The sequence below is a fragment of the Streptomyces sp. NPDC047108 genome (assembly GCF_040643575.1).
Classification (GTDB): Bacteria; Actinomycetota; Actinomycetes; order Streptomycetales; family Streptomycetaceae; genus Streptomyces.
The window spans coordinates 228281-285063 of record NZ_JBEYUP010000003.1; the positions used below are offsets into that span (position 1 = coordinate 228281).

At 71.6% G+C, this 56783-nt stretch carries 44 protein-coding genes, 1 tRNA gene and 3 pseudogenes (2 of these 48 running past the window's edge); 17 read left to right on the forward strand and 31 right to left on the reverse strand.

What is annotated here, in order from left to right; genetic code table 11:
* The 3 genes in view from ABZ822_RS09325 to ABZ822_RS09335 are tightly spaced (at most 5 nt apart) and all read right to left on the reverse strand, a layout consistent with a single transcriptional unit that may run on beyond the window.
* Positions 1–504, reverse strand: the 5' portion of a protein-coding gene (locus ABZ822_RS09325) for a carbohydrate ABC transporter permease (RefSeq protein WP_360849402.1). 438 nt of this gene lie to the left of the window's left edge; only the first 504 of its 942 coding nucleotides appear in the window; the start codon lies at positions 502–504; its stop codon lies beyond the left edge, outside the window.
* The gene (locus tag ABZ822_RS09330) at positions 504–1496 is read right to left on the reverse strand and encodes a sugar ABC transporter permease (protein WP_360849405.1); all 993 of its coding nucleotides are present in this window, start codon (positions 1494–1496) and stop codon (positions 504–506) included. Before ABZ822_RS09330 ends, ABZ822_RS09325 begins: the two co-directional genes overlap by 1 nt.
* Before the next feature lie 5 nt (positions 1497–1501).
* Positions 1502–2833: an extracellular solute-binding protein gene (locus ABZ822_RS09335; RefSeq protein ID WP_360849408.1), complete on the reverse strand. Its 1332-nt coding sequence runs from the start codon at positions 2831–2833 to the stop codon at positions 1502–1504.
* A gap of 259 nt (positions 2834–3092) precedes the next feature.
* On the opposite strand from ABZ822_RS09335, the gene ABZ822_RS09340 reads away from it, so the two are divergent.
* On the forward strand, positions 3093–4136 hold the full coding sequence (locus ABZ822_RS09340; RefSeq protein WP_360850449.1) for a LacI family DNA-binding transcriptional regulator: 1044 nt from the start codon (positions 3093–3095) through the stop codon (positions 4134–4136).
* A 22-nt stretch (positions 4137–4158) separates the two neighbouring features.
* Here ABZ822_RS09340 and ABZ822_RS09345 read toward each other — a convergent pair whose 3' ends face one another.
* Entirely contained in the window at positions 4159–4599 is a 441-nt protein-coding gene (locus tag ABZ822_RS09345; protein ID WP_360849411.1) for a VOC family protein, read from the reverse strand.
* 266 nt (positions 4600–4865) lie between these two features.
* Between ABZ822_RS09345 and ABZ822_RS09350 the strand changes: the two are divergent.
* Positions 4866–5374: pseudogene (locus ABZ822_RS09350) on the forward strand (methyltransferase domain-containing protein).
* Positions 5375–5594: 220 nt separating this feature from the next.
* Here the strand turns inward: ABZ822_RS09350 and ABZ822_RS09355 are convergent.
* From ABZ822_RS09355 to ABZ822_RS09365, 3 genes are all read right to left on the reverse strand, one after another.
* A tRNA-His gene (locus ABZ822_RS09355) sits at positions 5595–5667 on the reverse strand.
* A gap of 102 nt (positions 5668–5769) precedes the next feature.
* A complete protein-coding gene (gene orn / locus ABZ822_RS09360; RefSeq protein ID WP_360849414.1) occupies positions 5770–6408 on the reverse strand; it encodes an oligoribonuclease in 639 nt (212 codons plus the stop codon).
* Between the two features lie 5 nt (positions 6409–6413).
* A complete protein-coding gene (locus ABZ822_RS09365) occupies positions 6414–7676 on the reverse strand; it encodes a helix-turn-helix domain-containing protein (protein WP_360849417.1) in 1263 nt (420 codons plus the stop codon).
* An 802-nt stretch (positions 7677–8478) separates the two neighbouring features.
* On the opposite strand from ABZ822_RS09365, the gene ABZ822_RS09370 reads away from it, so the two are divergent.
* Entirely contained in the window at positions 8479–9000 is a 522-nt protein-coding gene (locus ABZ822_RS09370) for a universal stress protein (protein ID WP_360849420.1), read from the forward strand.
* A gap of 260 nt (positions 9001–9260) precedes the next feature.
* The gene (locus tag ABZ822_RS09375) at positions 9261–9833 is read left to right on the forward strand and encodes an acetate uptake transporter (protein WP_360849423.1); all 573 of its coding nucleotides are present in this window, start codon (positions 9261–9263) and stop codon (positions 9831–9833) included.
* Positions 9834–9983: 150 nt separating this feature from the next.
* Here the strand turns inward: ABZ822_RS09375 and glmS are convergent, their stop codons facing one another.
* The 3 genes from glmS to ABZ822_RS09390 form a co-directional block, all read right to left on the reverse strand.
* Positions 9984–11798 (reverse strand): glutamine--fructose-6-phosphate transaminase (isomerizing), encoded by a 1815-nt coding sequence (gene glmS / locus ABZ822_RS09380; RefSeq protein ID WP_360849426.1) that lies wholly within the window; start codon positions 11796–11798, stop codon positions 9984–9986.
* Positions 11799–11862: 64 nt separating this feature from the next.
* Entirely contained in the window at positions 11863–12138 is a 276-nt protein-coding gene (locus ABZ822_RS09385) for a hypothetical protein (protein WP_360849429.1), read from the reverse strand.
* Between the two features lie 97 nt (positions 12139–12235).
* Positions 12236–12589, reverse strand: a complete 354-nt coding sequence (locus ABZ822_RS09390; RefSeq protein WP_360849432.1) for a nuclear transport factor 2 family protein — start codon at positions 12587–12589, stop codon at positions 12236–12238.
* An 89-nt stretch (positions 12590–12678) separates the two neighbouring features.
* Between ABZ822_RS09390 and ABZ822_RS09395 the strand changes: the two genes are divergently transcribed.
* Complete coding sequence (locus tag ABZ822_RS09395) at positions 12679–13419, forward strand: TetR/AcrR family transcriptional regulator (RefSeq protein WP_360849435.1); 741 nt, start codon at positions 12679–12681, stop codon at positions 13417–13419.
* Positions 13420–13512: 93 nt separating this feature from the next.
* Here the strand turns inward: ABZ822_RS09395 and ABZ822_RS09400 are convergent.
* Positions 13513–14006: pseudogene (locus ABZ822_RS09400) on the reverse strand (DUF4429 domain-containing protein); the annotation flags it as partial.
* 132 nt (positions 14007–14138) lie between these two features.
* On the opposite strand from ABZ822_RS09400, the gene ABZ822_RS09405 reads away from it, so the two are divergent.
* The gene (locus ABZ822_RS09405) at positions 14139–15725 is read left to right on the forward strand and encodes a beta-N-acetylhexosaminidase (RefSeq protein WP_360849438.1); all 1587 of its coding nucleotides are present in this window, start codon (positions 14139–14141) and stop codon (positions 15723–15725) included.
* A gap of 149 nt (positions 15726–15874) precedes the next feature.
* Here ABZ822_RS09405 and ABZ822_RS09410 read toward each other — a convergent pair whose 3' ends face one another.
* The 10 genes from ABZ822_RS09410 to ABZ822_RS09455 form a co-directional block, all read right to left on the reverse strand.
* Positions 15875–17680, reverse strand: coding sequence for an IucA/IucC family siderophore biosynthesis protein (locus tag ABZ822_RS09410; protein WP_360849441.1), 1806 nt, complete (start codon positions 17678–17680; stop codon positions 15875–15877).
* Complete coding sequence (locus ABZ822_RS09415; RefSeq protein WP_360849444.1) at positions 17677–18273, reverse strand: GNAT family N-acetyltransferase; 597 nt, start codon at positions 18271–18273, stop codon at positions 17677–17679. Before ABZ822_RS09415 ends, ABZ822_RS09410 begins: the two co-directional genes overlap by 4 nt.
* Positions 18270–19658 carry a lysine N(6)-hydroxylase/L-ornithine N(5)-oxygenase family protein gene (locus tag ABZ822_RS09420; protein ID WP_360849447.1) on the reverse strand — a complete coding sequence of 463 codons (1389 nt, stop codon included), beginning with the start codon at positions 19656–19658 and terminating at the stop codon, positions 18270–18272. The genes ABZ822_RS09415 and ABZ822_RS09420 overlap by 4 nt, the downstream gene beginning before the upstream one ends.
* A 50-nt stretch (positions 19659–19708) precedes the next feature.
* Positions 19709–21265, reverse strand: a complete 1557-nt coding sequence (locus tag ABZ822_RS09425) for an aspartate aminotransferase family protein (RefSeq protein ID WP_360849450.1) — start codon at positions 21263–21265, stop codon at positions 19709–19711.
* Between the two features lie 410 nt (positions 21266–21675).
* The gene (locus ABZ822_RS09430; protein WP_360849453.1) at positions 21676–22632 is read right to left on the reverse strand and encodes a siderophore-interacting protein; all 957 of its coding nucleotides are present in this window, start codon (positions 22630–22632) and stop codon (positions 21676–21678) included.
* Between the two features lie 53 nt (positions 22633–22685).
* On the reverse strand, positions 22686–23723 hold the full coding sequence (locus tag ABZ822_RS09435) for an ABC transporter substrate-binding protein (protein WP_360849456.1): 1038 nt from the start codon (positions 23721–23723) through the stop codon (positions 22686–22688).
* A 281-nt stretch (positions 23724–24004) separates the two neighbouring features.
* Complete coding sequence (locus tag ABZ822_RS09440) at positions 24005–25174, reverse strand: acyl-CoA dehydrogenase family protein (RefSeq protein ID WP_360849459.1); 1170 nt, start codon at positions 25172–25174, stop codon at positions 24005–24007.
* Between the two features lie 6 nt (positions 25175–25180).
* The gene (locus tag ABZ822_RS09445; RefSeq protein ID WP_360849462.1) at positions 25181–26155 is read right to left on the reverse strand and encodes a hydroxymethylglutaryl-CoA lyase; all 975 of its coding nucleotides are present in this window, start codon (positions 26153–26155) and stop codon (positions 25181–25183) included.
* Entirely contained in the window at positions 26152–28302 is a 2151-nt protein-coding gene (locus tag ABZ822_RS09450) for a biotin carboxylase N-terminal domain-containing protein (RefSeq protein ID WP_360849465.1), read from the reverse strand. Before ABZ822_RS09450 ends, ABZ822_RS09445 begins: the two co-directional genes overlap by 4 nt.
* 14 nt (positions 28303–28316) lie before the next feature.
* Positions 28317–29948, reverse strand: coding sequence for a carboxyl transferase domain-containing protein (locus tag ABZ822_RS09455; RefSeq protein ID WP_360849468.1), 1632 nt, complete (start codon positions 29946–29948; stop codon positions 28317–28319).
* 165 nt (positions 29949–30113) lie between these two features.
* Between ABZ822_RS09455 and ABZ822_RS09460 the strand changes: the two genes are divergently transcribed.
* From ABZ822_RS09460 to tesB, 3 genes are all read left to right on the forward strand, one after another.
* Positions 30114–30728 (forward strand): TetR/AcrR family transcriptional regulator, encoded by a 615-nt coding sequence (locus ABZ822_RS09460; protein ID WP_360849471.1) that lies wholly within the window; start codon positions 30114–30116, stop codon positions 30726–30728.
* A gap of 98 nt (positions 30729–30826) precedes the next feature.
* Complete coding sequence (locus ABZ822_RS09465) at positions 30827–31984, forward strand: acyl-CoA dehydrogenase family protein (protein ID WP_360849473.1); 1158 nt, start codon at positions 30827–30829, stop codon at positions 31982–31984.
* A gap of 33 nt (positions 31985–32017) precedes the next feature.
* The gene (gene tesB, locus ABZ822_RS09470; RefSeq protein WP_360849476.1) at positions 32018–32896 is read left to right on the forward strand and encodes an acyl-CoA thioesterase II; all 879 of its coding nucleotides are present in this window, start codon (positions 32018–32020) and stop codon (positions 32894–32896) included.
* 68 nt (positions 32897–32964) lie between these two features.
* On the opposite strand, the gene ABZ822_RS09475 is transcribed toward tesB, so the two are convergent.
* On the reverse strand, positions 32965–33765 hold the full coding sequence (locus tag ABZ822_RS09475; protein ID WP_360849479.1) for a phosphatase: 801 nt from the start codon (positions 33763–33765) through the stop codon (positions 32965–32967).
* Positions 33766–33918: 153 nt separating this feature from the next.
* On the opposite strand from ABZ822_RS09475, the gene speB reads away from it, so the two are divergent.
* The gene (speB, locus tag ABZ822_RS09480; protein ID WP_360849482.1) at positions 33919–34893 is read left to right on the forward strand and encodes an agmatinase; all 975 of its coding nucleotides are present in this window, start codon (positions 33919–33921) and stop codon (positions 34891–34893) included.
* 112 nt (positions 34894–35005) lie between these two features.
* Positions 35006–36250 carry a hypothetical protein gene (locus ABZ822_RS09485; RefSeq protein WP_360849485.1) on the forward strand — a complete coding sequence of 415 codons (1245 nt, stop codon included), beginning with the start codon at positions 35006–35008 and terminating at the stop codon, positions 36248–36250.
* A 172-nt stretch (positions 36251–36422) separates the two neighbouring features.
* Here the strand turns inward: ABZ822_RS09485 and ABZ822_RS09490 are convergent, their stop codons facing one another.
* Positions 36423–37445, reverse strand: coding sequence for a hypothetical protein (locus tag ABZ822_RS09490; RefSeq protein ID WP_360849488.1), 1023 nt, complete (start codon positions 37443–37445; stop codon positions 36423–36425).
* A 247-nt stretch (positions 37446–37692) separates the two neighbouring features.
* Between ABZ822_RS09490 and ABZ822_RS09495 the strand changes: the two genes are divergently transcribed.
* The 3 genes from ABZ822_RS09495 (at position 37693) to ABZ822_RS09505 (ending at position 43919) form a co-directional block, all read left to right on the forward strand.
* Positions 37693–41835: an ABC transporter ATP-binding protein gene (locus ABZ822_RS09495; RefSeq protein ID WP_360849491.1), complete on the forward strand. Its 4143-nt coding sequence runs from the start codon at positions 37693–37695 to the stop codon at positions 41833–41835.
* Positions 41836–41996: 161 nt separating this feature from the next.
* Complete coding sequence (locus ABZ822_RS09500) at positions 41997–42356, forward strand: hypothetical protein (RefSeq protein ID WP_360849493.1); 360 nt, start codon at positions 41997–41999, stop codon at positions 42354–42356.
* Between the two features lie 138 nt (positions 42357–42494).
* Positions 42495–43919 carry a S28 family serine protease gene (locus ABZ822_RS09505; RefSeq protein WP_360849496.1) on the forward strand — a complete coding sequence of 475 codons (1425 nt, stop codon included), beginning with the start codon at positions 42495–42497 and terminating at the stop codon, positions 43917–43919.
* Between the two features lie 116 nt (positions 43920–44035).
* On the opposite strand, the gene ABZ822_RS09510 is transcribed toward ABZ822_RS09505, so the two are convergent.
* Positions 44036–45907, reverse strand: a complete 1872-nt coding sequence (locus tag ABZ822_RS09510; RefSeq protein ID WP_360849499.1) for a glycoside hydrolase family 3 N-terminal domain-containing protein — start codon at positions 45905–45907, stop codon at positions 44036–44038.
* A gap of 272 nt (positions 45908–46179) precedes the next feature.
* Complete coding sequence (locus ABZ822_RS09515) at positions 46180–46800, reverse strand: TetR family transcriptional regulator (RefSeq protein ID WP_360849502.1); 621 nt, start codon at positions 46798–46800, stop codon at positions 46180–46182.
* 72 nt (positions 46801–46872) lie between these two features.
* Between ABZ822_RS09515 and ABZ822_RS09520 the strand changes: the two genes are divergently transcribed.
* A complete protein-coding gene (locus ABZ822_RS09520) occupies positions 46873–47862 on the forward strand; it encodes a hypothetical protein (protein WP_360849505.1) in 990 nt (329 codons plus the stop codon).
* Between the two features lie 97 nt (positions 47863–47959).
* Positions 47960–49267 carry an isoprenylcysteine carboxylmethyltransferase family protein gene (locus ABZ822_RS09525; RefSeq protein WP_360849508.1) on the forward strand — a complete coding sequence of 436 codons (1308 nt, stop codon included), beginning with the start codon at positions 47960–47962 and terminating at the stop codon, positions 49265–49267.
* A 67-nt stretch (positions 49268–49334) separates the two neighbouring features.
* On the opposite strand, the gene ABZ822_RS09530 is transcribed toward ABZ822_RS09525, so the two are convergent.
* From ABZ822_RS09530 to ABZ822_RS09555, 6 genes are all read right to left on the reverse strand, one after another.
* Positions 49335–49808 carry a hypothetical protein gene (locus ABZ822_RS09530; protein ID WP_360849511.1) on the reverse strand — a complete coding sequence of 158 codons (474 nt, stop codon included), beginning with the start codon at positions 49806–49808 and terminating at the stop codon, positions 49335–49337.
* Between the two features lie 143 nt (positions 49809–49951).
* On the reverse strand, positions 49952–50923 hold the full coding sequence (locus ABZ822_RS09535; protein WP_360849514.1) for a phosphatidylinositol-specific phospholipase C: 972 nt from the start codon (positions 50921–50923) through the stop codon (positions 49952–49954).
* 383 nt (positions 50924–51306) lie between these two features.
* Positions 51307–52104 (reverse strand): sugar phosphate isomerase/epimerase family protein, encoded by a 798-nt coding sequence (locus ABZ822_RS09540; RefSeq protein WP_360849517.1) that lies wholly within the window; start codon positions 52102–52104, stop codon positions 51307–51309.
* A gap of 200 nt (positions 52105–52304) precedes the next feature.
* Complete coding sequence (locus ABZ822_RS09545; RefSeq protein ID WP_360849519.1) at positions 52305–53273, reverse strand: helix-turn-helix domain-containing GNAT family N-acetyltransferase; 969 nt, start codon at positions 53271–53273, stop codon at positions 52305–52307.
* A gap of 284 nt (positions 53274–53557) precedes the next feature.
* Positions 53558–53695: a ribosomal protein L7/L12 gene (locus ABZ822_RS09550; RefSeq protein ID WP_360849521.1), complete on the reverse strand. Its 138-nt coding sequence runs from the start codon at positions 53693–53695 to the stop codon at positions 53558–53560.
* A gap of 248 nt (positions 53696–53943) precedes the next feature.
* Positions 53944–55029 (reverse strand): LacI family DNA-binding transcriptional regulator, encoded by a 1086-nt coding sequence (locus tag ABZ822_RS09555; protein WP_360849523.1) that lies wholly within the window; start codon positions 55027–55029, stop codon positions 53944–53946.
* 667 nt (positions 55030–55696) lie between these two features.
* Here ABZ822_RS09555 and ABZ822_RS09560 point away from each other — a divergent pair.
* Positions 55697–56783, forward strand: a pseudogene (locus tag ABZ822_RS09560) (Gfo/Idh/MocA family oxidoreductase) (its annotated part continues 56 nt past the right edge of the window); the annotation flags it as partial.

Genomic DNA, 56783 nt, shown 5'->3' on the forward strand with positions numbered 1-56783 from the left:
GACCGTCATGAACAGCGGGACCACGCTGAGCTGCGGCGGCACCATCATCGTGGCGATCGTCAGCACCAGCAGCACATTCTTGAGGCGGAAGCGGAGCTTGGCGAAGGCGAACCCGGCCACGGTCGAGAACAGCACGGTCCCGATCGTGATCGTGCCCGCCACGATCGTCGTGTTGAGCAGCGCCAGGCCCATGTTGGCGTCGGTCCAGGCCGTTTCGAGGTTCTGCAGCAGCCGGCCGCCGAACCAGAACGGCGGAGGCGTCTCCGCCAGCCGGGAGTTGGTGCGGGATGCGGCGATCGCCGTCCACAGCAGCGGGAAGAGCGAGCCCGCCGTGAAGACGATGAGTACGGCGTAGGTGATCCTGCCGTCGTGGAGGTGCCGCCCGGCCGTACCGGCGCGGCCCGACCGGCGTACGCGCCGGGGCCGCCCCGGACCTCCGGGTGCCCCGGTCCCGTTCCGCCGGCCCGCTGCGCGCGGCTCCCCGGCGACGGCGGTCGTCGTCATCACGCCTCCTCACGGTTCTTGCGCAGCGCCCGGACCAGCGCGAAGTACAGCGGGAAGATCAGGAGCAGGATCAGGAACATCGCCCAGGCGATGGCCGCGGCCCGGCCGAGGTGGAAGTTGAACCAGCCCTGCTCGTACATGTAGAGCCCCAGGGTCTGGAACTGGTGCGAGGCGCCGCCCTTCTCGCCGCCCGCGCCGCCGAAGAGCAGTGGCTCCCCGAAGAGCTGGGTGGCCCCGATCGTGGAGACCACGATGGTGAAGAGGATCGTCGGCCGCAGCGACGGGATCGTCACGTGCAGGAACTGCCGCCACCGCGAGGCCCCGTCCAGCGCCGCCGATTCGTAGAGATCGTTCGGCACGGCCTGCATGGCGGCCAGATAGATCAGGGCGTTGTAGCCCGTCCAGCGCCAGACCACGATCGAGGACACCGCGATCTGCGAACTCCAGTCGCCGTTCTGCCAGTCGACCGTGTCGATCCCGACCAGCCCCAGCGCCCAGTTGACCATGCCGTAGTCGCGCCCGAAGAGCAGCACGAACACCAGCGTCGCCGCAGCCACCGACGTCGCGTACGGGGTGAGCATCGCGACCCGGAAGAACATCGAGCCGCGCAGCCGGTAGTTGAGGAGATGCGCGATGCTCAGTGCCATCAGCAGCTGCGGAACGGTGGAGATCACCCCGATCGTGAAGGTGTTCCGCAGCGCGTTCCAGAAGAACTCGTCCTCCAGGAGCCGGGTGTAGTTGTGCAGCCCGGCCCACTCCATGTGCGTGGGGTCGTGCAGCGAGACCCGGTGGAGGGAGGACCAGCCGGTGTAGAGGAGAGGGAAGAGGCCGAAGGCGGTGAAGAAGAGGAAGAACGGCGCGACGAAGGCGTACGGGCTCCACCGCACGTCCCGGCGGTAGCGGCGGCTGCGGCGCTCCGCCGCCCGGCGCTCGCGCAGGGCCGCGCCCCCCTCCAGGGCGGGGGGCGCGACCGTGTCCTGCTGGACGGTCATGCGCGTCACTGGTCCAGCGCGTTGTCGATGTTCTTCATGGCCGCGTCCCATCCCTGGCGGGGCGACTTGCCCTGCTGCTCGACCTGGAGGATGCCGACATCGGTGAAGGCGGTCTGCAGGGTCTGGTCCTTCTCGCCCACCACCAGCGTCGGGATGCCCTCGGCGGCCTCGGCGAAGATCTTGCCGATGGGCGCGTCGTCGAAGTAGGCGTGCTTCGCACCGGCGACCTCCGGGAGGTCGTACGCCGCCTGGGAGCTGGGGAAGCTGGCCTGCTTCTCGAAGAGCTTGGCCTGCTGCGCGGGGGCGGTCAGCCAGGCGGCGAGCTTCACGGCCTCGTCCTTGTTCTTCGCCGCCTCGGGCACGGTGAGGAAGGAGCCGCCCCAGTTCGCCGGCTTGGGCGCGGGCGCGACGTCCCACTGGTCCTCGGCGCCCTTGCCGGCCTTCTCCTTGATGTAGCCGAGCATCCAGGGCGGGCAGGAGACGGTGGCGAAGCGGCCGTTGGCGTACGCCTGGTCCCAGCTCTTGTCGAACTGCTTGAGCTTGGCCGTCATCTTCCCCTCGATGACGTCCATCGCCAGGCCCCAGGCTTCCTTGACGGCCGGGCTCTTCTTGTGGACGAGCTTGCCGCTCCTGTCGTAGTAGCGCTCGGCGTTGCTGTTGACCGCGGCGTTGTAGACGCCGCCGGCGGCGTCGACGAAGACCGTGCCCTTGGGGGCCTCGGCCATGTAGTCCTTGCCGGTGTCCACGTACTTCTGCCAGTCGCCCGCCCACAGCTTGCCGACTTCGTCGCGGTCGGTCGGCAGCCCGGCCTTCTTGAACAGGTCCTTCCGGTAGCAGATCGCCATCGGGCCGATATCGGTGCCGAGCCCGACCGTACTGCCGTCCTCGGCGGTCGCCTGCGCCCACTTCCACGGCACGAAACTGGCCTTGTCGACGCCCTTGGCCTGGCCGAGATCGACGAACTTGTCCGCGTGGCGGCGCGCGACCTCCGCGATGTTGCCGACCTCGACCGCCTGGATGTCCTGCAGCCCGCTGCCGGTGCCGAGGTGGGTCAGGAGCTGCGGGTAGTACTGGTCGACCCGCTCGATCGACGTCTCCTTGATCGTCACGCCCGGATTCAACTTCTCGTACTCGTCGTAGAGCCCGGCCTGCTTGTAGCCGAAGACGCCGAACACCCCGATGGTGACGGTGGTCCTGCCCTTGCCGTCCTTGCCGCCCGGACCGGCACCGCCGGGCTCCTCGCTGTCGTCGGCGCAGCCCGCGAGCAGGCCGGCGCCCAGGGCGGCGACGGCCGCGAGGACCACCACCCGGTGGGGCATGCGGGACATTGAGCGCATTGCGTACTCCTCTGCACTGACGTACCGCTCCCGGCCAAGGGGCTTGCGACAGGGGGGAAGTGGTGCTGCGGCTCGGGTGTGGAACGTACGGGATGTGTAGGACTCCGGTACCTTGGGAGCGCTCCCAGACGTGATGTGTTGAAGGGTTGCGGCTCCCCGATGGGGTGTCAAGGCTGCGGACCAGAGCAACTCGATCCACTCGAAATGATGTTCAATGACACCGCGGTACCCGGTACGGGACGCATGGCTGGAGGCGCACATGGCGGGGACCGGACGACGCACCAGCGGGCGCCGCGGAGGCAGACCCACGCTCGAGGAGGTCGCCGCCCGCGCGGGGGTCGGCCGCGGCACCGTCTCCCGGGTCATCAACGGCTCGCCCCGGGTCAGCGCCCGGACCCGCGCCGCCGTCGAGGAGGCCGTCGCGGAACTCGGCTACACCCCGAACCGCGCCGCACGGGCGCTCGCGGGCAACCGGGCCGACGCGGTCGCCCTCGTCATCCCCGAGCCCGAGACCCGGGTCTTCGCCGAACCGTACTTCTCCGACGTCATCCAGGGTGTCGGCGCCGAACTCGCCGACACCGAGATGCAGTTGCTGCTCATCCTCATCCGGACGCCCAAGGAGCGGCAGCGCCTCGCCCAGTATCTGAGCGGCCACCGCGTGGACGGCGTCCTGCTGGTCTCCGTGCACGCCGACGACCCGCTGCCCGACCTGCTGGAGCAGATCGGGATGCCCGCGGTGCTCGGCGGCCGCCGCACGGCCGGCGAACCCGTCGCGTACGTCGACTCGGACAACACCGGCGGAGCCCGTACGGCCGTGGAGCATCTGCTCGCGCGCGGCCGGCGCCGGATCGCCACGATCACCGGGCCCCTCGACATGCACGCGGCACGCTGCCGCCTCGACGGCTACCGCGGGGGGCTGGCCGCTGCGGGCCTGCCGGAGGACGACGCGCTGATCGTGTCCGCCGACTTCACCGAGGACGGCGGCCGGCGGGCCATGCGCGAGCTGCTGGACCGTACGCCCGGCCCGGACGCGGTCTTCGCGGCCTCCGACGTGATGGCGTCCGGCGCCCGCCAGGTGCTGCGGGAGTCGGGCCGCAGGGTTCCCGACGACATCGCCCTCGTCGGCTTCGACGACTCCCCGATAGCCCGCCACATGGACCCGCCCCTGACGAGTGTCCGCCAGCCGATCGAGGAGATGGGCCGGGCGATGGCGCGCGTCCTGCTGGAGGAGATCGGCGAACGCCGCCCGGAACGGCCGCGGTTGGTCCTGCCGACGGAGCTGGTGGTGCGGGAGTCGTCCTGAGCGGAGGGCGCCGGGGTACGGCTCAGTCCTCGGCCTCCAGCCCGTGCGCTGCCAGGTACGACGGCTCGAACTCGCCGATCTCGATGAGATGCCCGTCGGGATCGACGATGAAGCAGCGCCGCTCCTGCGGGCGTTGGACCGGGGGCGTGAGGAAACGGGCGCCGCGCTCGGAGAGCGTCCGGTAGGCGCTGTCGATGTCCGCCACGCGCACGTTCAGGATGCTGGAGAACTCCCGGTGGCTCTCCGGCGGGACCGCCGTCACGTCCGGCTTGTCCGGCGTCGGGCCGCCACCGCTGTTGAGGATGAGCCAGGAACCGTACAGGCGCAGCATCACGGGATTCTTCTCCCGTACGACCTCCGCGTCGAAAACGCGCGTGTAGAAGGCGCGGGAGGCGTCCTGGTCGCGCACGATGAGCAGGTGGGTGACCAGCGCGCCCTGGCCGGGGTGGGGGAAGGACTCCATGGTGTCTCCTGCTCGTTCCCGGGGCGGCTGCCCCGTCGCTCGTGCCCGTGGTGCGCCGCGCTCGCGGCGCCGCACTCCGATCGTGACCCGCGCGGTGGCGGTACGGGCGGCTGACGGGTCGGATCCGTCGCGACCGGTATGGAATCTGTCGTCTCCCGGAGGCCTCGGCTGCGAAGCGCCTCCGGTGGGGGCGCGCGCGGCGAGACGGGGGTGCGGCCGCCCGGCCCCAGGCCCCGGCCCGTTCGTACACCACGGAGGAGACGCCGATGACCGACGACACCGCCTCGGGCGCGGAGTTCTGGGACGGACGCTTATGCGGAGAGCGACCGCATCGGGAGCGGGAAGCCCAGCACCGCCCTCATGCGGGAGGCCACCGGGCTCCCGCCGGGCCACGCCCTGGACCTGGGCCGCGGCGAAGGGGCCGACGCGATCTGGCTCGCACAGGCGGGATGGAGGGTGACGGCCACCGACATCCCCCGGCCCGGGTCGCGCTCGCCCGGGCCGCCGCGCACGCGTCGGAGGAAGGCGTCGCCGACCGCATCGTCCGGAAGCGGGTGGATCTGGCAGAGACCTTCCCCGACGGGCGCTTCGATCTCGTCAGCGCTCCGAGATCCACTTCCCGACGCCGCAGGAGGTCCTGGACGACCTCGACCTTGCGAAGGGGGAGTGGGAGGTGCTGCGCAGCGAGGAGTACGAGCGGAGCCGGCCGTCCCCTGACGGAAGCCCGGCGGTACGGCGCGACAACACACTGATGGCCCGCCGCCTGGCGCGGTGACGGCCCTCTCCAACAGACGCCGTTGCAGACAGAGTTGGACGGGAACGGTGCGGACGAGGGCGGGATGAGCCGTACGGCGTGGGCTGATGGCCTCGTACGCCCCCCGGGGCGTCGCCTCCCGGTCCTCCTGAGGAACGGGCGGGGTGGGCGGGCCGTCGCAGCGGAAGGCGCAAAAAAATCATCCCCTGGCCCGCGCTCGGGCCAGGGGATGATCTCTCAGGGTGAGTAACGGGACTCGAACCCGCGACATCCTGGACCACAACCAGGTGCTCTACCTGCTGAGCTATACCCACCATGACCGGTGCTTTCCGCACCGGCCGAGAAAAAGTGTACAGGGTCCGGCGGAGTGCTCGCTCCCGGCTTTGCGGCGGGTCGTCCGGGCCGGGAGCGAGGCGTCACTCGGCCGGTTGCGGGTCCGGTGCAGGAGCGGACCGTTCCGCTGGGAGGACGTGGCGCGCGGCGATCGTCTTCGCCGTGTCCGAGTCCGGGCCGGGCTGCGGAACGAAGATCGCCTCCCGGTAGTAGCGGAGTTCGGCGATGCTCTCGCGGATGTCCGCGAGAGCCCGGTGGTTGCCGTTCTTCTCCGGGCTGTTGAAGTACGCCCGCGGGTACCACCGGCGCGCCAGCTCCTTGACGGAGGAGACGTCGACGATCCGGTAGTGCAGGTAGTCCTCCAGCGTCTGCATGTCGCGCGCCAGGAAGCCGCGGTCCGTGCCGACGGAGTTTCCGCACAGGGGGGCCTTGCCGCGCTCCGGCACGTGCTCGCGCACGTACGCCAGCACCTGCTGCTCGGCGTCCTCCAGCGTCGTGCCGCCGTCCAGCTCGTCGAGCAGCCCGGAGGCCGTGTGCATGTGCCGCACCACCTCGGGCATGGTGGCGAGCGCCTCGGCGGGCGGGCGGATCACGATGTCCACCCCGTCACCGAGCACGTTCAGCTCCGAGTCGGTGACCAGTGCGGCCACCTCGATGAGCGCGTCACTCGACAGCGAGAGGCCGGTCATCTCGCAGTCGATCCACACCATGCGATCGTTCATGTGTCTCACCCTACGGGGCGGTCACGCTGACCGGGGACCGACGGACGCCCGGATATGCGCCCGCCGTGCCCGCCTTGCTCGGCCAGTCGCGGAGCGTAGGCGTCCGAATCCGGTTTGCCCGGCTCGTACCCCGCGCTCCCGTGTCCGCCGTAGCCTCCGCCCGGTCCGTGCCGCCGGACCGGTACGGACGCGGCCAACGGATCCGAGGGTCCCCGCTGCTCCGCGATCTCCATCCGCTCGGGCGAGCCGTTCTGCGGCCTGCGCGCCCGGTACGCCGCCCGGTAAGCGGCCGGCGAGGAGCCGAGCTGGCGCCGGAAGTGGCCGCGCAGCGCGACGGGCGAGCGGAAGCCGCAGCGGCCCGCGACTTCGTCCACGGAGTAGTCCGAGGTCTCCAGCAGCCGCTGGGCCTGGAGCACCCGCTGGGTGATCAGCCACTGCAGGGGAGCGCTCCCAGTGAGGGAGCGGAAACGCCGGTCGAAGGTGCGCCGGCTCATGTAGGCGCGGGCCGCCAGGGTCTCCACGTCGAACTGCTCGTGCAGATGCTCGAGCGCCCACGCGACGACCTCGGCGAGCGGGTCCGCGCCGATCTCCTCCGGTAAAGACCTGTCGAGATAGCGCTCCTGGCCGCCGCTGCGCCGCGCCGGGACGACCAGCCGCCGGGCGAGCGCGCCCGCGGCCTCCGCCCCGTGGTCGGTCCGCACGATGTGCAGGCACAGATCGATGCCCGCCGCCGTCCCGGCCGAGGTCAGGACGTCGCCGTCGTCGACGAACAGCTCGCGCGGGTCCACATGGACGGACGGATAGCGCTTGGCCAGCGTCGGCGCGTACATCCAGTGCGTCGTCGCGGGCCGGCTGTCCAGCAGTCCGGCCGCTGCCAGCACGAACGCGCCGGTGCACAGCCCGACGATCCGCGCGCCCTCCTCGTGCGCCCGGCGCAGCGCGTCCAGGGACTCGGCCGGTGGCGGCGCGGTGATCGACCGCCACGCGGGTACGACGACGGTGCCGGCTCGGGACAGCGCGTCGAGGCCGTACGGCGCCGTCAGTTCGAGGCCGCCCGTGGTGCGCAGTGGCGCGTCCTCGCCGGCGCACACCAGCAGCCGGTACCGGGGTACCCCGGCGTCCTGGCGGTCGATGCCGAACACGGAAAGCGGGATGGAGCTTTCGAAGATGGGCCCGCCGCTGAAGAGCAGCACTGCGACGATCTCCCGGCGGCGACGCCCGGAGAGCTTCCGCGCGGCCTCCGGTGCGGTCGTGGAGTCCTGGCTCATGGCACTAAGCCCCCCTCGGTGGTCGCGGCTCCTCGGTTAGGTCGCTCCTGCACGTTTCCCCTCGGTCCTGCACAAGTCCCCCGCAGTGAATGGCCAAGATCGAATCTACTGCGTCGTACGAGGCCGGCGTGACAAGTTCACCACCCACCGCTATGTCGACATGACAACTTGGCGTGAAGCATTCGATCACGAAGCGTTGCACTCGATGGCGCCTCTGGGAAGTGCGCCTCACGTTCCCGCCCCCGGTCGATGGGGTGCTTACGCCCGGGACACCCCGTTCCGTCCCCGTCGCGCAGGGGTTCGGGAACCGTTCCTGCAACTCATGTGTGGTTGCGTGAAGTTGGCCGAAAAAATTCGGAGGCACGGGCGACGGGGCTGGGAGTCGACCGGCGTACGCCCCCGGCGCACGGAAGTTGACCGTGCGCCGGTGTGAGCCCCCCTTCCCTCCGCCCCCGCATCCGGTCCGCCGGAGTCCCTGATCATGAGAGCGATAGTACGGATCCGGACGATCGGCGGCGACGTCTGCGCTGATGACCGCAGTGTGACGCGATAGGCGCTGTGAGTCATCACACGGGGGCATTGCGTTACGGGCGCCGCTCCGGCATGCTCCCGTGAAGCCGTACCGCGGCTGCCGCATCGCCCCGCTCCCGTGCGGGGCTGTGGGCCCTGGGCAGGTGGGGAGTGTCGCCGTACCCTTGTGGGTAAGGGATTGGGAAGATGATTCCCGGACGATCCACCAGGTCCGAACCGCTCCGTCAACTGTCGTTCCCCTCCCAAGAGGACATCCTTCGCCGAGACACCGATGGCCGGTCACGAGATTCCCGAACCAGCGGACCGCAAGCAGGTCGCTGATCCGACAGCGCCCCTCGAAGCGGCGGAAGAGTCACGCCATCCTTGCGATCCGGCGTTCCGGCACGGGGTCGTGGTGGGCTTCGACGGCTCGACCTCCAGCGAGCGGGCCCTCGCCTATGCGATCGGCATGGCCGTGCGGTCGGGCTCGGGCCTGATCATCGTGCATGTCGCCAACCGGCTGCCGACGACGGTGTGGGCGGGCTGCGAACCGCCCGTCTTCGTGGACGTTCCGGACCACCGCACCGAGGTCCTCGGCCTCGAACTCGCCTGCGCGGACTATCTGTCCGAGGTGCCCTGGATCCTCGTCGAGCGGGGTGGGGACATCTGCCACGAACTGGAAGAGGTCGGCCGGGAGTACTCGGCCGACGCGATCGTGGTCGGCTCCACGCACGGGCTGGTCGGCCGGATCTTCGGCTCGGTGGCGGGGCGGCTCGCGCGGCGCGCACAGCGCCCCGTCATCGTCATCCCGTAGGCGTCGCGCCGCAACTCCTCCCGTTCCGCCGGGTCTTCGGGCTCCTCCATCGGCCTGTTCGGTTCTTCCTTGCGTGCGTTCCGTTCTCCCTCGGGCACCACGGGTCCACATGCGTCACAACTCCGCGTTCCCGCAGGTGAGATGGGTCGGTGGTGGCTGGTGCTCCGGTCCGGCTACCCGCGCGTAGAGGTGGATTGCGCCTGCGCGAGGGGTAGTTATCCGCCATCGGACGAAGCACAACCGCACGAAGGGAGCCCGCTGTGGACAATGGCGTCGCCGCGGGACGAGGCAGTGCCTCGACTCTGGGTCAACTCTCGCTCGGACTCACCCTGTTGGCGTTCGGCCTCGGTCACACCGGTGTGATCGACGGCGTGAGCGCCGCTGATGCCGTCACCCTGGCCGTCTGGGTCGGGGGTGTCACGCTGTTCGTCGCCGGACTGATGGAACTCCGGGCGGGCAACGCCCCGAACGGCACGGCGTTCGCCGCTCTGGGGGCCTTCTGGTTCACCTGGGGCCGCGGCGCCGGAGCCGAGGCATCCGCGGAGGCCACCGGCCTCTTCCTGGTCCTCTTCGCCCTGCTCGCCCTGACCCTCACACTCGGCGCGGCGAGCGCCGGCCGTCTCGCCCAGGGCGTCCACGGACTCCTGTGCGTCTCCCTGCTCCTGCTCGCCGTCGCCCAGTTCGCCGGGAACGACGGGCTCGCGCAGGCCGGCGGATGGGCGGCCGTACTGTCGGGCGCCGGTGCGTGGTACACGGCCACGGCGCCCCTGGCCTCCTGGCCGGCAGCCCGGCCCGGACGCGCTGCCGACCCGGGCGTGACGGTCTCCGGCTAGGCAGCAGGGACCGGCCTGGGACGCCTCCACCCCAGGGCGGGGGCGGCGAAGCCGGTCCGACGGGAGGCCCCCGGCGCTTCGGTGGCGCGCGCCGGGGACCACTCCGCGGCCGCTCGGCGGATCACACCCTCCGGGCGGCCGTACCGTCGATCACTCCACCGTCACGGACTTGGCCAGGTTCCGCGGCTTGTCGATGTCGCGGCCCAGCGCCAGCGCGGAGTGGTAGGCGAGAAGCTGGAGCGGGATGCCCATCAGGATCGGGTCCAGCTCCACCTCGTTCTTCGGCACCACGAGCGTGTGGTCGGCCTTCTCCTGCTCCTGGTGCGCCACGGCCAGGATCCGGCCGCTGCGTGCCTTGATCTCCTCCAGCGTGGCGCGGTTCTTCTCCAGCAGGTCGTCGTCGGGCACGATCGCCACCGTCGGCACCGCCGGCTCGATCAGCGCGAGCGGACCGTGCTTCAACTCCGATGCGGGGTACGCCTCCGCGTGCACATAGCTGACCTCCTTGAGCTTCAGCGATGCCTCGCGGGCGACCGGGTAGCCGCGGACCCGGCCGACGAACATCATGCTCTTGGCGTCCGCGTACTGCGCCGCCAGCTTCTTGATCTCCTCCTCGCCCCGCATGATCTCGGCGATCTGCTCCGGCAGCTTGCGCAGACCCGCGATGATCCGCTTGCCGTCGGCGACCGACAGGTCGCGGATGCGGCCGAGGTGCAGGGCCAGAAGCGCGAAGGCGACCGCGGTGTTGGTGAAGCACTTGGTGGAGACCACGCAGACCTCGGGGCCCGCGTGGACGTAGACGCCTCCGTCGGTCTCCCGCGCGATGGCGCTGCCCACCACGTTGACCACGCCCAGCACCCGGGCGCCCTTGCGCTTCAGCTCCTGGACCGCGGCGAGTGTGTCGTACGTCTCGCCGGACTGGCTGGTGGCGATGTAGAGGGTGTCGGGGTCCACCACCGCGTTGCGGTAGCGGAACTCGCTCGCCGGCTCCGCGTCCGCGGGGATGCGCGCCAGCTCCTCGATCAACTGGGCGCCGATCTGGCCCGCGTGGTACGCCGAGCCGCAGCCGAGGATCTTCACCCGGCGCACCCCGCGTGCCTCGCGCGCGTCGAGGTTCAGCCCGCCCAGGTGCACGGTGGAGAACCGGTCGTCGATCCGGCCGCGCAGCACGCGGTCCACGGCGTCGGCCTGTTCGGAGATCTCCTTGTGCATGTACGTGTCGTGGCCGCCCATGTCGTAGGACTCGGCCTCCCACTCCACCGTGGTCGGCGAGGCAGCGGTACGGCTGCCCTCGGTGGTGTACGTGCGGTAGTCGTCGGCCTTGAGCGTGGCCATCTCACCGTCGTCGAGGGTGACGACCTGGCGGGTGTGGCTGACGAGGGCGGCCACGTCCGAGGAGACGAACATCTCGTGCTCGCCGATACCCAGGACCACGGGGGAGCCGTTGCGGGCGACGACGATCCGGTCGGGGAAGGAGGCGTGCAGTACGGCGATGCCGTAGGTGCCGTCGATCAGGCGGAGCGCCTGGCGGACCTTCTCCTCCAGGGTCTCTGCCTGGGAGCGGCCGATGAGGTGGGCCAGGACCTCGGAGTCGGTCTCGGAGGCGAACTCGACGCCGTCGGCGGTGAGTTTGGCGCGCAGCTCGGCGGCGTTGTCGATGATGCCGTTGTGGACGACGGCGACCGTGCCCTCGGCGTCGGTGTGGGGATGGGCGTTGATGTCGTTCGGGGCGCCGTGGGTGGCCCAGCGGGTGTGCGCGATCCCGGTGGTGCCCGCGAAGCGCTTGGGAAGCCTGCCCTCCAGCTCACGGACGCGGCCCTTGGCCTTGGCCGTCTTCAGCCCGCCGGACTTGCCGTGGATGGCGATACCGGCGGAGTCGTAGCCGCGGTACTCCAGTCGCTGCAGTCCTTCGAGGAGCAGCGGAGCAACATCTCGTTTGCCGATGTATCCGACGATCCCGCACATGGGGTCTGTCCCTCCCGTGATGTTCCGTGTGGTTCCGGGCTCGATGGCCTTCGACGCGTGGTGGTCAGCCGTAGACGATGCGGCGGAGCTGCCGCAGGGACAGCTCGCGCGGGGCGACCGCACGGCGGGGCAGCTCGTGGGTGATCCGCTCGAAGATGTCCGTGTTGCTCAGGCCGCCCGACTGCAGTTCGCGGTGGCGGCGGCGGACGAACTCCTCCGTCGTCTCGTCGAAGTACGCCAGCACGTCCAGCACCACCCGGGCCGCCTCGCCGCGCTGCAGCGGCGTCGAGCGGACCAGGTGGTCGACGAGGTCCTCGTGGGACGTGGGGCGATCGAGCACTCGTTGATGGTGCGGTCTCACGCGGAGTTTCGCAACAATCCTGCCCGGAATCGGGCACAGGAGAAGCAAAACCTCGCGGGATGGCCCTCCGATCGCCTCAGAACTCGCCGAAGAAGCCGTCTATCCGCTCGATCCGGCCGGAGGTGTCGACCGTCGTGACGTCCATGCCGGCCACCGCCGCCCTGCCGTCGACGCGGACCTCCCAGCGGTAGCGGAACCGGCCGTTGTGCCCGTCGGCCTCGCCGATGCGGTGGTACGAGGCGCCCGGCAGATCGGTGCGTGCCGTGCGGATCATCTCCTCCATCGCGTCGGGCCCCACGGTCGTGTTGGCCGGGTCGACGAAGAGGACGTCTCGGGTCACGGCGCGGTCGAGATGGCCGCGGATCAGGCCGGTGTCGGTCTCGTTCCACGCCGCGAGGTAGTGGGTGAAGGTCTCGGGCAGGGCGGTCATGGCTGCTCCTCGGGAAGTTGCAGACCGTCTGTCGGTTTACTTTCCGGCTTCACCGTAATTACCGACAGGCAGTCTGTAAAGTGCTGTGCATGGCGACTCAGGCGGAACGGCGGCACGCCACGCGGCGCAGGATCCTCGATGCGGCACGGGATCTCTTCGCGCGTCAGGGCATCGACGCGACGAGCACGGAGGTGCTCCTGAAGGCGGCCGGCGTCAGCCGCGGGGCGATGTACCACCACTTCGCCTCGCGCGAGGACCTCGTCGCCGCCGTCTACGAGGAGGAGGCCGCCGCGGCGATCACCCGCGCCGCGGAGCGGGTGCCGGAGGACGCGACCGCGCTCGAGCGACTGGTCGCCGGAAGCCTCGCCTGGCTGGACGAGGTGAGCCGGCCCGATGTCGCCCGCATCGTGATCGAGGACGGCCCGGCCGCGCTCGGATGGCGGCGCTGCCGCCGGATAGAGGAGCGGTACAGCCTCGGGGAGGTCGGGGGCGCGCTGCGGCGGGCCGCTGAGGCCGGGGAGATCCGCGTCGACTCGGTCGACGTCACCGCACGCCTGATCAACGCCGTGCTGGGGGAGGCGGTTCTGGTCATGATCGGCGCCAGGCCCGGCGCGGAGGACCGGACGAGCGTGGAATCGGCGCTGCGGGCTCTGCTGAACGGACTCGCCGTCCGGGAGGGGGACGGCCGGGGGCAGAGCCGTGACCAGGACCCGGGGCGGGACGCGGATCCGCGTCCCGCTGTGAGTCCCGATGCGCGGTCGGGGGCGCCTCCAGGTGCGGGCTCAACGGTGTCCGGCGGGCCGGTGACCCGGCGCGGGGGCTCGCGGTGACCGGGCGCCGCTCATCGCGTACCCGCGCCGCAGTCCCGACCTCGCGTTCCCGCCGCCGAGGAGGCGCACCGTGGTCCGCGGCTCGGGGAGGGATCAGAAGCGCTTGAGCACCGCCTGCTTCGCCACCGTGAACTCCTCCTCCGTGAGCACCCGGACCGGTGCAGCACGCCCAACTCCCGCAACCTCCACAGCAGTTCGTCGTGGAGGTCTGCCGTACCGCCTCCGTCCCCCGCAACCCCGACGGCCCTGGGGGGCGGCCGGTGCCGCCGGTGCGGCATCCGAGCGGCCACCGCGGCCGCGACCAGAGCCGTCAGCGGATCCTTCCTGAAGCCGAACAGCACCAGGGCGTGCGGGTCGTACTTGGCCGGGGACTTCGGTGACGCCGCGGACACGATGAAGCGGAGGCATCCGTTCTCGAGTCCCAAGGCAGGCATCCACTCGACGGCGGCCAGGTCTGCGACGCTCAGGACCCGCGGCCCAGCCCTCTGCTTCACCTCGTCCGTCTTCCAGGTCCAGCCGAGCCGCACCCGGCCCCCGTCGAACGCGACCACTCCGTCCCCCGCGCCGACCGTCAGCGGCACGGAAGGCGCGACGCGCACGACGCCGCACTGGTCTACACCTTGACCGTCACAGTGGCGCGCGGTACCCATGGGACCGTCCGGTCGCTCCACCCGCCTGCGCCCCACCGCAAGGACGAAGCCCCGTCGAAGGGACCGCTCGTGAGACGACTGCCCCGACTGCTCTGCTCCCTCCTCCTCGTCGCCTCGGCCGGAGCGACGGCCACCGGTTCCGCTTCGGCGGAGGACTCCGACGACGCCCGCTCCGTGATCCCGCTCGACCGCGTGGTGCCTGCACCCGTCTCCGTACGGCCCGGCGGTGACCCTTACGCGATCGGCTCCCGGACCGTCATCCGCGTGCCGGACCGCTCGCGCGCCGCGCGCGAGGCGGCCGAGCAACTGGCGGGCCTCCTCCGGCCGTCCACCGGCTTCGCCCTGCCCGTCACCTCGCGCGCCGGGCAGGACGGCATCGTCCTGCGCCTCGGCGGTGGCCGTGAGCTGGGCGCCGAGGGCTACCGCCTCGACTCCTCCCGGGACTCCGTCACCATCACCGCCCGCAAGGGCGCCGGGCTGTTCTACGGCGTTCAGACGCTGCGTCAGCTCCTGCCCGCCTCGGTCGAGAAGGCGGACCGGCAGCCCGGACCGTGGCGGGTCGCGGGCGGCACGATCACCGACAGCCCCCGCTTCGCCTACCGCGGGGCGATGCTCGACGTGTCACGCCACTTCTTCACGGTGAGTCAGGTCAAGCGCTACATCGACCAGATGGCCCTGTACAAGATCAATACCTTCCATCTGCACCTCTCGGACGACCAGGGCTGGCGGATCGCGATCGACTCCTGGCCCCGGCTCGCCACGTACGGAGGCAGCACCCAGGTCGGGGGCGGGCCCGGCGGCTTCTACACCAAGGACGACTACCGCGAGATCGTCCGCCACGCCGCCGACCGGCAGGTGGAGATCGTGCCCGAGATCGACATGCCGGGCCACACCAACGCGGCCCTCGCCTCGTACGCCGAACTGAACTGCAACGGCGTGGCCCCACCGCTCTACACCGGCACCGAGGTCGGCTTCAGCTCCCTCTGCGTGCCGAAGGAGGTCACCTACGACTTCGTGGACGACGTCGTGCGCGAGGTGGCCGCGATGACACCAGGCCGCTACCTCCACATCGGGGGCGACGAGGCGCACTCGACGAGCCACGAGGACTACGTCGCCTTCATGGACCGCGCACAGGCGGCCGTCACGAAGTACGGGAAGACGGTCGTCGGCTGGCACCAGCTCACCGGTGCCAAGCCGGCGAAGGGTGCCGTCGCGCAGTACTGGGGCACGACGGGGACCGAGCAGGAGGTCGTGGACGCCGCCAAGGCCGGGACCCGGCTCGTGCTCTCTCCCGCCAACCGCATCTACCTCGACATGAAGTACACCAAGGACACGCCCCTCGGGCTGAGTTGGGCGGGCTATGTCGAGGTCCGGCAGTCCTACGAGTGGGATCCGGGTGCGTACGTCAAGGACACCCCGGCCTCCGCGATCCTGGGCGTCGAGGGTCCGCTGTGGTCGGAGACGCTCTCGACGAGCGACCACATCGAGTTCATGGCCTTCCCGCGGCTCGCGGGGGTCGCGGAGCTGGGCTGGTCCCCGGCGGCCGCGCTCGACTGGGACTCCTACCGGACGCGGCTGGCCGCACAGGGCCCGCGCTGGTCCGCGCTCGGCATCGACTACTACCGCTCGCCGCAGGTTCCCTGGCCCGCGAAGTGAGCGCCTGAACTCCCGCGCGTCAGCGGCCGAATCACCGCCGGGGCCGAACGACCGCCGGGGCCCAACGACCGCCGAGGGCCGGACGTGGACGACCGCCGGGGCCGGGCCGCAGAACAGGCGGCCCGGCCCCGGCGGTCGTCGCCCCGCGGCTAGGACGCCGCCGCGAAGCGGGCGATCGGGTTCTGCAGGGTGCCGATGAGCTGGAGCGCACCCGCGGGGTCCTCCAGGTCGACCATCTGCTGGTTGTTCCTCAGCTGCAGCCGGTTGAGGCAGGAGCGTCCGAACTCCTCGGTGAACAGGTCGTACCGCGCGAAGCGCTCGGCCAGTTCCGGACGGGACGCCTGGTAGTCGCGGACGCACGCGGCGACCGTCCGCCAGAAGGTGTCCTCGTCCATGACGCCCTCGGAGCCGAGGATCCCGCCCAGGAAGCGGAAGAAGCAGTCGAAGACGTCGGTGAAGATCGAGAGGGTCTTCATCTCCTCCGGCACATCGGCCCGGATCCGCTGCACCTCGGGCGGCAGCACCGCGTCCGGGTCCATGACCGCGATCTCCTCGGCGATGTCCTTGAACACCGCCCGCTTCGGTACGCCCTGCTCGTCCAGGACGAGGATGACGTTCTCGCCGTGCGGCATGAACACCAGCTCGTACGCGTAGAAGCAGTGCAGCAGCGGCGTCAGGTACGCGTCCAGGTAGCGGCGCAGCCACTCCGCAGGCTCCAGGCCGGAGCGGGCGATGAGCGCGCCCGCGAACGAGCCGCCCTCACGGTCGGTGTGCAGCAGCGCGGCCATGGTCGCGAGCCGCTCGCCCGGTTCGAGGTCCGCGACCGGGCTCTCCCGCCAAAGGGCGGCGAGCATCTTGCGGTACGGCGAGCTCTTGCTGGTGGCGGCCTCGTAGCTCTCGTGGCGGTATCCGACCGCGGCCCGCTCACGGATGACCGAGAGGCCGCTGGCCGAGAGCACCTCGTCGCGCTCGATGAGGCCGGCCAGCCAGTCGTTGATGGCCGGAGTGGCCACCATGTAGGCGGCGGACAGGCCCCGCATGAAGCCCATGTTCAGCACCGACAGCGCTGTTTTCACATAGTGCTTGGCCGGGTTGCTGGTATTGAAGAAGGTGCGGATCGACTGCTGGGCGAGGTACGCGTCGTCGCCGTGACCGAGGCACACCAGCCGGTTCTGGGCGATCTCGGCGGAAAAGGTCACCGAGAGTTTGTTCCACCACTGCCAGGGGTGGACCGGGATCAGATGGAAGTCGTCCAGTTCCAGGCCGCGTTCGGACATCGCCTGCGCGAAGCGGTCGAGAGTGCTCTGCCCCAGCTCGGAGCGGACGAACCCGTCGTAGTCGAGGCCGGCGCCGCAGGTGAAGGTGGAGCGATCTCGGTGGGCGGCGAGCCAGACGAGCCGTACGGGATTGGCGGCCTCGGGCGCGTACGAGCGGTACTCGTCGGAACCGAAGCCCAGCCGTCCGTTGTTGGCGACGAAGCAGGGGTGGCCCTCGGTCATCCCGGTCTCGATCGCCTGGAATCCGGCCTTGCTCAGCTCCTCCGACGTGACCGGCTCCTTGGCGAGTTTGAAGGCGGTGGAGGCCAGGGTGGAACTGATCTCCTCCAGATAGACGGGCAGAATCTGCTCGCTCAGACCAAGGGCGTCCCGGAACTCGACGAAGAAGTCCAGTGCGTCCAGGGCGAGTTCACGGCCGTCCCGATGGCGGGTGATGCTGCCCGCCTCGATCCGCCAGTGGTCGAGGGCTCCGACGCGGGCCGCGAACCGGTACTCGACCCTCCCGTCGTCGCTGCGGACCGCGTACCGCCCCTCCTCCCCGGCCAGCGGCACGGGGGCCAGCAGACGCTCGTGCGAGAACTCGGCGAGCGCCTTGCGCAGGAGCAGACGGCCCGACTCCGCCCAGAGCGCGGGCGTGAGATGGTCGACGGCTTTGGCCGGTGCGGCGGACGTGGTCATCGGGTGACTCCTCGGGTGGCTCCTCGGACGGAGGATCGGACGGCGGCCTCGAACTGCTCACGGGTGCAGACGCTGAGGTACGCGGTCTTCTCGGGCTTCGCCAGCGTCTCGACGACCTCGAAGCCGACGGCTTCGTTGAGCCGGTGGACGGCGGCGTTGCGGACATCGGGCTCGACGACGACGCGCCGGACCCCGGGATCGGAGAACAGCATCTCCATCACGGTGGTGATCACGGCGAGTGTGAAGCCGTGGACGGGCTCGCCGGCCGGCGCCGTCAGGAAGTGCATCCCGACGTCGCCGGGCACGGCCGGGTAGAGGCCCTTCAGCTCGATGTGGGCCGGGTCGTAGCGCTCGATGAGGAACGCGGGCCGTCCCTCGTACAGCCCGATGAAGGCGTCGTGGTGCGGGGAGGCGGCGATCGAGAAGTACTCGCGCTCGATGTCGGGCAGCGACGCGTCCTGCATCAGCCAGAACGCGGCCTTCTCGTGGGTGACCCAGCCGTGCAGCATCGCGGCGTCGGAGGCGGGGTCCACGGGCCGTACGGCGAACTCGCCGAGGACGGCGTCGGTGCGGCGGAAGAGGGTCTCCGTCATGCGGGGGAGACCTCCAGCGGCTCGTCGGCGTACCGGGGCGCGCGCTGCCCGGGTCCTGCGGTGCCCGGACCGGACGGTCCTGACTCGGGCTGCTCGCCCGGCACCCCGAACTCCTGGAAGGCGATGGCCTTCTCGACCGGGTAGTACTCGCGGCCCAGCAGCTCACGGATGATGCTGGAGTTCCGGTACGCGGCCATGCCCAGGTCGGGGGCGACGAAGCCGTGGGTGTGCAGCTCGGCGTTCTGCACGTAGATGCCGCTTCCGGTGACGTCCACGGAGTAGTTCCGGCGGACGTCGAAGCGGCCGGCGTCGTCCCGGACGATGCGGTCGGCGACGGGGGTCAGGAAGTCCGGGATCCGGTGGCGGTAGCCGGTGGCGAGCACCAGGCCCTGCGTCCGCAGCTCGAAGGACCGGTCCTGCTCCTCGTGGTGCAGCCCGAGCGTGTACGTGCCGTCGCTCTCGTCGTAACCGGCGTGGGAGAGCGCGGTGTTGGTCATCAGGCGAGTGGGGACCTGTCCGCGGCGGCTCTTCATGTAGAGCAGGTCGAAGATCTCGTCGATCAGCTCGCCGTTGATGCCTTTGTAGAGGTTCTTCTGCGAGGTGACGAGCCGGTCCCGGGTGCGGGGCGGCAGCGCGTGGAAGTAGTCCACGTACTCCGGGGAGGTCATCTCGAGCGTGAGTTTGGTGTATTCGAGCGGGAAGAACCGCGGTGAGCGGGTCACCCAGTTGAGCTCGTAGCCGCAGCGGTCGATGTCCTGCAGCAGGTCGTAGTAGATCTCGGCCGCGCTCTGCCCGCTGCCGACGACGGTGATGGAGTCCTTCGCCTGCAGGGCGTCCCGGCTGTGCAGATAGCGGGAGTTGTGGAGGACGTCCCCGCCGAGGCCCCGGCAGGCGTCGGGGACGAAGGGCGAGGTGCCGGTGCCGAGGACCAGGCGGCGGCCGCGGTCGGTGCGGCGCTCGCCGGTGGCCGTCTCCACGGAGTGGACGGCGTAGACGCCCTCGGCCTCGTCGTAGGTCACCTCGGTGACCTGGCGGCCGAAGCGGATGGAGCGGGAGAGTTTCGCGGCGGCCCAGCGGCAGTAGTCGTTGAACTCGGAGCGGAGCGGATAGAAGCTCTCGCGGATGTAGAACGAGTAGAGGCGCCCGGATTCCTTGAGGTAGTTGAGGAAGGAGTACGGGGAGGTGGGGTCGGCCAGGGTGACCAGGTCCGACATGAACGGGGTCTGCAGGGTGCTGCCTTCGAGCAGCATGCCCGAGTGCCAGTCGAAGTCGGGCTTGCTCTCGAGGAAGAGGCCGTCGAGTCCGTCGATCGGGTCGGTGAGGCAGGCGAGCCCCAGGTTGAACGGTCCGAGCCCGATGGCGACGAAGTCGTGGGGGGCGGACATACGGATCTCCTGTCCGTCGGGGATGGTTGAGCCGGAGGGGAGCGGGCCGGTCAGCCGGCCTGAGCGGCGAGTTCCGGCTCGGCGTGCTGTGACAGGTACCGACGTGCGTGCCCGTCGATCAGGTCGAGGACGCAGGCGATGTCGCGGACCGAGGTCTGCGGGTTGAGCAGGGTGAACTTCAGGTAGTGGGCGCCGTCGACCTTGGTCCCGGCCACGATCGCGTCGCCGGAGGCGAACAGGGCCTCGCGCGCGTGCAGATTGACCGTGTCGGCTAGATCGGGGGCGGTGCCGGCGGGCGGCACGTAGCGGAAGACCAGCGTCGAGAGCTGCGGCTGGGTCACGACCTCGAATCGCGGATCGGCGTCCAGCAGTTTCCATCCCTCGGCGGCCAGGTCGACGACCGCGTCGAAGAGCCCGCCGACGCCTTCCGCGCCCATGACGCGCAGCGTCATCCACAGCTTGAGGGCGTCGAAACGGCGGGTGGTCTGAATCGATTTGTCGACCTGGTTGGGGATCCGGTCCTCAGCCATGCGGGCCGGGTTGAGGTAGTCCGCGTGGTAGGTCGCGTGCCGCAGGGTCGCCTGGTCGCGGACCAGGACGGCGCTCGAACTGACCGGCTGGAAGAAGGACTTGTGGTAGTCCACGGTCACCGAGTCGGCGCGCTCGATGCCGTCCAGCAGATTGCGCCTGCGGGAGACCAGCAGCCCGCAGCCGTACGCGGCGTCCACGTGCATCCAGGTCTCGTACTGCTCGCACAGGGCGGCGATCTCGGGCAGCGGGTCGATGGAGCCGAAGTCGGTGGTGCCGGCGGTGGCGACGACGGCCATGGGCACGAGGTCCTCGGCGCGGCAGCGTTCGAGCTCACGGGCCAGCGCGGTCGGCTGCATGCGCTTGTCGCGGTCCACGGGCACCGGGATCACGGACTCGTAGCCGAGCCCCAGCAGGGCGGCCGACTTGGCGACGGAGAAGTGGCTGCACTCGGAGGCGAGGATGCGCAGGCGGGGGAGGATGTCGGCCTTGCGGGGTGGGACTTCGGAGTTCTTGCCGACGATGCGGCAGGTCTCGTCGCGGGCGAGCAGCAGGGCGTGGAAGTTGGACTGCGTACCGCCGCTGGTGAAGATGCCGTCCGCCGCGGCGCCCAGACCGATGCGGTCGGCCGTCCAGCGGATGAGACGGCGCTCGATCAGGGTCCCGCCGATGCTCTGGTCCCAGGTGTCCAGGGAGGAGTTGACGGCCGAGAGCACGGCCTCGCCGAGGACCGCCGGTATGACGACCGGGCAGTTGAGGTGGCCGAGGTAGCGGGGGTGGTGGAAGTAGACGGCGTCGCGGAGGTAGACGTCCTCGAGTTCGTCCAGCGCGGCGGACGGGTCGTGCAGCGGCCGGTCGAGGTCCACCGCGGAGATGGTGGGGGCGAGTTCGTGCGGTGTGACGCCGGTGAACGGCCGGGTGGTCGTGGCGAGTTTGGCGGCCACCCGCTCCACGCCCTCGGTGACGGAGCGGCGGTAGCGCTCGGCGGTGGCGTCGTTGAGCAGATGGGCCCGGTGGTCCGGCTGAGTGGGGACGGCCGGCGACGGGGACTCCTCGGCGGGCTGCGCGAGGAAAGACATGAACTGCCCTCCCGGGTAGGGGGATACGCCACGTCATGGGGAAAGGACGTGGCTCGGGGGACGGACGATTGCGATTACTTAGGTTAGCCTAACCTAAGTAATGCTGCCCGGTGGGGTCGGGGTCAGCGGGGTCGGTTACCGCTCGCCGCCCGGCTCTCGTGCCGTCCGCCCGTTCCCGCGCCCGCGCCGCGTCCCGGTTCCGGTGCGGTCCGGGGCGGGCGGTTGCTGTCTGCGGACATGCCGTTGGGCAGGCCAGTGGGCATGCCGGAGGGCGCACCGGGGGTGCGCTCTCATGACCTCAACTCCGTTGGGGTTCGGCTGGGGTGGGACGGCTCGGACGACGGCGAGCGGTGCCGTACGACGCCGCCCTGCTCAGGAGCCGGCCGTCGTCGTACGGGATCCGGGGTCGCTCAGTCGTCGGTCGCGGTGCCGGACAGGGCCTCCCGGCGGAGGTCCTCCTCGCTGGCGCCGCGACGCCAATAGCCCACGAACGTCACGGCCTTGCGGTCGAAGCCGCGCTCGCGCACGAGGTGGCGCCGCAGGGCGCGTACGGTGCCGGACTCGCCGGCGATCCACGCGTACGGGGTGCCGGGCGGCAGCGGCGCCTCGCGCACGGCCTCCACGGTTTCCCTGGCTGTCACGGCTGTCACTGCTGCCGTGGCCGCCTGCTCCGCCGCTCCCGGCGGTGCCCCGGCCCCGGAAGCCGGATCCCGTACCAGCCAGGTGATCTCGGCGTCGGCCCGCGTCGGCAGCTCCCGGCGGTCCGCCTCGTGCGGAACCTCGATCCAGACCTTCGCCGGCATGCCCGGCGGCAGCCACTCCAGGATCGCGGCTGCCGCGGGCAACGCCGTTTCGTCCGCGGCGATGAGCACCCAGTCGGTGCCCCGCGGCGGACGGCAGCGGACGGCGGTGTTGTCCTCGACCGCCGGGCCGAGGATGATCACGCGGTCCCCCCGGCGGGCACGCTCGGCCCACCGGGAGGCCGGGCCCGCCGCCACGGGCCCGCCCGTTTCCGTGCTGCCGTGGAGCACGAACTCGATGTCCAGCTCGTCCGGTTCACGGCGCTGCGCGCTCACGGTGTAGGAGCGCATGACCCCCCGCACCTCCGGATCCATCTCCCGCCACCGGGCGAACCAGGCGTCGCCCTCCTCGTGGGGGACGAGAGGAGCGTCCTGGCCCGGCTGCGGCAGGAAGAGCGAAAGGCTCTGGTCCCTGCCGCCCGCGAAGAAGCCCTTCAACTGCTCGCCGCCGAAGGTGATCCGGATCATCGAGGGGCCGAGTCTCCTGGATCTGAGGACGTGCAGCTCGAAGAAGCGGAACGGGGCGGCCTCGGCGGTCGCGGCGGCGGGGGCGGCAGCGGTGGGCATGGGGCGGCTCCTGAGATGGCGGCGGGGTGGGGCTCCGGTCGCGTACGGGAGGCTCAGTCGGCCTTCTTGGCCTTCTCGAGGGCCTTGGCGAGGTCCTCGAGGATCGGCGCGCACTTGTCGTACGAGTAGATGGGCTCGGTGACGCGCGGGACGACCTGGCCGGCCTTGACGGCGGGCAGCTTGGACCAGGTCGGCTTCGACTTGTCGAGGGCCGCGGGCTGGAGCGCCGACGTGCGGTTGTCCATCATGATGATGTCCGCGTGGTACTTGTCGACGTTCTCCCAGCTCAGCTCCTCGAACCAGCCGCCGGTGTCCTTCTTCGCCTTCTCGGGCGGCTCGACCAGATTGACGCCGAGCTGCTTGAAGTACTCCAGGTCGGCGGACAGGTTGGAGCCCGAGACGTAGAAGAGGTTCTCGGCGGCGGAGCCGATCAGGACCTTGATGTCGGGCTTGGCCTTGGCCGCCTTGCGCAACCGCTCCGCGGCGGCCTCGAAGCGCTTCTTGGCCTGGGTGACCTTGTCCGCACGGATGTCGGCGCCGAGCGATTCGGCGAGTTCCAGGTGGCGCTGGAGCGGCTCGGTCAGCGGGCGGTCGTAGACGCTGATGCCCACACTGGGGGCGAGCCCCAGGATCTTGCCCTTGGACTCCTCCGGGACGTACCAGAGGGTGCCCGCGTCGTCGAACATGGTGGAGACCAGGACCTCGGGCGCCAGTGCCGCGTACTTCTCGACGCTGAACTCGCCCCAGGCGTTGCCGAGGATCGTCACCTGGTCGATGTCGAGGTCGCCGGCCTGGACGTCCGGCTTGCCGTCCTTGGTCTTGGTCGGGCCGAAGACGCCCTTGACCTTCACCCCGTAGTCGTGGAGCGCCGCGGCCGTGCCGGTGAACGCCACGATGGTCTTCGGGACGCTGTCCGTTTTCACCGTCTTGCCGCGGTCGTCCTTGAAGGTCCAGGCGCCGGACTTGCCGGACGAGCTGCCGGAGCCGGATTCGCCGCCGCCGCAGGCGGTGAGCGCGGCGCCGAGGCCGAGCGCACCACCCGCGGTGAGAAGGGAGCGACGGGAGAGCCGGGAGGCTCGGGCGTGAGGCATAGCGATTCCGCTTTCGTGGTACGAGTCTTCCTGGACGCGGTCAGAGGTTAGGTTAACCTAACCTTATTATTTGTCCAGGCCGTCTCGTGAACCGGCCTCACGCCCCCACCGGCGTGCGGGGTGGACGTGTCTTCTGGATCAGCTCGGATCAGCCCGCGGCGTCTGGTGCTGGGGGTACCTCCCAGCGGTAGCTGGGTGGGGGCACCTCCCAGGCGTAGCTCTGCGGGAGCCGTGCCCGATGCCGCAGGCCCGGGTTTGATCCAGCAGACTCGCCCTACGCCTCAGGAGCCGCTCAGCCCCAACTCCCGGGCGATCAGCATGCGCTGCACCTCGCTGGTGCCCTCGCCGATCTCGAGGATCTTGGAGTCCCTCCACATCCGGGCCACCGGGTATTCGTTCATGAAGCCGTAGCCGCCGTGGATCTGGGTGGCCTCGCGGGCGTTGGTGACGGCGATCTCGGAGGAGTAGAGCTTCGCGAGCGCCGCCTCCTTCTTGAAGGACTCGCCGTGCACCAGCCGGGACGCGGCGTCGCGCCAGGCCAGGCGGGCCGTGTGGGCGCGCATCTCCATGTCCGCCAGCTTGAACTGGATCGCCTGGTTCTCGCCGATCGGCTTGCCGAACGCCTCACGGGTCTTGGCGTACGACAGCGACTCGTCGACACAGCCCTGGGCCAGGCCCGTGGCCAGAGCGGAGATCGCGATACGTCCCTCGTCGAGGATCCGCAGGAACTGGGCGTAGCCGCGGCCGAGTTCACCTACGAGGTTGGCGGCGGGAACGCGGCAGTCGGTGAAGGACAGCTCGCGAGTGTCCGAGGCGTTCCAGCCGACCTTGGAGTACGGCGGGGCGGCGGTGAAACCGGGGGTGCCCGACGGGACGATGATCGAGGAGATCTCCGGGCGGCCGTCCTCCTTGCGGCCGGTGACCGCGGTGACCGTCACCAGACCCGTGATGTCCGTACCGGAGTTGGTGATGAAGGACTTGGCGCCGTTGATCACCCACTCACCGGTGGCCTCGTCGAGCCGGGCCGTGGTCCGCGTGCCGCCCGCGTCGGAGCCGACATCGGGCTCGGTCAGGCCGAAGGCGCCCAGGATCTCGCCCGAGCACAGACGCGGGAGCCACTCGCGCTTCTGCTCCTCGGTGCCGAAGCGGTAGATGGGCATGGCGCCGAGCGAGACGCCCGCCTCCAGGGTGATGGCCACGGAGGAGTCCACCCGGGCCAGCTCCTCCAGGGCCAGGCCGAGAGCGAGATAGTCGCCGCCCATGCCGCCGTACTCCTCGGGGAACGGCAGTCCGAACAGGCCCATGCGGCCCATCTCGCGCACGATCTCGTAGGGGAACTCGTGGTTCTCGTAGAACTCCCCGATCTTCGGGGCGATCACGTCGTGGGCGAACGCCTCCACCGTACGGCGGAGTTCCTCGTGCTCTGCGGAGAGCCGGTGGTCGATCGACATGGCAGGTCACTGCTCCTGTTGGGAGGTGGTGCCGGCGAGGGCACGAACGGTGCGGGAAGGGCTGGGACGGCCCAGGTGGGCGGCCATCCACACGCTCGTGGCGGTGAGACGGCCCAGATCGACCCCGGTCTCGATGCCGAGGCCGTGGAGCATCCACACGAGGTCCTCGGTGGCGAGGTTCCCGGTGGCGCTCTTGGCGTAGGGGCAGCCGCCGAGGCCGCCGGCCGAGGCGTCGACGACGGTGACGCCGTGCTGCAGAGCGGCCAGGGTGTTGGCGAGGGCCTGGCCGTAGGTGTCGTGGAAGTGCACGGCGAGCCGGTCGGCGCCGACGCCCGACTCGCCCAGCAGGGAGAGCAGTTCGAGGACGTGGCCCGGTGTGGCGACGCCGATGGTGTCGCCCAGACTCAGCTCGTCGCAGCCCATCTCCACCAGGGCGCGGCAGACGCGTACGACCTGGGCGACCGGGACGGGGCCCTCCCACGGGTCGCCGAAGCACATCGACACATAGCCGCGGACCCGGGCGCCGGCCTCCTTCGCGTCGGTGACCACGGGGGCGAACATCGCCAGTGACTCGTCGACCGTGCGGTTGAGGTTGGCCTTGGCGAACGACTCGGTGGCGCTGGCGAAGACGGCGATCTCGCGCACGCCGAGTGCGAGGGCCCGGGACAGGCCCCGCTGGTTCGGCACGAGCACCGGAAGACGGGCGTCCACGCCCTCCAGCATCGGCATGAGCTGCTCGGCGTCGGCCAGTTGGGGCACCCACTCGGGGCGCACGAAGCTCGTCGCCTCGACCGTGGACAGGCCCGCTTCGGCCAGCTTCCGGATGAAGTCGGCCTTGACCTCGACCGGAACGACCATCTTCTCGTTCTGCAGGCCGTCCCTCGGACCGACCTCATGGATGCGGACCCGGGCCGGGAGGCCCGGCGCGGTCACCTCCATGGGCAGGCCCAGCGGCGGCTCGCCGGCCAGTCGCTCCGTCATGACCCGCCCTCCTGCGCTTCCTGGGTTTCGTACGGGGTGACCACGGCGAGCACCTGGTCCATGGCGACGGTGGTGCCCGGGGTCACGTCCAGTTCGGTGACCGTGCCGGCGTGCGGGGCGGAGATGACGTGCTCCATCTTCATCGCCTCCACCACCAGCAGGCTCTGTCCGGCAACGACGTCGTCACCGACGGCCGCCTTCACGACGGTCACGGTGCCGGGCATGGGAGCGGTCAGCGCGTCGACGCCGTGCGCCCCCGCCCCGCCGCTCAGCGCCGCCTCGACCGGGTCGTGGTCCTGCAGGTGCCAGCTCTCGCCGTCCTGACCGAGCCAGGCGCCGTCCCGGCCGGGCGGGGTGACGAAGGGATGCGTGACGCCGTCCCACTCCAGCAGCACCTGGACGGGAGCTTCCTCGGAGTCCGCGGCCGGGGCGCCGCCTGCCGCGATCAGCCGGGCGGCGACCGGTTCGGCCTCGCCCACGCGGACCTCGGCGTCCGTGACGGTGCCGCGCACGCGCACCGCCACCGGGTCCTGGCCCGGTACGCGTAGATGGTGCACGGTCCACGCGGCCTCGCCGCCGAGCCGCCAACCGGTGGGCACGGAGAACGGATCGGTCCATGCGGAGCCCGCCCCGGCGGCGGTCTGCGCACCGGACGCGGCCGGCGCCGGGGACCCGCCAGGGGCCGGACGCCCCGCGCCCGCGAGGAGACCGGCCGGGCCGAGGGTCGCGTGCCGCAGCAGCGCCGCCGCTCCGTACACCTGGGCCGGGATGCCCGCGCCGACCAGCGAGGCGGCCTCGCGATCCACCAGTCCGGTGTCCAAGTCGCCGGAGAGCACTGCGGGATGGGACAGCAGCCGCCGCAGGAACGCGGTGTTGGTGTCCACGCCGAGGACGGCCGTGCCGGCGAGCGCGGTGCGCAGGCGGCGCAGTGCCGTCGCCCGGTCGGGGCCGTGAGCGATCACCTTGGCGAGCATCGGGTCGTAGGAGGTGCCGACCTCCGTGCCGGCGGTCAGGCCGGAGTCGACCCGCACGCCCTCGCCCTCCGGTTCGCGCAGCGCCCGGACCGTGCCGGCCGACGGCAGGAAGTCCACGCGGTCGCCGGACACCCGCGCCGTCTCGGCGCAGATACGGGCCTCCACCGCGTGGCCGCTGAGGGTGACGTCCTCCTGCGCGAGGGCAAGCCGCTCGCCCGCCGCGACGCGCACCTGCCACTCCACCAGGTCCAGGCCGGTGATGAGTTCGGTGACCGGGTGCTCCACCTGGAGGCGGGTGTTCATCTCCATGAAGCAGTACGCGGACGGGTCGCCGCCGGGGACGATGAACTCGACCGTGCCCGCGCCCGCGTACCCGCAGGAACGGGCCGCCTGCACCGCGGCCTCACCCATCGCCGCACGCGTCGCCTCGTCCAGGAGCGGGGAGGGTGCCTCCTCGATGATCTTCTGGTGGCGGCGCTGGAGCGAGCACTCGCGCTCTCCGAGGTGGATCGCATGGCCGAACCCGTCGGCCAGCACCTGGATCTCGATGTGGCGCGGGCCGTCGATCCACCGTTCCACCAGGAGGGTGTCGTCGCCGAACGAGCCGCGTGCCTCGCGCCGGGCCGCCGCGATCTCGTCGGCCAGCAGCTCCTCGGCGCGGACGAGCCGCATGCCCTTGCCGCCGCCGCCCGCCGAGGGCTTGAGCAGCACCGGCATCCCGATCTCCCGCGCGGACGCGGCGAGTTCGTCGTCGGACAGACCGCTGCCCGAGGAGCCCGGCACGACCGGGACCCCGGCCGCCTGCACGGTCTCCTTGGCGCGGATCTTGTCGCCCATCAGCTCGATCGCCGCGGGCGGCGGGCCGATGAAGACCAGGCCCGCGTCGGCGACGGCCTGCGCGAACGCGGCGTTCTCCGCGAGGAAGCCGTACCCCGGGTGCACCGCCTGGGCGCCCGTACGGGACGCGGCCTCCAGCAGACGGGGCGTGGACAGATAGCTCTCGGCCGCGGAGGCCGGGCCGATGCGCACCGCGGTGTCCGCCTCGCGCACATGGCGGGCGTCGGCGTCGGCGTCGCTGAAGACGGCGACCGAGCGGATTCCCATCCTCCGGAGCGTCCGGATGACCCGGACCGCGATCTCGCCGCGGTTGGCGACCAGGACTGCGTCGAACATCTCGGGCATCCCTCTCACATCCGGAAGACGCCGTAGCCGGGCGCCGACGGGTCCTTGTGCGGCAGTGGCGCGTTGGCGCACGCGGTGAGCGCGAGCCCCAGCACCGTGCGCGTCTCCAGCGGGTCGATGACCCCGTCGTCCCAGAGGCGGGCGGTGGCGTAGTACGCGTTCCCCTGGTGCTCGTACTGCTCGCGGATCGGGGCGCGGAACGTCTCCTCGTCCTCCGCGCTCCACTCCTCGCCGCGGGCCTCCAACTGGTCGCGCTTGACGGTCGCGAGCACCGAGGCGGCCTGCTCTCCGCCCATCACCGAGATCTTGGCGTTGGGCCACATCCACAGGAAGCGGGGGGAGTACGCGCGGCCGCACATCGAGTAGTTGCCCGCGCCGTAGGAGCCGCCGACGACGACGGTCAGCTTCGGTACGCGCGTGCAGGCCACCGCCGTCACCATCTTGGCGCCGTGCTTGGCGATGCCGCCCGCCTCGTAGGAGCGGCCGACCATGAAGCCCGAGATGTTCTGCAGGAAGACCAGGGGGATGCCGCGCTGGTCGCACAACTCGATGAAGTGCGCGCCCTTCTGGGCCGATTCGGAGAACAGGATGCCGTTGTTGGCGACGATGCCCACCGGGTGGCCGTGGATCCGGGCGAAGCCGGTGACCAGCGTCGTGCCGTACTCGGCCTTGAACTCCGAGAAGCGGGAGCCGTCCACGACCCGGGCGATGACCTCGCGCACGTCATAAGGCGTGCGGGAGTCGACCGGCACCGCGCCGTAGAGCCCCGCGGGGTCGGTCGCCGGCTCCTCGACGGGCTCCACCGACCAGGGCAGCGGCGCCCGTTCGGGCAGGGTCGCGACGATGTTCCGCACGATCCGCAGGGCGTGGGCGTCGTCCTCCGCGAGGTGGTCGGTGACGCCGGAGGTGCGGGAGTGGACCTCGCCGCCGCCCAGCTCCTCGGCGGTCACGACCTCACCGGTCGCCGCCTTCACCAGAGGGGGCCCGCCGAGGAAGATCGTGCCCTGCTCGCGCACGATCACGGCCTCGTCGCTCATCGCCGGGACGTACGCCCCGCCGGCCGTGCAGGAGCCGAGCACCGCAGCGATCTGCGGGATGCCCGCGCCCGACATGCGGGCCTGGTTGTAGAAGATCCGGCCGAAGTGCTCGCGGTCCGGGAAGACCTCGTCCTGCATCGGCAGGAAGGCGCCGCCGGAGTCCACCAGATACAGGCACGGCAGCCGGTTCTCCAGGGCCACCTCCTGCGCGCGCAAGTGCTTCTTGACCGTCATCGGGTAGTAGGTGCCGCCCTTGACCGTGGCGTCGTTGGCCACGATCACCACCTCACGGCCCGAGACCCGCCCGATGCCCGCGATCACACCCGCCGCCGGGGCCTGCCCGCCGTACATCCCCTCGGCCGCCAGCGGGGCCAGCTCCAGGAACGGCGAGCCGGGGTCGAGGAGGGTGTCCACCCGGTCCCGCGGCAGCAGCTTGCCGCGCGCGGTGTGCCGCGCCCGCGCCTTCTCACCGCCGCCCAGCCGCGCGGCGGCGAGTCTTTCGCGCAACTGCGCCGCGAGCTCGCGGTGTGCCGCCTCGTTGGTCCGCCAGGCGTCCGACGCCTGGTCGGCGGCGCCTGGCAGCACGGGTGCCTGCTGCATCTCCTTCGAGCCCCCTTGCCCGGTGGATGTGGTGGTACGCCCGCCCGGTGGACGCGGTCCGTCCGCGGTCGTCCGCGGTCGCGGACCGCCCGTGGGTGTTAATGAGCGTTAACGCGTTTCCTTCAGGTTAACGAGCGCTAACGCGGCTGTCTAGAATGAATTCCCATGAGCGCGAACGCTGCCGCCAGGACCGCGGCCACGAACCGCCGTGACCAGATCCTCAAGGAAGCCGCCCGGCTCTTCGCCGAGCGCGGTTTCCACGGCGTCGGCGTCGACGAGATAGGCGCCGCCGTCGGGATCAGCGGACCCGGTCTCTACCGCCACTTCGCGGGCAAGGACGCGATGCTCGCCGAACTGCTCGTCGGCATCAGCGGCCGTCTGCTCACGGGTGGCAAGCGGCGCGTGGCCGAGATCGACGGACCGCCCGACGCCGTGCTCGACTCGCTCATCGAGGGCCACATCGACTTCGCCCTCGACGACCGCCCACTGATCACTCTCCACGATCGCGAGCTGGACCGCCTCCGGGACAGCGACCGCAAGCTGGTCCGCCAGCTCCAGCGGCAGTACGTGGAGCTGTGGGTGGAGATCGTGCGCCGGGTCTACCCGGGCATGGGGGAGCGGGACGCGCGGGCCGCGGTCCACGCGGTCTTCGGGCTGCTGAACTCCACGCCCCACCTGGGGCGGGGCTCGCTGCCCGGCCGCCCCGACACGGCCGCTCTGCTGCACCGGCTCGCCCGCGGCGCCTTCGCGGCCGCGTCCGACTCTGGACAGGGGCGCTGACCCCCGGGTAACTTCGTGCTGAGCAAGCGCTTAGAAACCCCGCTTCGTGGTACCCGGATCTCGCCGGTACCCGAGGGCAGCGACAGAGGAGGCGTGCGATGCGGCGCACCGTGTTCAACGAGGACCACGAGGCCTTCCGGGAGACCGTGCGCGACTTCGTCGCCGCCGAGGTCGTCCCGGTCTACGACGCGTGGCTCGAGGCGGGCGAGGCCCCGCGCGACTTCTACTACAAGCTCGGGGAGCTGGGTGTCTTCGGCATCGAGGTCCCCGAGGAGTACGGCGGCGCCGGCGAGACCAGCTTCAAGTTCCAGGCCGTCATCACCGAGGAGTGCGCCCGCGCCGGCGTCAGCTTCGGCGGCAGCGGCGTCCACGTCGGCCTCTGCCTGCCGTACCTCCTCGCCTACGCCACGGACGAGCAGAAGAAGCGCTGGCTGCCCGACTTCGTCTCCGGCGCGATGATGACCGCCATCGCCATGACCGAGCCCGGCACCGGCTCGGACCTGGCCGGGATGAAGACCACCGCCAAGCTCTCCGAGGACGGCACGCACTACGTCCTCAACGGCGCCAAGACCTTCATCACCGGCGGCGTCCACGCCGACCGCGTCATCGTCTGCGCCCGCACCGCGCCGCCCACCGCCGAGGACCGCCGCGCCGGCATATCGCTGTTCTTCGTGGACACCACCAGCGAGGGCTACGCGGTCGGCCGCAAGCTGGAGAAGCTGGGCCTGAAGACCTCCGACACCGCCGAGCTGTCCTTCACCGACGTCAAGGTGCCGGTCGAGGACCTCCTCGGCGAGGAGGGCAAGGGCTTCTCCTACCTCGGCCAGAACCTGCCGCAGGAGCGCCTGGCCATCGCCATGGGTTCGTACGCGCAGGCGGCCGCGGCCGTCGAGTTCGCCAAGAGGTACGTGCAGGACCGCACCGTCTTCGGCACCTCGGTGGCGTCCTTCCAGAACACCAAGTTCGAACTGGCCGCCTGCAAGGCCCAGGTGGACGCCGCCCAGGCCGTCGTCGACCGGGCGCTCGACGCCCACGACCTCGGTGAGCTGTCGGCCGCCGACGCCGCCTCCGCCAAGCTGTTCTGCACGGAGACCGCCGCGAGCGTCATCGACCGCTGCCTCCAGCTCCACGGCGGCTACGGCTACATGATGGAGTACCCCATCGCCCGGCTGTACGCGGACAACCGCGTCAACCGCATCTACGGCGGCACCAGCGAGGTCATGAAGTCCATCATCGCCAAGTCCATGGGCCTCTGAACCGGCCGATACGGCCTGCGAGACTGTTCACCGATGAACCAATCATTGCAGTCGCTCCTCGATCTGCTCGACCTCGAGCGGATCGAGGAGGACATCTTCCGGGGCAACAGCCGGGCGGCCGTCGTGCCGCGCGTCTTCGGCGGGCAGGTCGCCGCCCAGGCCCTGGTCGCAGCGGGCCGCACCGTCCCCGACGACCGTTCGGCGCACTCGCTGCACGCCTACTTCCTGCGGCCCGGCGACCCGGGCGCCCCGATCGTCTACACCGTCGACCGGATCCGCGACGGCCGCTCCTTCACCACCCGCCGCGTGGTCGCCGTCCAGCACGGGCAGCCGACCTTCCACCTCTCGGCGTCCTTCCAGACGTACGAGGACGGGCTCGAGCACCAGGCCCCCATGCCGTACGCGCCCGACCCCGAGACCCTGCCGACGGCCGCCGAGATGCTGCCCCGGCACGCCCACCTCTTCCGCGACCCCGGCACGGTGGACCGCCTGCTGGAGTCCCGCGCCGCCATCGACCTGCGCTACGCGGCGGAGCCGCCGTATGCGACCGCGGCCGACGGTCCGCGCGACCCGCGCTCCCAGGTGTGGTTCAGGACGGCCGGCAAGTTGGACGACGACCCGCTGCTCCACGTCTGCCTCGCCACCTACGTCTCGGACATGACGCTGCTGGACTCGGTGCTGCTCGCCCACGGCCGGGGCGGCTGGACGGTCGGGGACGTGGTGGGCGCCAGCCTGGACCACGCCATGTGGTTCCACCGCCCGTTCCGCGCCGACGAGTGGCTGCTGTACGACCAGGAGAGCCCGTCGGCCTCCGGGGGACGCGGGCTGGGGCAGGCGCGGATCTACACCGCCGACGGCCGGCTGGCGATCTCCGTCATCCAGGAGGGCGTGATCCGGGTACCGCGCGCCTGAGCGGTACGCGGCCACGCGCCTGAGCTGTCAGCGTGCCTGAGCCGTAGGCGGCCGCCCGGGCGGCCGCCTCAGGGCTGCGGCGTCAGTCCCGCCGCCGCGATCAGATACGCCGTGAGCGGGTCGTAGAAGCGCGGGTTGACCACGTGGTCGTCCAGCGGCACGGACACGGCGACCGTGCCCTCGGCCTCGCCGATGAACAGCGCCGGGTCGTTGCAGTCGGCGAAGCCCACCGCGTCGATGCCGCGCTGCCCCGCGCACCCCGCCCAGCCGTGGTCGGCCATCACCAGGTCGGGCCACGGCCGCCCCTCCCCCTCCAGCCCGGTCAGGATCGCGGACATCGGCTCGGGGGAGTGGGTGTGCCAGAGAGTGGCGCCCCGCTCGAGCATCGCGACGTCGCAGAACTGGAAGACGTAGCCGTCGTCCGCGCCCAGCCCCGGCGGGATCACCACGATCTCGCAGCCCGCCGCCCGCAGCGAGGCCGCCACATTCCGGTGCACGTCGAGCAGCCCGCCCGGGTGCCCCGTCGCGAACAGCACCCGCTGCCGGTCCTCGGCCGCCTTGCGCAGCCGCGTCGCCATCCGGTCCAGGCCGTCGACCGTCAGCTCCGGGTCGATGGTGTCCTGCCCCGTGCGGTGCTGCGGGTCGTCGACGACGCCGCAGCGCTCGGCCATCACGGCCAGGACGTCCTGCTCGTCGGTCCAGCGGTCGCCCAGTTCCAGGCCGAGCCAGTAGTGCCGGTCGCCGTTCGCCAGCCTGCGGTAGTGGGCGAGGTTGTTGTCCCGGGGCGTGGCGACGTCGCCCGCGATCCGCGTACGGACGAGGTGATCGATCAGTTCTGAGCGGTTCGGGGCGGGACTGGGTATCGGCATGGCTTCATTGTGTCCTGTGCCCGTCCGTGATGGACGCCATGTCCAAATAGCGGTGCCGGTCCATCGGGAACGTACATGTGCGGAATCCGCGGGTCCTCCTACGCTCGGTCCATAGCCCGCATGTCCCCGAATCCGCCGAGAGGCAGCTTCCGCATGAGCACCCAGCCCCGTGGACCCGTCGACTCGTCCCGCATCCCGCGCTACGCAGGGCCCGCGACCTTCGCGCGGCTGCCCCGGCTCGACGAGGTCGGCAGCGCGGACGTCGCGGTGGTCGGAGTGCCCTTCGACACCGGTGTCTCCTACCGGCCCGGCGCGCGCTTCGGCGGCAATGCCATCCGCGAGGCCTCGCGCCTGCTGCGCCCGTACAACCCGGCGCAGGACGCCTCGCCGTTCGCGCTCGCGCAGGTCGCCGACGCCGGTGACGTGGCCGCGAATCCGTTCAACATCAACGAGGCCGTCGAGACGATCGAGGCCGCGGCCGACGACCTGCTGGCCACCGGTGCCCGTCTGATGACCCTCGGCGGCGACCACACCATCGCCCTGCCGCTGCTGCGCTCGATGGCGCGCAAGCACGGACCGGTCGCGCTGCTGCACTTCGACGCGCACCTGGACACCTGGGACACCTACTTCGGCGCCGAGTACACCCACGGCACACCGTTCCGGCGGGCGGTCGAGGAGGGCATCCTCGACACGGAGGCGCTCTCCCACGTCGGCACCCGCGGCCCGCTCTACGGCCGCCAGGACCTCACCGACGACGAGAAGATGGGCTTCGGCATCGTCACCTCCGCCGACGTCATGCGCCGCGGCGTCGACGAGGTGACCGACCAGCTCCGCCGGCGCGTCGGCGACCGTCCCCTCTACATCTCCATCGACATCGACGTCCTCGACCCCGCCCACGCCCCCGGCACCGGCACCCCCGAGGCGGGCGGCCTCACCTCCCGCGAACTGCTGGAGATCCTGCGCGGCCTGGCGTCCTGCAACCTCGTCTCGGCCGATGTCGTGGAGGTCGCCCCGGCGTACGACCACGCGGAGATCACCTCGGTGGCGGCGTCCCACACCGCGTACGAGCTGACGACGATCATGTCCCGGCAGATCGCCGCGGGGCGGGGCGAGGCCCCGCGCGGCTGAACGGACGTACGGGCGGCGGGTGTTGCCGGGCTTCCGGCGTCCCGCTGCCCGTCCCTCCTCCCGTCCCGCACCCTCCGCGTCCGCATCGGGTGGCGCTCGCTACTCTGCCCGGATGAGCGATGGGGGAGGCGCCACCGGCGCCGGCGCTGGTTCCGGGCGTTCCGCCGATTCGGGGGACGGGACGGGCGACCGGGCCGGCGGGTCCGGTGGAGCCGGCCGGTCCGGCCCGTTCGCCCGGCTGACGCGGAAGCGGCTGATCCTGGCCGGAGCGGTCCTGGTGCTCGCGGCGACCGGGGCCGCGAGAACCCTGGGCGTCGCCGACTCCGGTGACGCCCCACCCTGTTGGCAGCCGCCCGCCTCGGCGCGGGCCCTGGCCTCCGATCCCCGCGAGGCGACGAAGGCCCTCGATCCCGGTGACGACCTCGCCCGCCTCGGCGCCGCGAGAAAGCTGCTGGCGCACGAGCGGGTGTGCGGTGACGGCGGGCGCCTCCTGGGCCGCATCGTGGACGGAGCCACACGCTCCGCCGGCCCTGACGTGCCGCACACCATGGCGCAGGCGCGGGCCGCGTACGCCGTGGCGGCCGCCCTCCACGACCGCCCGATCCCCGCGGGAACGGCGCCGGGCGTGGCCAGGATGCTGGCCGGGTACGTGGTCGACGCCGGGCGCCCGGACGCGCTGTACGACGACGAGGTGTCCGGTCCCGCCGTGGCGCCCGACGAGGTGCTGCCGGACCGCAGCGGCTGGACCTGGGCCGGCCGGTTCCTGGCCCGGGGCGAGGCCCATGCGGCGTTCGAGTACGCCGACTCCACCGTGGACGCGGACACCGACATCGAGAAGCTGGTCGCCGAACTCGCCGCGGATCCCGAGGCGTTCGCGGTGCTCCACGACGCCGAGCTCGCCCGTTTCGCCTACTACCTGGAGCGGCTGACCCGCGAGGGCGGCGACCCGGACTTCCGGGCGGGCTCCCGGGACACCTCCTCGTCCGCGACGACCTGGGTCGACAACGATCTCCAGGACATGGCCGACCGGATCGGTCTGCTCATGCGCTACCGGACCACGTACGCGGAGGACGGCACGATCCCCGATCTCGCGGCCTTCGACCGGTCCGTACGGGAGCACACCCGCGGCACGTTCCGTCCCGCGCCCCGGCAGGTGACCGGCCGTCCGCCGATGGGCGCGATCGCGGACCGGCCGGTCGCCGGTCCGGTCCGGGGCGACCTCATGGACGGGCGGCGCCGGCTGTTCACGGTGCTGGACCGGTGGGCGGACGAGCGCGGGGTCCCGGCCCGCCGCGCCGCCGCGATGCGGCAGATCCTGGACGACGCCTACGTGCGGGCGCTCTGGCTCATCCGCTGAGCGCGCGGGGACTGCCGAAGCCTGCGCCCCAGGACCCGGTCCCGGTCCCAGGACCCGTCCCGGAGTCCGGGACCCGTCCCGGAGCCCAGGACCCGTCCCGGAGCCCGGGACCCGGAGTCCGGGACCCGGAGCCCGGAACCGGGAGAGCCCGGAACCCCGAGCCCGCCGGCCGTCAGAAGAACCGCGGCTCCTCGCAGCCCCGGCGCCGGACCTGGTCCTTCGCGAACGTCTCCAGCACGCGCCGCTTCTCCGCCGTCCCCGCTTCCCGGGTGCCGGTGGACGCGCTGAGCGCGAAGTTGGCGCTCTCGCCGTCGCAGCGGGCCGTTGCCGTGAACGAACGGCGCTCGCCGTTGCTGCCGACGACGAGGCGGTTGCTCCAGTCGCCGTACCACGCGAACACGGAGAGGGGCGCCTCTCCCGGGCCGGACCCCTCGTCGGGCGCGTCGGTCAGGGCACAGAACCCGGTCGGCGCCGCGTCGCCGAGTCGGCTCACCACATGCCAGTCGCGGCCCTTCAGACCGGCGCGCGCCGCCCAGCCGCAGGGGCCTTCGGCCGCGCGCGACAGCGGCACCGGTTCGGGGTCGTCGCCACCGTCCTGTGGCCGGGGCAACGCGGGGTCCCCCTCAGGGGTCTTCAGCGGCTCCGCGCCGCAACCGAGCTTCCCGGAGGCCGCGTTGGCGAGCGCGACGGCCGTCCGGTACACCGCTCCGGGCTCCCCGGTGTGGTCGTACGAGCCCGTCGACGTCCGTACGAGGAGGGTGCGCCGCCCGCCGTCGGGGTCCCTGCCGAGGTCCGGGCACGCCAGCACGAGCTGGATCGTGCCGAACCGGTCGACGAACCCGGGCAGCCCGCCGGGCAGGGGCGCCTGGGGCGCCATCCCCTCCTGCGGGAAGACCGTCATGTACGTGCGGTCCTGATCGTCGCGCCGGGTGTACGCCTCCATCTCGACAAGGCGCCCGCGCTCGCCGTCCAGCGTGACGCGGCACGTCCACGAGCCGAGCCCCTCGGTCCGCCGCGACTCCGCGGATCCCAGATGCGTGTCCTCCGGTGCGAGCCGGCGCGCCGCGTCCTGCGGCAGCGCCCCTTCGCAGGCGTTCCGTACCACGATCCAGTCCCGCACGTACGGCTCGGCGATCCAGCCGCCCACACCCAGGACCGCCGCGGCCGCCACCGACACCTTGATCCAGCGCCGCACCGTCCCCGCCCCCGTCTCCGCCCGGCCATGATTCCGGCCACCTGGCCGGCGTCAGGGCCGGACCCTACTCGCTGCGGCCGCATGCCCCGCGTGTGCCCCCGCCCGGGGACGTACGTCCCAGGTCGGAGCCGACTGCGACACATTGCGTACGCATTGCTGAAACAAACGGGCGATCACCGGTGTTGTGGATCGTGGCGCCGCGGATCACCGTGGCGCCCAGGAGGCATGGACAACGGAGGGCGAATCGGTGAGTCCGCGAGGCGAGAGCACACGGCAGCCGGGCTGGGCACGGCGGCTGACCGGATACGCATGGCGCTACCGGCGTCACGTCCTGCTCGCCCTCGGAGCCTCGCTGGCCGGTATGGCCGTCATGGCCCTCGTCCCCCTGGTGACGCGGCTGATCATCGACGACGTGGTGATCGCCCGCACCCGCGACATCGCCCCGTGGGCCGCCCTGCTGATCCTCGGCGCGGCCGTCGTCTACGGCCTCACCTACCTCCGCCGCTTCTACGGCGGGCGGCTGGCCCTGGACGTCCAGCACGACCTGCGGACCGAGATGTACCGGTCCATCGCCCGGCTCGACGGCCGCCGCCAGGACGAACTGTCCACCGGCCAGGTCGTCGGCCGTGCCACCAGCGACCTCCAGCTCATCCAGGGCCTGCTGTTCATGCTGCCGATGATGATCGGCAACGTGCTCCTCTTCCTCATCTCCCTGGGTGTGATGTTCTGGCTGTCGCCGCTCCTGACCCTGGTCGCGCTCGCCATCGCCCCCGCTCTGTGGTGGATCGCCCAGCGCAGCCGCAAGCGCCTCTTCCCCGCCACTTGGTACGCCCAGGGGCAGGCGGCGGCCGTCGCGGGCGTCGTGGACGGGGCGGTCACCGGTGTACGCGTGGTCAAGGGCTTCGGGCAGGAGGAGCAGGAGACCGGCAAGCTGCGCGCGGTCGGCAGGAAGCTCTTCGCGGGGCGGATGCGGACCGTCCGCCTCAACTCCCGCTACACCCCTGCCCTGCAGGCCGTCCCCGCCCTCGGGCAGGTCGCCATGCTCGCGCTCGGCGGCTGGATGGCGACGCGCGGGCAGATCACGCTCGGCACGTTCGTCGCCTTCTCCACCTACCTCGCCCAGCTCGTCGGCCCGGTCCGGATGCTCACCATGGTGCTCACGGTCGGGCAGCAGGCACGCGCCGGCGTCGAGCGCGTGCTGGAACTCATCGACACACGGCCGTCGATCGAGGAGCGGCCGGACGCGCACGCCCTGCCCGCCGACGCGGCCGCGACCGTCGAGTTCGACGCCGTCACCTTCGGGTACGACCCGGAGCGCCCGGTCCTGAAGGACTTCTCGCTGAGCATCGAGCCGGGCGAGACCGTCGCCGTCGTCGGCACCTCCGGCAGCGGCAAGTCCACGGTCTCGCTGCTGCTGCCGCGCTTCTACGACGTGGGCGACGGCGCCGTACGGGTCGGCGGACACGACGTGCGCGACCTGACGTTCGACTCGCTGCGCGACGCCATTGGGCTCGTACCGGAGGACAGCTTCCTCTTCTCCGACACGGTCCGCGCCAACATCGCGTACGGGAAGCCGGACGCCACCGACGAGCAGATCCGCGCCGCCGCGACGGCCGCCCAGGCCGACGGCTTCATCGGCGAACTGCCCTCCGGCTACGACACCACGGTCGGCGAACAGGGCCTCACCCTCTCCGGCGGGCAGCGGCAGCGCATCGCGTTGGCCCGCGCGATCCTCACCGACCCGCGGCTGCTGCTCCTGGACGACGCCACTTCCGCGGTCGACGCGCGTGTGGAGCACGAGATCCACGAGGCGCTGCGCGGCGTGATGGCGGGGCGTACGACCCTGCTCATCGCCCACCGGCGCTCCACGCTCAGCCTCGCCGACCGCATCGCGGTGCTGGACGGCGGGCGGCTCGTCGACGCGGGATCGCACGAGGAGCTGGAGGAGCGCTGTCCCCTCTATCGCAGGCTGCTCACAGACCCGGACGAACTGGGCGGTGTGGAGCGCGATCCGGCTGGTGCCGTACGGGACGGGGAGGTCCCCGGCGCGGAGAGCACCGACGGCGGGAGCCGCACCACGGCAAGTACTGCCGCGGCGGATCCTGCCGGTGGAAACGGGCACGAAGCGGCGGAGAACGGGCACGAGTCGGCGGCGGGCTCCGGCGCGGAACCGACCCGCCAGGACAGGGAAGCCCGCGAGCGGGACGTCTCCCGCCGGGACCGCACCTACCGTCCCTACGTCTCCGACGCCCGGATCAGCCGGAACCGCGCCATCGAGCGCCGCGCCGCCGAACGCCGCGCCACCGACGCCGAACTGCGGGCCGAGTGCGATCTGGAGGTGGAGGCCGAGATCGACTCCGAGCCGGTCAACGCGCGACGCCGCGTCGTCGACGGCATCACCCCCGAACTGTGGGGCGGGGACGCCTCCGGCGTGAAGCCGCGCACCGGCTCGACCGCGTCGAGCGCGGTCGACGCCCTCTCCACCTCGCGTCCCGGCGCCTCGGGGCCGCCCACCGCGGGTGGCATGGCCGGGGCACTCGCCGGCATGCCGGCCACGCCCGAACTGCTCGCCCAGGTCGCCGCGCTCCCGCCCGCCACCGACACCCCGGAGGTGGACGAGGCGCATGCCGCCCGCCCCGAGAAGAGCTACGGCCTGCGCCAGTTGCTCCGCGGGTTCGGCGCCCCTCTGCTGTTCTGTCTGCTGCTGGTGTCCGTCGATGCCGTCGCGGGCCTGCTGCTGCCCATCCTCATCCGGAACGGCATCGACGACGGCGTGCAGAAACTCGCGCTCGGCGCCGTATGGACGGCCTCCGCCGTGGCGCTGGGTGTCGTCCTCGCCCAGTGGGCGGCGCAGATCGGCGAGACGCGGATGACGGGGCGCACGGGTGAGCGCATCCTCTACAGCCTCCGTATCAAGATCTTCGCGCAGCTCCAGCGGCTCGGACTGGACTACTACGAGCGCGAGCTGACCGGCCGGATCATGACGCGGATGACGACGGACGTGGACGCGCTGTCGACGTTCCTCCAGACCGGTCTGGTCACCGCCCTCGTCTCGGTCCTCACCTTCTTCGGCATCCTCGTCGCCCTGCTCGCCCTCGATCTGGGCCTGGCCCTCGTCGTCTTCGCGACCCTGCCGATCCTGGTGGTGGGGACGATCTTCTTCCGCCGCCGCAGCGTGAAGGTGTACGAGCTGGCGCGCGAGCGCATCAGTGTCGTCAACGCCGATCTGCAGGAGAGCGTCGCCGGGCTGCGGATCCTGCAGGCGTTCCGGCGCGAGGGCAGCGGCACGGAGCGGTTCACCGAGCGGAGCGACGCCTACCGGCGGGCGCGTGTGCGCGGTCAGTTCCTGATCTCGGTCTACTTCCCGTTCGTGCAGTTGCTGTCATCCGTGGCGGCGGCGCTGGTGCTGATCGTCGGCGCGGGCCGGGTGGCGGAGGGGACGCTGACGGCGGGTGCGCTGGTGGCGTACCTCCTCTACATCGACCTCTTCTTCGCGCCCGTGCAGCAGCTCTCCCAGGTCTTCGACGGCTACCAGCAGGCGACGGTCTCGCTGGGCCGCATCCAGGAGCTGCTGCGCGAGCCGACGACGACCGCGGAGGCGACGCGGCCGCGCGCGGTGCGGACGGTGCGCGGCGAGATCGCTTTCGAGGACGTGCACTTCCGGTACAAGGGCACCGACGGTGCGGAGGAGCCGGACGCGCTGTCCGGCATCGATCTGCACATCCCGGCGGGCCAGCGGGTGGCGTTCGTGGGGGAGACGGGCGCGGGCAAGTCGACCCTCGTCAAGCTGGTCGCCCGCTTCTACGACCCGGTCTCGGGCACCGTCCGCGCCGACGGCACCGATCTGCGCGACCTGGACCTCACCGCCTACCGGCAGCGGCTCGGTGTCGTCCCGCAGGAGGCGTACCTCTTCCCCGGCACGGTGCGCGACGCCATCGCGTACGGCCGCCCGGAGGCGACGGACGCCGAGGTGGAGGCGGCGGCGCGGGCGGTCGGCGCGCACGCGATGGTGGCCTCGCTGGACGGCGGCTACCTCCACGAGGTGGCCGAGCGGGGCCGCAACCTGTCGGCGGGGCAGCGGCAGTTGATCGCCCTGGCCCGGGCAGAGCTGGTCGATCCCGACATTCTGCTCCTCGACGAGGCCACGGCCGCCCTCGATCTGGCGACCGAGTCCTTGGTCAACCGGGCCACGGACCGGCTCGCCGGGAGGCGTACCACGTTGGTCGTCGCGCACCGGCTGACCACCGCGGCTCGTGCGGATCGTGTGGTGGTCATGGATCACGGCCGGGTCGTCGAGGACGGCACGCACGCCGAACTCCTCGCCGCGGACGGCACATACGCCCAGCTCTGGCGCACCTTCGTCGGCGAACCGGAGATCGCGGCCGCCTAGCGTCCTGCCCTCCGTCTCCGCAAGGCCTTACCGAAACCCTGACACCCCGGGAACCAATCGCCCCACCGCGCGCGTGTAGCTTGGCAATCGCCCGCATGTACGAGGTACGGGCACTCGACCCCTTGGGGGAGGCACACGTGCGTGGTGCGGCACGTAGACGGATGGTCATAGGTTTGGTGATAGCTGTCCTGGCCGCCGGAGCAGCCGGTCTCACCGCTGCCACGGCCGGAGCCGGCGCGCTCTGCCCGGGCCACAAGGTGAAGACGCTCAACTTCTCGAGCGGCAAGGTTCAGATCTACAAGAGCAATCGGATCAAGTGCGCCGTGACGCTCGCGAAGTCCCCTGGTCAGCGCCGCAAGATGAGCGTGAGCATCCAGGCCCGCGGCAGCCATCCCCAGGTGGACAGCGGTCGTTTCACCCACCATGCGGGACCGGTGAAGGTGAACGCGGGGGGCCGGTGCGTGTACGTACGGGGCGCCATCGGCAACAAGTCGGTCAAATCCGGCTGGATCCTCTGCTGACATTTCTGCCGTACGGCGCGGCCGGGTCCCTCTCCCTCGGTCGTGCACCCATCGAACAGATTCGCCCATAAGGTCTGGCGGTGGCGTGAGTTGCGCCGGTAGGTTCGCGGCGACCTTTGTGAAACCAGGGGAGGGCGAATGCGCAAGGCGCTCAGATGGCTGTTGTCGCTCACGGTGCTCATAGGCGCCGCCGGCGCCGGCAGCGTGCCCGCAGGCGCGGCCACAGCCGCGGAGCCGGGAGTCAAGGACATCAAGGACCGGATCCTCGCGATACCCGGGATGAGCCTCATCGAGGAGAAGCCGGTCGACGGATACCGGTACTTCGTCCTCAATTACAAGCAGCCGATCGACCACCGGCACCCGTCGAAGGGGTCCTTCAAGCAGCGGCTGACCGTGCTGCACAAGGACACCGACCGCCCGACGGTCTTCCAGACCTCGGGCTACAACGTCTCCACCACCGCCGGCCGCAGCGAGCCGACGAAGATCATCGACGGCAACCAGGTCTCCATGGAGTACCGCTTCTTCACGCCGTCCCGGCCCGACCCGGCCGACTGGTCGAAGCTGGACATCTGGCAGGCCGCCAGCGACCAGCACCGGATCTTCAAGGCGCTGAAGAAGGTCTACGGCAAGAACTGGCTGGCCACCGGCGCAAGCAAGGGCGGCATGACGGCCACCTACTTCCGCCGCTTCTACCCGAACGACATGGACGGCACGGTCGCGTACGTCGCCCCCAACGACGTCAACAACCGTGAGGACTCCCGCTACGACCGGTTCTTCGAGACCGTCGGCAGCAAGGAGTGCCGGGACGCCCTGAACGCCGTCCAGCGCGAAGCGCTCGTGCGCCGCGACGAGATGACCGGCCTCTACAAGAAGTGGGCGAAGGACAACGACGCCACCTTCAAGACCGTCGGCAGCCTCGACAAGGCCTACGAGAGCGTCGTCCTCGACATGGTCTGGGCCTTCTGGCAGTACAGCTCCGAGAAGGACTGCGCCGACGTGCCGAAGCCGGACGTCTCCACCGACAAGCTCTACGCCTACGTCGACGCGATCTCCGGCTTCTCCGCCTACGCGGACCAGGGCCTCTCGACGTACACGCCGTACTACTACCAGGCCGGTACGGAGCTGGGTGCCCCCACGCTGGAGTACCCGCACCTCGACGGACTGCTGCGCTACCCCGGCTACTTCACGCCGCGCGCCTACGTGCCGCGTGACATCCCGATGGAGTGGAAGTCCGGCGTCATGCGGGACGTCGACCGCTGGGTCAAGAACCGCGGCGAGCGGATGATGTTCGTCTACGGGGAGAACGACCCGTGGGGTGCCGAACCGTTCCGCCTCGGCAAGAAGGCCAAGGACTCCTACGTCTTCTTCGCTCCCGGTGCCAACCACGGGGCGAACGTCGCCGGTCTGACGGCGGGCGAGAAGGAGAAGGCCACCTCCGAGATCCTGGAGTGGGCAGGCGTCGCCTCGCCGTCGGTCCGCAGCGGTGAGACCGCCGCGAAGCCGCTGGCCGAGCCGGACGCCGACCTCGACCGTCAGCGGATGGAGCGCACGCTCCGGCCGTAACGGACGCAGAGGACACAGGGCATCGGGCCCCGGGGCCGCACCGGCCCCTCAGCACCTCCGGCGCCGACCCGCTCATCGCGGGCCGGCGCCGGAGGTGTCCTGCTGGTGCGGGCGGGCTAGTACGAGAGCCCGTATCCGACCGGGTACAGCACCTGCGCCGGGTCGTCCGCGCGCGGCACCGGAACCGGCAGCTTGCCCACCGGCCGCGCCCGGCCCGCCGCGACCCGGACCGCGGCCCGCAGTTCGACGTCGGTCCACGAGTACGCCGCGAGCGACGCACCGGCACCGGCGCCGCCGAGCCGCGCGATGTCGTACGGGTTGCGGATGGCGAGGTGCACCACGGGCACGCCCGCCGCCGCGAGGGACTGGACCAGCGTGCGCTGCGACGAGCCGGCGCCGACGTTGTACGTCAGGACCATCACCGCGTCCTTGCCGCGCGCCGCCGCGACCGCCTCGTCGATCTTCGCCTGCGTCGGGTTGGGCTGCGTCCCCGTGCTCGTCGGCAGCGCGGTCGCCGTGAAGCCCAGCTCGGTCAGCGCCTTGGCCACCGTGGCGGTCGGCGGACCGCCGGTGCCCGAGGGCGCGGCCGGGTCGACGCCGACCACGAGGACGTTCCGGTGCCGCCGCCGTGACAGGGGCAGCAGGCGGTCCTCGTTGACCAGCAGGGTGGTGGTCCGCTCGGCGATCCCGTCCGCCGCCCTCAGGTGCGCCCGGGCCCCCACGACACGGTCCACCTCCTCGTGGCTGACGTACGGCTCGGTGAAGAGTCCGCGGCGCGCCTTGAGTTCCAGGATGCGGAGGACGGAGACGTCGATGCGCTCCTCCTCGATCTCGCCGGTGCGCACAGCCTCCACGACCGCGTTCCAGGCGACCGCCAGGTCCGGCGGGTTGAGGAGCTGGTCCACGCCCGCCTTGATCGCCAGTACGGGCACGCGGTCGTCGCCGTACTTCTGCCGTACGCCCGCCATGCCGAGCGAGTCGGTGACCACGACGCCGTCGTAGCCGAGCCGTTCGCGCAGGATGCCGGTGAGGATCGGGTGGGAGAGGGTCGCCGGGTCGTCGGCGGGGTCCAGCGCCGGGAAGAGCAGGTGCGCCGTCATGATCGAGTCGATGCCGGCCGCGATCGCGGCCCTGAACGGCGGGGCGTCCAGCTCCTCCCACTGCTGCGCGGTGTGGGTGATCAGCGGGAGCCCGTAGTGGCTGTCGGTGGCGGTGTCGCCGTGCCCGGGGAAGTGCTTCGCGGTGGCCGCGACCCCGGCGCTCTGATAGCCCTGCACCTGCGCGGCCACCAGCGCGGACACGGCCTTCGGGTCCGACCCGAACGACCGCACCCCGATGACCGGGTTGGCCGGGTTCACATTGACGTCCGCGACCGGCGCGTAGTCCTGCTTGATGCCCAGGGCCGCCAGTTCGACCCCGGCGATCCGCGCCGCGTTGCGGGCGTCGGCGCGCGAGGCGTGCGCGCCCAGGGCCATGGCCCCGGGCAGCAGCGTGGCCGGCGCGCCCACACGGGCCACTATTCCGTGTTCCTGGTCGGTGGAGATCAGCAGCGGTACGGGCGTGCGCTGGGCGAGTCCGGCCTTCTGGATGCCGTTGGACAGCGACGCGATCTGGTGCGGATCGCGGGTGTTGTGCGCCCAGGTGAAGTAGATGATGCCGCCGACGTGGTACTTCGCGATGAGCTCGGCGGCGTTGGCGACGCCGATCTCCTTCTGGTTGAGCGCGACGTCGACCGGGTCGGGGGCGGTCGCCGAGTGGCCGTAGACCCGCATGACGAAGAGCTGGCCGACCTTCTCCTCCAGGCTCATCCGGGAGACGAGCCCGCGGAGCCGGTCGCGGGGCGAGGGCGAACGCGCGGCGTGCGCCGCGGCGGAGGCGGGGGAGGCGCCCCCGGCGAGCGAGGCGGCGGCGGTGACGGCGGTGGCGCCGGCCAGAACGGAGCGTCTGGACGGTCGGGGTCCTTGGGCGGGCGTTTCTTCGTGGGGCACGTGCGCTCCTTCCGGAAAGGAGGTGCGTGGCGGCGGGGTGAAGGAAACTTCCAGAATCGGTCAGGAGACAGCGATAGCCGGAAAGTTAGTGCCAGTCAATGGGAAGCGCCGAGAACGGCCGACCCCCGGCGGTTCGCCGCCACGGCGCGCCTCCTGCTGGCCGCCCTGCCCGGCGGGAAGCCCTGCCTCGTACGAGCGCCGGTCCCTGGTCCGTACGGGCGCCGGTCCCTGGTCCGTACGGGCGCCAGGGCCCTTCCACGTACGAGTGCCCGCTACTCGGCCTTGCGCGGTGACCTCCGCCGGCTCGGCAGACGCATCGTCAGGAGCTTGGCGCGCGGGGCCAGGCGCTGTGCCATGGCGAACACCGAGTCCGTCCGCGACCGGTCCGCGTCCAGGACCGTGAAGAGGTTCACCCCGAGGTAGAAGGTGATCGCCGCGTTGGCGAGGTCGCGGGGCGGGGTGAGGCGGGCGAGCGGCGTACCCCCGATGACCCGCTCCAGGGTCTCCTCGATGAACTCCAGCCAGGGCTCGGCCCGTCGCGCCACCTGCTCGCGCAGCTCGGGCTTGGCGATGGCGGCGGCCACCAGCTCCGTGAACAGAGTGATGTGGCCGCCTTCGAGGTCGTCGCGGTAGATCCGCGTGGCGGCGTCGGCCAGTTCCTCCAGCGTGGAGACGTCCGCGACGGTGGCGCGGTGCCGGGCCATCCGGTCGGCCGACGACCGGTCGAGGGCCGCGAGGAGGAGCGGGTCGACGCCGCCGAAGTGGTAGAAGACCAGCGCCGAGTTGACCCCCGCTTCCTTGGTGATGGTGCGGGCGCTGGTGCCGCCGTACCCGTGGGCCTTCAGCACCACGATCGCCGCATCGATCAGCCGGTCCTTGGTGTCAGCCGTCATTTGACCTTCCTTTCGCCGTTCCTTCATCATACGGTTTAATCGAGTGATTAAACTGCTCGATGCAATCGACTGATGAACGAGAAAGGCCGGGTGGAAGCGATGGAGCAGGACAGGGAGGGGCAGGGCGGGACGCACCCCCCGATACCCCCGGCGCGCCTGCGGTTGGCCGCGGTGCTGCTGGCCCTCTTCACGGCGATGCTGCTCTACAAGGTGCTGCACGCCGGACACTTGGAGCAGACGGCGCTCTTCTACGTGGGCCTGCCCGCGTTCATCGCGCTCTCCGTCTCGCTCTGGGCCCGCCCCAGGAGCGCCACCGGCACGGCCCTCGCCTCCGTCACCATCGGACTCGCGCTCGCGGGGCCGCTGCTGAACGAGGGCGTCGTCTGCCTCGTCATGGCCGCACCGCTCTTCTACCTCCTCGCCGTGATCATCGGCTGGACCGTGGACCGCGCCCGGAGGCGCAGGGGCCGGGGGGACGGCGGCGCCGGCCGGGCCCACGCCTTCGTGAGCATCCCTCTACTGGCCCTGCTGGTCGTCGAGGGCACGGGGATCTACGAACTGCCGCGTGAGACCGCCGCGTCCGCGACCCGTACCGTCTCCGCGAGCCCGGCGGAGTACGAGGCGGCGCTCGCCGCCACGCCCCGGTTCGCCGACCCCGAGCCGCTGTTCCTGCGCGCCGTCCCGTTCCCGCGCCCGCAGAAGGCCGAGGGGGACGGGCTCGACGTCGGCGACGCGCGCGCCATCACCTTCAACCCGCGCAAGGGACTGGGCATCGGAGCCCGGCCCGCGCCCCGCGCGATGCGCCTGGTGGTCGCGGAGCGGTCGGCGGGACGGGTGGTGTTCCGGATCGAGAAGGACACCACCCTGGCCCGCTGGCTGGCGCTCGACTCGGCCGAGGTGGAGTGGGCGGCCGCCGACGGGGGCGGCACCAAGGCGCGCTGGACGCTGCACTACCGCCGGACCTACGACCCGGGCTGGTACTTCGGCCCGCTGCAGAAGTACGGCATGGAGCAGGCCGCCGCGTACCTGTCGGACACCTTCACCGCCGGAGCGCGGCGATGACGCGGGAGACGGCGCGGGCGACGGAGTCGCAGACGGCGTGGGCGGCGTCGGAGCCGTGGGCGACGGCGTCGGAGGCGGGGGCGGGGGTGACGGAACCATGAGCGGAACCGGAGCCGCGCTCGTCCGCGCCGCCTGCCTCTTCCTGCCCCTGACCGGGACCGTCGTGGCCGCCGCGACCCGGCCGCCCGCCCGCCGGGCCGTCGGCGCCGCGATCCTGGCCACCGCCTGGAACGCCGTCTGGCTGCCCGCCGTCAACCTCCTCGCCGTCCACCGGGGTTGGTGGTCCTTCCACGCCGACGGCGGCACCGCGGCCGGACTGCCGGTCGACCTGCTGCTGGGCTGGGCGCTCCTGTGGGGCGCGCTGCCCGTGCTCGCCGGATCCGACCGGCTTCCGCTCCCGCTCGTGGTGGCCGGGCTCGCCTGGTTCGACCTGGCCGCCATGCCCTTCGCCGCGCCGGTGGTACGGCTGGGCGGCGCCTGGCTCCTGGGCGAGGCCCTGGCGGTCGCGGTCGCGCTGGTGCCGGGTCTGCTCCTCGCCCGCTGGACCCTGCGACGGCGGCGCCTTGCGGTACGGGCCGGTATGCAAGTGCTGCTCAGCGGCGCCCTGATGTACGCCCTGCCCGTGGTGGTACTGCGCCCCGGAGTGCCGGGCGGAACGGTCGGTGCGGCCCTCACCGCCCAGGTCCTCGCCGTACCGGTGCTCCTCGGCCTCGTCGCGGTACGGGAGTTCGTGCAGCGCGGCGGCGGCACACCCGTCCCGTACGATCCGCCGCTCCGGCTGGTGACCAGCGGCCCGTACGCGTATGTGCGCAACCCCATGCAGCTCTCGATCGCGCTCGGCCACGGCCTCCTCGCCCTGATCGCCCTCGACTGGCGGATGGCCGCCGCCGCGGCCGTCTCGTTCGCCTACGGCGCCGGGCTCGCCGACTGGCACGAGAGCGCGGGGCTCCGGGCCGTCCACGGGGAGCAGTGGACGGCCTACCGCGCCGGGGTCCGCGCCTGGCTGCCCCGGCTGCGTCCCTGGCCGGGTACCGCGACCGCCCGCCTCTCAGTCGCCGAAACCTGCGGTCCCTGCAGCCGGTTCGGCCGCTGGGTCGCGGGGCGACGCCCCGTCGGGCTCGACCTGGTCGCCGCCGAGGACCACCCGCGCCGGCTGCGGCGGATGACGTACGAGACCGACGACGGCACGGTACGGGCGGACGGCGTCGCGGCGTTCGCCCGGATGCTCGGCCATCTGCACCTGGGCTGGGCCCTGTTGGGCTGGGTGCTGGCGATTCCGGGACTGCGCCGGTTCGCCCAGCTCTGCGCCGACGCGCTGGGTGCCGGACCGCGGGACATTCCGCACCGGGGGTCCGGCGGACCGTACGGGGTGGCGGCGCAGTGCCGCCTGGAGCCGCGCGGGTGAGCGGTGCCGCGGTGAGTCGCCGTGCGGAGACGACGACGGCGCCCCCGCGCGGCCCTCGCCGTCCCCGTCAGCTGTCCTCCACCTCGACGGCGACGAGCAGCGTCCCCACGGTGAACATCGTGACCTGCTGGAGGGTGACCGTCCTGCCGTCCCTGGTCACGGTGAAGGTGTCCTTCACGGGCTCACCGTCCTGTTCGGCCTGGTTCGCCTCGTATCCCGCGGTGTTGAGGTCGTCGGCGTACGCGTCGACGGACTTGTCCGTGGAGTACACCGCGGTGGGCGTGGAGTCGGCGGAGGTGCCGATCAGCGTCGTCGACTCGCCCTGCAGCAGTTCGGCCGCCAGCCCCTTCGCGGGCGCCGGAGCGGGGACGGGGAGGGAGGGGGCCGGGCCCGAGGAGATCACGGTCACCTCGCCCAGGGCGAAGCCGGCGCGGGTCTCCGCGGTGAGGGTGAGCTTCCCCTTGGTCAGGGTGTGGGCGCCCTTGATCCTCTCGCCGTCCTGGGTGGCCGGCTCCCTGGAGAGCGGGTGCCGAAAGTTCACGAGCGTTCACTACTCAGTTCTCCGGCACGTACCGCAGGGCTCCGTCGCACCCGGAAATCCGGGCGTACGGGTCCCGGCCGCGGTGACACGCCACGGCCGGTGGAGGCGGGAGGCCGTCTCCACCGGCCGGCGGCGGTGCGCGCTCAGCGCAACGTGTCGTTGTACTGCAGGATCCGGTTGACCAGATCGGGGCCGGGGAAGTCCATCATGACCGTGCCGGTCTTCTTCAGGCAGCGCTGGGGCGCGCAGGGGGCGTTGACGCTCTGCAGATACGCGTGGCCGCGGGAGTTCACGCCCTCGATGCCGAGGACCCCGCCCGCCACGGCGTCGGGGAACGCGCCGAGGCTCGCGCCGCTGAAGTGCGTGACGTACATCTTCCCCGCCGCCGGATTCTTCAGCTTCTCCAGCTGGGTCCTCGCGTTGTCCCAGCGCCGGGAGATGTGGAAGACGGTGGGCACCTCGTAGTGGTCCTCGATGTCCATGTCGGAACGCGACCAGCGCAGACCGAACGGCTCCGAGCTGTCGAAGTTCTGCAGAAAGACGATCTTGCCGCGGGTCTCGCCGAGGCTCGGGAACGGATCGTTCACGGACTTCGGCCGCCACAAGTACTGACGCATCAGCCCCGCGGTCTCCGGGTTGCTCTCCACGTACCACTTGAGGGTCTGCTCGAAGGTACGGGTGACGTTCTCCTCGGTGTGCTCCTTCTGGAGGCGCATGAGGACGGTCTCCCGCGGGTGTTCCTTGAGGAAGTCCGTGGTCTCCCGCATCACATCGGTGAAGTTCTTGTTCAGGTAGACGACGCCGTGGTGGATGGTGAAGACGTCCCCGATGTGCCGCAGCCGGATGTCCAGCGCGCGGATGCCGGAGCGGAGTTGCTGCGGCAGGTCACTCTCCTGGGTCTCGGCGATCGGGGTGACGGCGCGGGCCATGGTGTCGTGGGTACCGGGGATCGACAGGTCCGTCAGGGCGGTCGAATCGGGGAGCCGGCCCATCCAGTCGGGGTTCGACGCCCGCTCCAGGCCGTAGGTGTCCACTCCGTCGGTGGCGGCGGCGGGCGGCGCGGTGAGGCCGACCGTCGCCCAGGCGAGGGCGAGCGCGGCAAGCCCGAGGGCCATCCGGCTGCGGGGACGCCGCCCGACCTCGCTCGGCGGAACGGCGGCCGGGGCCGGGACTTCCTTCGGTGGCAGGGCAGTCGGGCAGGGCGTGGGTGGGGGTGACGCTGCAGGGGACATCCTCAGCCTCTCCTTGACTTCGTGGCTTGGGGGCGCGCACGGAGCCTCGGTCGCTGCGGAAGCGGAGCGACCGAGCTTCGGGTTACTTTTGCGTAACCCGAAGCAGGAGGGAATGCCTCGTACCTGTTCCGTCGTAGGGAATTCCTCGGTCTTCGCGGGCTCTTGGGGCCCGCGGTCCCTCCCGTGCCCTGGGGCCCGGGGAGTTGGCGCGGAGCCGTACGGGACTCGCGCGGGTCCTTTGCCGGTACTCCTGACCGGTGCCCGCGTCAGGCCGACTGCGCCAGCAGCCACGACAGATGGTCGCGGCCCGGCTCCAGCAGACCCGGAAGGTCCTGGGCCTCGGGGTACCAGCGCTTCTCGTACTCCCAGCACAGCCAGCCGTCCCACCCGGCACGGCTGAGCAGTTCGACCGACTCGGCGAGCGGCAGGACCCCCGCCCCGAGCGGCAGCGGCGTGGTGTCGTCGGCGGTGGCGATGTCCTTCACCTGGACGTAGCCGAGATGCGGGGCGAGTACCGCATGGGTGGCCGCCGGGTCCTCGCCGCCGAGCCACGGGTGCATCAGGTCCCAGACCGCGCCGACGCTGCGGTGGCCCACGAGACCGAGAACGCGCGCCGCGTCCACGCCGCGCCGGTGCGAGTCGTGCGTCTCCAGGAGAAGGCGGACGCCGAGGTCGGCGGCGTGCGGGGCGGCCGCGGCGAGACGGCGGGCGGCGATCACGTCCGCCTCGTCGGCGGGCTGGTCGCCGCCGCCGGGGAAGACGCGGACGTACGAGGCACCCAGGTCGCGGGCGAGGGTGAGCAGGGAGCCCAACTCGTCGATCACGGGCTCGTCGTCCCCGGGCGCGGCGACGCGCGTGTATCCGGCGACGGTGATGATCTCCACCCCCGCGGCCTTGAACTCCTCGGCGACGTCGACCCGTTCGGAGATCCCGAGCCCGGTGTGCACAGGCTCCTCGGGATGCGCCCGCAGCTCCACGCCGTGGTAGCCGCTGGCCGAGGCCAGCCGCACCACGTCCGCGACGGGCATACCGGGCACTCCGAGGGTCGAGAAGGCGAGTTTCACGGCTGCTCCAGACAGACGGGACGGGCGGGCGGCTGCTCGGGGCGGGCGCGGGCCTTCACCGCCGTACGGTGAACCGGCAGGGCGCCGCCGTCCCGTGCATCCGCGTGACGTGCACCAGGCACAGTGCCAGAAACCGGGCGTCCCCGGCTACGATCACGCGCCGCGCCGCCGGGGCTCACCGCCGTCGCACCGGGGCCCGGTCAGGCGGGTCGGGCGGGGTGGTCCGCCGGTGCGGTCAGGTCCAGCCGCCAGTCCTGTCCCATCAGGTCGGCGCCGTAGCTGTGGTGCCGCTCCTCGGCGACGAGCGTGAAACCGGCCCGCGTGTAGAGCTTCCTGGCGGAGGTGAGCACGTCGTTGGTCCACAGCACCAGCGCGCGGTACCCGGCCTCCCGCGCGAACCCCACGCACGTCCGGACGAGCAGATCGCCGATCCCGTGACCGCGCGCGGCCGGTTCGACCAGGAGCAGCCGAAGGCGGGCGGTGTCCGGCGCCTCGTCCCGTACGCACATCACCGAACCGACCGGCCTGCCGTCGAGTTCGGCGATCCACACCCGCTCCCGCGCCGGGTCGTGGCCCTCGGCGTAGTCGGCGACGATGCGGGCGATCAGCGCCTCGAAACCGGCGTTCCAGCCGTACTCGGCGGCGTAGAGCGCGCCGTGCGCCGAGACGATCCATCCGAGGTCGCCGGGGCCTGGCTCCCGCAGCCGGATCTGCGGGTACGCGGGAGGCTCGGCGAGGGTGGAGCGGACGGTGCGCAGCGCGTGGGTCAACTCCCGGATCTGGGTGCCGTTGCACTGTTGCAGCAGTTCGGTGGTGGCCTGCCGCGACCGGGCGTCCAGGTCGGCGGCCGCGGCCCGTCCGGCTTCGGTGAGCCTGATCTGCTGGTGGCGACCGTCGTAGGTGTTGCGCTCGCGCGTGATCAGCCCCTGCTGTTCGAAACGGGCCAGCATCCGGCTCAGGTGGGAGGCCGCGAGCCCCAGGTCCTCGCGCAGACTCTGCACATGGGTGAGATCGCGGCGGGTCAGCTCGTAAAGGACACGCGCCTGGCCGAGCGTGTACGGGGTGTGCAGCTTCTCCGGATAGTCGAGGACGCCGATGAGCCGGGTGTAGACGCGGTTGAACGCGCGGACCTCCGCCACCGCCGTGTCGAGAGCGTCGGACGTGGCCATGCCGGGTCCTCCCTCCGGTACGGCTGCCGAGTCGTCGGGCAGCCGTGCGGGAATTGCTTGACTCAATAGTTGCTCTCGGTCAAGCATTTGTGAAGAGGGCCGGATGCCGCAGTGACGCGGTGCGGTGTGACGGTGGGTGGCGGAAGCCGACGGTCGGTGCGGACGGCGGGTCCGGCCGAAGTGCCGGCGGGCGGACTGGGCGGGCGGCTGTTCGGGCGGCCGTTCGGGCGGACCGGGCGGGCGGCTGTTCGGGCGGCCGTTCGGGCGGACCGGGCCGACCGGGTTCAGCCGCGGCGCTCCCAGCGTTCGACCGCTTCCTCGGCCTCCCGCAGCCCGACGCCGGTGCTCTCGCGGAACGCCTTGATCGCGTCGATCTTCCTCTCCTGCCGCAGGAAGCCCTCGGCCTTCTCCGCCCCCGGCATGGGCTCGCGGATGCCCAGGGGGTCGAGGATCCGGCCGATGTCGCGTTCCGTCCGGGCGGCGCGGCGGTCGAGCCGGTCGAGCCTCTGTCCCAGAGCCCAGCAGGCCGATCAGGGGGATGAGGAGGTACACCGCCATGTCCATGATCTGCAGAGTTCAGCGATCGCCGAACCGCCGCCTCGGCAGGGCAAATTCGCTGTGCCTGCGAGCATGCCCGCGACCGCTCGGTGTGCGGGACCGCCCGTGGACGCTACGCCCCGGCGGGCGGCGGAGCCGTCGACGCCCGCGCCATCAGATCCGCGCGGATCGTCGCCACGCCTCCCGGCGGTGGGGTCTCGCGGCCCATCGCGAGCCGGCCCGCGCGGGCCCCCGCGTCGTGCAGCGGCAGACGAACGGTCGTGAGCGCGGGCACGGTGTCCACGCTGAACGGCAGGTCGTCGAAGCCCGCGACCGAGATGTCCTCAGGAATGCGCAGACCGCTGTCGCGCACCGCCGCGCAGACGCCCAGCGCGATCGAGTCGTTGGCGGCGGCGATCGCGGTCAGATCCGGGCGGCGGCGCAGGAGTTCGAGCGCGGCGTCGTAGCCGGACTCGCGGTCGTACGAGCCGTGGACGGTCAGCCGCGCCTGATCCTCCTCGATCCCGGCGGCGGCGAGCGCGGCGAGGTGCCCCTCCAGGCGATGCCGCGTGGTGGAGCGTCCGACCGGGCCCGCCACGTAGCCGATCCGGCGGTGGCCCAGGGCCAGCAGGTGCGCCGTCAGCCGCTGGGCCCCGCCGCGGTTGTCGAAGGCGAGGGTCACGGCCGTGGCGGGACCGACGCCCTCCACGCCGGGAAGGGCCGTGAGCGGCGGCCGCCCGCACAGGACGATCCGGGTCCCCGCGGAGGAGAGGCGGCTGAGCTTCGTGGCGACGGCCGCGCTGTGCTCGGGGTCCTCCGCGGCGCCGCCGGTGAGGACGACCGCGGCGGCGCGCTGCCGCTGGAGCAGCGTGAGATAGGTGAGTTCACGCTCAGGGGACCCGCCGGTGTTGCACACCACGGCCAGCTTCTCGCCGCCCCGCCCGCTCGTCCGCGTGCCGCCGATCTCGGTCTGGGCGGCGCCGGCGATGATGCCGAAGAAGGGGTCGGCTATGTCGTTGACGAGGATGCCGACGAGGTCGGAGGTGGAGGCGGCGAGCGAACTGGCAGGACCGTTCAGCACGTAGTCCAGTTCGTCGACGGCCCGCAGGACCCGCGCCCTGGTCGACTCCGAGACGGGGTAGTTGCCGCTGAGGACGCGGGAGACCGTGGCCGACGAGACCTGGGCGCGGGCCGCCACATCCGCCAGGGTCACTGCCATCGCTGCCTCCGCGTGCCTGAGAACCGTGGATGGTACGGAACGGAGAGCGCGGGGTCCCCTGTTCGACCGTCCGACACATGCTCTCACTTCGCGAGACGCCCTGTGGAGGAGTTGACCTTCCTTCCCGGTGCCACAAGGGGGGAAGCGCTTTCGGCCGCAGCGCGGATCCACGCGCCCAGGGTCCCGTACGGCGTGTGCGGCGGCAGTCGTGGGACGTCGCCCGGCACCCGCCGCGGAGTCGGGCCCCCGCACCTCGCCTTGCAGGCGAAATGCGGTGACTTCGGTGTGCAGGGCGGGAACGGGAGTGGCGAGCGGAGTCCGTTTCCCGTACGGCGCGGGGCGTGATCGCGGTGCGCGCGGGTGTCGGTGAGCGGTTGCGCTACGGGCGCGTAGTTACGGATCCGTTGACCGGCGACATTCGGTCAACGGCGTGGCGCGCAGGCGGTGTTCGGTGCCTCGGGCACCCATCGGGCCGCATCGGCGAACCTCTCGGGCGAGATGAGGCCCTCTTGATGGGCGAGGCCGTCCGCGACTAGCGTTGACCGATTAGAAAGCGCTTGCTGCGTTGTTTCCGCCCTGCTTTCCGCCCCGTTTCCGCCGGGCCGGCTCGGTCCATGAGCGCGCCCCCGGCGAAGGGTGACCCGGAGACCGGAAGAGAGGAACCCGCGTGACGCGTAGGACGGTTCGGATCGCCATGAACGGCGTGACCGGTCGCATGGGGCACCGCCAGCATCTGGTCGGGTCGGTTCTCGCCCTCCGGGAGCAGGGCGGCCTGGATCTCGGCGACGGCACGGTGCTGTGGCCCGAGCCCGTCCTCGTCGGCCGCCGTGCCCACGCCCTGAAGGACCTCGCCGACCGCCACGGGCTGGAGCACTGGACCACCGACCTCGGCGCCGTCCTCGACGACCCCGCCACCGACATCTACTTCGACGCGCAGATCACCACGGGCCGCGAGCGTGCCGTGCGTGCGGCGATCGCCGCCGGCAAGCACGTCTACTGCGAGAAGCCCACGGCCACCGGGCTCGACGGAGCCCTGGAGCTGGTCCGGCTCGCGGACGCCGCGGGCGTCCGGCACGGCGTCGTCCAGGACAAGCTCTTCCTGCCGGGACTGCTCAAGCTGAAGCGCCTGATCGACGGCGGCTTCTTCGGCCGGATCCTGTCCGTGCGCGGTGAGTTCGGCTACTGGGTCTTCGAGGGCGACTGGCAGCCGGCCCAACGGCCTTCCTGGAACTACCGGTCGGAGGACGGCGGCGGGATCGTCGCGGACATGTTCCCGCACTGGGAGTACGTCCTGCGCGGGCTGTTCGGAGCCGTACGCACCGTGCAGGCCCACGTCACCACCCACATCCCGGCCCGCCGGGACGAGCGGGGCCGCCCCTACGACGCGACGGCAGACGATGCCGCCTACGCCGTCTTCGAGATCGACGGCGGCGTGGTCGCACAGATCAACTCCTCCTGGGCGGTACGGGTCCACCGCGACGAACTGGTGGAGTTCCAGGTGGACGGGACGGAGGGGTCGGCGGTCGCCGGACTCCGCAACTGCCGCGTCCAGCACCGCTCGACCACCCCCAAGCCCGTCTGGAACCCCGACGTCCCCGTGACCGGGAGCTTCCGCGACCAGTGGCAGGAGGTCCCCGACAACGCCTCCTTCGGGGGCGGGTTCAAGGCACAGTGGGAGCTGTTCCTGCGGCATGTGGCGCTCGGCGAGCCCTGGACCCACGACCTCCTCGCGGGCGCGCGGGGGGTGCAGCTCG

What these genes read in the sequence shown, in the direction of transcription:
- ABZ822_RS09330 (WP_360849405.1), bottom strand. Translation starts at nt 1,496, where the DNA reads ATGACCGTCCAGCAGGACACGGTCGCGCCCCCCGCCCTGGAGGGGGGC.
- ABZ822_RS09335 (WP_360849408.1), bottom strand. Translation starts at nt 2,833, where the DNA reads ATGCGCTCAATGTCCCGCATGCCCCACCGGGTGGTGGTCCTCGCGGCC.
- ABZ822_RS09340 (WP_360850449.1), top strand. Translation starts at nt 3,093, where the DNA reads ATGGCGGGGACCGGACGACGCACCAGCGGGCGCCGCGGAGGCAGACCC.
- ABZ822_RS09345 (WP_360849411.1), bottom strand. Translation starts at nt 4,599, where the DNA reads ATGGAGTCCTTCCCCCACCCCGGCCAGGGCGCGCTGGTCACCCACCTG.
- orn (WP_360849414.1), bottom strand. Translation starts at nt 6,408, where the DNA reads ATGAACGATCGCATGGTGTGGATCGACTGCGAGATGACCGGCCTCTCG.
- ABZ822_RS09365 (WP_360849417.1), bottom strand. Translation starts at nt 7,676, where the DNA reads ATGAGCCAGGACTCCACGACCGCACCGGAGGCCGCGCGGAAGCTCTCC.
- ABZ822_RS09370 (WP_360849420.1), top strand. Translation starts at nt 8,479, where the DNA reads ATGGCCGGTCACGAGATTCCCGAACCAGCGGACCGCAAGCAGGTCGCT.
- glmS (WP_360849426.1), bottom strand. Translation starts at nt 11,798, where the DNA reads ATGTGCGGGATCGTCGGATACATCGGCAAACGAGATGTTGCTCCGCTG.
- ABZ822_RS09390 (WP_360849432.1), bottom strand. Translation starts at nt 12,589, where the DNA reads ATGACCGCCCTGCCCGAGACCTTCACCCACTACCTCGCGGCGTGGAAC.
- ABZ822_RS09395 (WP_360849435.1), top strand. Translation starts at nt 12,679, where the DNA reads ATGGCGACTCAGGCGGAACGGCGGCACGCCACGCGGCGCAGGATCCTC.
- ABZ822_RS09410 (WP_360849441.1), bottom strand. Translation starts at nt 17,680, where the DNA reads ATGACCACGTCCGCCGCACCGGCCAAAGCCGTCGACCATCTCACGCCC.
- ABZ822_RS09415 (WP_360849444.1), bottom strand. Translation starts at nt 18,273, where the DNA reads ATGACGGAGACCCTCTTCCGCCGCACCGACGCCGTCCTCGGCGAGTTC.
- ABZ822_RS09420 (WP_360849447.1), bottom strand. Translation starts at nt 19,658, where the DNA reads ATGTCCGCCCCCCACGACTTCGTCGCCATCGGGCTCGGACCGTTCAAC.
- ABZ822_RS09425 (WP_360849450.1), bottom strand. Translation starts at nt 21,265, where the DNA reads ATGTCTTTCCTCGCGCAGCCCGCCGAGGAGTCCCCGTCGCCGGCCGTC.
- ABZ822_RS09430 (WP_360849453.1), bottom strand. Translation starts at nt 22,632, where the DNA reads ATGCCCACCGCTGCCGCCCCCGCCGCCGCGACCGCCGAGGCCGCCCCG.
- ABZ822_RS09435 (WP_360849456.1), bottom strand. Translation starts at nt 23,723, where the DNA reads ATGCCTCACGCCCGAGCCTCCCGGCTCTCCCGTCGCTCCCTTCTCACC.
- ABZ822_RS09440 (WP_360849459.1), bottom strand. Translation starts at nt 25,174, where the DNA reads ATGTCGATCGACCACCGGCTCTCCGCAGAGCACGAGGAACTCCGCCGT.
- ABZ822_RS09445 (WP_360849462.1), bottom strand. Translation starts at nt 26,155, where the DNA reads ATGACGGAGCGACTGGCCGGCGAGCCGCCGCTGGGCCTGCCCATGGAG.
- ABZ822_RS09450 (WP_360849465.1), bottom strand. Translation starts at nt 28,302, where the DNA reads ATGTTCGACGCAGTCCTGGTCGCCAACCGCGGCGAGATCGCGGTCCGG.
- ABZ822_RS09455 (WP_360849468.1), bottom strand. Translation starts at nt 29,948, where the DNA reads ATGCAGCAGGCACCCGTGCTGCCAGGCGCCGCCGACCAGGCGTCGGAC.
- ABZ822_RS09460 (WP_360849471.1), top strand. Translation starts at nt 30,114, where the DNA reads ATGAGCGCGAACGCTGCCGCCAGGACCGCGGCCACGAACCGCCGTGAC.
- ABZ822_RS09465 (WP_360849473.1), top strand. Translation starts at nt 30,827, where the DNA reads ATGCGGCGCACCGTGTTCAACGAGGACCACGAGGCCTTCCGGGAGACC.
- tesB (WP_360849476.1), top strand. Translation starts at nt 32,018, where the DNA reads ATGAACCAATCATTGCAGTCGCTCCTCGATCTGCTCGACCTCGAGCGG.
- ABZ822_RS09475 (WP_360849479.1), bottom strand. Translation starts at nt 33,765, where the DNA reads ATGCCGATACCCAGTCCCGCCCCGAACCGCTCAGAACTGATCGATCAC.
- speB (WP_360849482.1), top strand. Translation starts at nt 33,919, where the DNA reads ATGAGCACCCAGCCCCGTGGACCCGTCGACTCGTCCCGCATCCCGCGC.
- ABZ822_RS09485 (WP_360849485.1), top strand. Translation starts at nt 35,006, where the DNA reads ATGAGCGATGGGGGAGGCGCCACCGGCGCCGGCGCTGGTTCCGGGCGT.
- ABZ822_RS09500 (WP_360849493.1), top strand. Translation starts at nt 41,997, where the DNA reads ATGGTCATAGGTTTGGTGATAGCTGTCCTGGCCGCCGGAGCAGCCGGT.
- ABZ822_RS09505 (WP_360849496.1), top strand. Translation starts at nt 42,495, where the DNA reads ATGCGCAAGGCGCTCAGATGGCTGTTGTCGCTCACGGTGCTCATAGGC.
- ABZ822_RS09515 (WP_360849502.1), bottom strand. Translation starts at nt 46,800, where the DNA reads ATGACGGCTGACACCAAGGACCGGCTGATCGATGCGGCGATCGTGGTG.
- ABZ822_RS09520 (WP_360849505.1), top strand. Translation starts at nt 46,873, where the DNA reads ATGAACGAGAAAGGCCGGGTGGAAGCGATGGAGCAGGACAGGGAGGGG.
- ABZ822_RS09525 (WP_360849508.1), top strand. Translation starts at nt 47,960, where the DNA reads ATGAGCGGAACCGGAGCCGCGCTCGTCCGCGCCGCCTGCCTCTTCCTG.
- ABZ822_RS09535 (WP_360849514.1), bottom strand. Translation starts at nt 50,923, where the DNA reads ATGGCCCTCGGGCTTGCCGCGCTCGCCCTCGCCTGGGCGACGGTCGGC.
- ABZ822_RS09545 (WP_360849519.1), bottom strand. Translation starts at nt 53,273, where the DNA reads ATGGCCACGTCCGACGCTCTCGACACGGCGGTGGCGGAGGTCCGCGCG.
- ABZ822_RS09550 (WP_360849521.1), bottom strand. Translation starts at nt 53,695, where the DNA reads ATGCCGGGGGCGGAGAAGGCCGAGGGCTTCCTGCGGCAGGAGAGGAAG.
- ABZ822_RS09555 (WP_360849523.1), bottom strand. Translation starts at nt 55,029, where the DNA reads ATGGCAGTGACCCTGGCGGATGTGGCGGCCCGCGCCCAGGTCTCGTCG.